This is a genomic window from Streptomyces sp. NPDC002787, from assembly GCF_053592095.1.
Map to the genome: position 1 here is coordinate 57,423 of NZ_JBSFVC010000013.1, position 57,671 is coordinate 115,093.

General features: G+C 70.2%; 42 protein-coding genes and 4 pseudogenes (2 of these 46 cut by a window edge). 21 read left to right on the plus strand and 25 right to left on the minus strand.

Annotated elements, in window-relative coordinates; translation table 11 throughout:
* The 9 genes in view from ACWD26_RS19375 to pqqA are tightly spaced (at most 9 nt apart) and all read right to left on the minus strand, a layout consistent with a single transcriptional unit that may run on beyond the window.
* A protein-coding gene (locus ACWD26_RS19375; protein WP_451271574.1) for an ABC transporter ATP-binding protein crosses the window boundary here: on the minus strand, positions 1-433 show its 5' portion. 329 nt of this gene lie to the left of the window's left edge; only the first 433 of its 762 coding nucleotides appear in the window; its start codon is at positions 431-433; its stop codon lies beyond the left edge, outside the window.
* Positions 414-1,478, minus strand: a complete 1,065-nt coding sequence (locus ACWD26_RS19380; RefSeq protein ID WP_451271576.1) for a branched-chain amino acid ABC transporter permease — start codon at positions 1,476-1,478, stop codon at positions 414-416. The genes ACWD26_RS19375 and ACWD26_RS19380 overlap by 20 nt, the downstream gene beginning before the upstream one ends.
* A complete protein-coding gene (locus ACWD26_RS19385; RefSeq protein WP_451271578.1) occupies positions 1,462-2,349 on the minus strand; it encodes a branched-chain amino acid ABC transporter permease in 888 nt (295 codons plus the stop codon). Before ACWD26_RS19385 ends, ACWD26_RS19380 begins: the two co-directional genes overlap by 17 nt.
* Before the next feature lie 7 nt (positions 2,350-2,356).
* A complete protein-coding gene (locus ACWD26_RS19390) occupies positions 2,357-3,583 on the minus strand; it encodes an amino acid ABC transporter substrate-binding protein (protein WP_451271580.1) in 1,227 nt (408 codons plus the stop codon).
* Positions 3,580-4,770: a pyrroloquinoline quinone biosynthesis protein PqqE gene (gene pqqE / locus ACWD26_RS19395; RefSeq protein WP_451271582.1), complete on the minus strand. Its 1,191-nt coding sequence runs from the start codon at positions 4,768-4,770 to the stop codon at positions 3,580-3,582. Before pqqE ends, ACWD26_RS19390 begins: the two co-directional genes overlap by 4 nt.
* On the minus strand, positions 4,767-5,036 hold the full coding sequence (pqqD, locus tag ACWD26_RS19400) for a pyrroloquinoline quinone biosynthesis peptide chaperone PqqD (RefSeq protein ID WP_451271584.1): 270 nt from the start codon (positions 5,034-5,036) through the stop codon (positions 4,767-4,769). Before pqqD ends, pqqE begins: the two co-directional genes overlap by 4 nt.
* Positions 5,033-5,743 (minus strand): pyrroloquinoline-quinone synthase PqqC, encoded by a 711-nt coding sequence (gene pqqC, locus ACWD26_RS19405; protein WP_451271586.1) that lies wholly within the window; start codon positions 5,741-5,743, stop codon positions 5,033-5,035. The genes pqqD and pqqC overlap by 4 nt, the downstream gene beginning before the upstream one ends.
* Positions 5,740-6,729, minus strand: a complete 990-nt coding sequence (locus ACWD26_RS19410) for an MBL fold metallo-hydrolase (protein WP_451271588.1) — start codon at positions 6,727-6,729, stop codon at positions 5,740-5,742. Before ACWD26_RS19410 ends, pqqC begins: the two co-directional genes overlap by 4 nt.
* Positions 6,730-6,738: 9 nt before the next feature.
* Entirely contained in the window at positions 6,739-6,876 is a 138-nt protein-coding gene (pqqA, locus tag ACWD26_RS19415; protein ID WP_451271590.1) for a pyrroloquinoline quinone precursor peptide PqqA, read from the minus strand.
* A gap of 351 nt (positions 6,877-7,227) precedes the next feature.
* Here pqqA and ACWD26_RS19420 point away from each other — a divergent pair, with 351 nt between their 5' ends.
* Positions 7,228-8,388 (plus strand): PQQ-dependent sugar dehydrogenase, encoded by a 1,161-nt coding sequence (locus ACWD26_RS19420; protein ID WP_451271592.1) that lies wholly within the window; start codon positions 7,228-7,230, stop codon positions 8,386-8,388.
* A gap of 16 nt (positions 8,389-8,404) precedes the next feature.
* Here the strand turns inward: ACWD26_RS19420 and ACWD26_RS19425 are convergent, their stop codons facing one another.
* Positions 8,405-9,076, minus strand: a complete 672-nt coding sequence (locus ACWD26_RS19425; protein WP_451271594.1) for a 2-phosphosulfolactate phosphatase — start codon at positions 9,074-9,076, stop codon at positions 8,405-8,407.
* A gap of 373 nt (positions 9,077-9,449) precedes the next feature.
* Between ACWD26_RS19425 and ACWD26_RS19430 the strand changes: the two genes are divergently transcribed.
* The 3 genes from ACWD26_RS19430 to ACWD26_RS19440 all read left to right on the plus strand — a co-directional run bounded on the left by ACWD26_RS19430 (position 9,450) and on the right by ACWD26_RS19440 (position 17,035).
* Positions 9,450-13,721 carry a HAMP domain-containing protein gene (locus ACWD26_RS19430; protein ID WP_451271596.1) on the plus strand — a complete coding sequence of 1,424 codons (4,272 nt, stop codon included), beginning with the start codon at positions 9,450-9,452 and terminating at the stop codon, positions 13,719-13,721.
* Between the two features lie 76 nt (positions 13,722-13,797).
* Positions 13,798-16,224 (plus strand): SpoIIE family protein phosphatase, encoded by a 2,427-nt coding sequence (locus tag ACWD26_RS19435; RefSeq protein ID WP_451271598.1) that lies wholly within the window; start codon positions 13,798-13,800, stop codon positions 16,222-16,224.
* Positions 16,225-16,309: 85 nt separating this feature from the next.
* Positions 16,310-17,035 (plus strand): restriction endonuclease, encoded by a 726-nt coding sequence (locus ACWD26_RS19440; protein WP_451271600.1) that lies wholly within the window; start codon positions 16,310-16,312, stop codon positions 17,033-17,035.
* Here the strand turns inward: ACWD26_RS19440 and ACWD26_RS19445 are convergent.
* The 9 genes from ACWD26_RS19445 to ACWD26_RS19485 all read right to left on the minus strand — a co-directional run bounded on the left by ACWD26_RS19445 (position 17,025) and on the right by ACWD26_RS19485 (position 27,544).
* A complete protein-coding gene (locus ACWD26_RS19445; protein WP_451271602.1) occupies positions 17,025-17,954 on the minus strand; it encodes an anti-sigma factor RsbA family regulatory protein in 930 nt (309 codons plus the stop codon). The genes ACWD26_RS19440 and ACWD26_RS19445 overlap by 11 nt on opposite strands.
* Positions 17,951-18,253, minus strand: a complete 303-nt coding sequence (locus ACWD26_RS19450) for an STAS domain-containing protein (protein ID WP_451271604.1) — start codon at positions 18,251-18,253, stop codon at positions 17,951-17,953. The genes ACWD26_RS19445 and ACWD26_RS19450 overlap by 4 nt, the downstream gene beginning before the upstream one ends.
* A 196-nt stretch (positions 18,254-18,449) precedes the next feature.
* Positions 18,450-18,866: an ATP-binding protein gene (locus tag ACWD26_RS19455; RefSeq protein WP_451271606.1), complete on the minus strand. Its 417-nt coding sequence runs from the start codon at positions 18,864-18,866 to the stop codon at positions 18,450-18,452.
* 163 nt (positions 18,867-19,029) lie between these two features.
* Positions 19,030-20,835 (minus strand): RICIN domain-containing protein, encoded by a 1,806-nt coding sequence (locus tag ACWD26_RS19460; protein ID WP_451271608.1) that lies wholly within the window; start codon positions 20,833-20,835, stop codon positions 19,030-19,032.
* Positions 20,836-20,876: 41 nt separating this feature from the next.
* Entirely contained in the window at positions 20,877-23,030 is a 2,154-nt protein-coding gene (locus ACWD26_RS19465) for a beta-galactosidase (protein ID WP_451271610.1), read from the minus strand.
* A gap of 64 nt (positions 23,031-23,094) precedes the next feature.
* Entirely contained in the window at positions 23,095-24,021 is a 927-nt protein-coding gene (locus ACWD26_RS19470; RefSeq protein WP_451271612.1) for a carbohydrate ABC transporter permease, read from the minus strand.
* Entirely contained in the window at positions 24,018-24,950 is a 933-nt protein-coding gene (locus ACWD26_RS19475; RefSeq protein WP_451271614.1) for a carbohydrate ABC transporter permease, read from the minus strand. The genes ACWD26_RS19470 and ACWD26_RS19475 overlap by 4 nt, the downstream gene beginning before the upstream one ends.
* A gap of 1 nt (position 24,951) precedes the next feature.
* Complete coding sequence (locus ACWD26_RS19480) at positions 24,952-26,349, minus strand: ABC transporter substrate-binding protein (protein WP_451271616.1); 1,398 nt, start codon at positions 26,347-26,349, stop codon at positions 24,952-24,954.
* A gap of 160 nt (positions 26,350-26,509) precedes the next feature.
* A complete protein-coding gene (locus tag ACWD26_RS19485) occupies positions 26,510-27,544 on the minus strand; it encodes a LacI family DNA-binding transcriptional regulator (protein ID WP_451271881.1) in 1,035 nt (344 codons plus the stop codon).
* Between the two features lie 684 nt (positions 27,545-28,228).
* Between ACWD26_RS19485 and ACWD26_RS19490 the strand changes: the two genes are divergently transcribed.
* On the plus strand, positions 28,229-31,588 hold the full coding sequence (locus ACWD26_RS19490) for an alpha-L-rhamnosidase-related protein (RefSeq protein ID WP_451271618.1): 3,360 nt from the start codon (positions 28,229-28,231) through the stop codon (positions 31,586-31,588).
* Between the two features lie 214 nt (positions 31,589-31,802).
* Here the strand turns inward: ACWD26_RS19490 and ACWD26_RS19495 are convergent, their stop codons facing one another.
* Positions 31,803-32,846: a LacI family DNA-binding transcriptional regulator gene (locus tag ACWD26_RS19495; RefSeq protein WP_451271620.1), complete on the minus strand. Its 1,044-nt coding sequence runs from the start codon at positions 32,844-32,846 to the stop codon at positions 31,803-31,805.
* Positions 32,847-33,403: 557 nt separating this feature from the next.
* Between ACWD26_RS19495 and ACWD26_RS19500 the strand changes: the two are divergent.
* From ACWD26_RS19500 to ACWD26_RS19520, 5 genes and pseudogenes are all read left to right on the plus strand, one after another.
* Positions 33,404-34,063: pseudogene (locus ACWD26_RS19500) on the plus strand (carbohydrate ABC transporter permease); the annotation flags it as partial.
* Between the two features lie 31 nt (positions 34,064-34,094).
* Positions 34,095-34,598, plus strand: a pseudogene (locus tag ACWD26_RS19505) (alpha-L-rhamnosidase-related protein); the annotation flags it as partial.
* Between the two features lie 82 nt (positions 34,599-34,680).
* Entirely contained in the window at positions 34,681-35,265 is a 585-nt protein-coding gene (locus ACWD26_RS19510) for an alpha-L-rhamnosidase C-terminal domain-containing protein (protein WP_451271883.1), read from the plus strand.
* A gap of 137 nt (positions 35,266-35,402) precedes the next feature.
* Positions 35,403-38,450 (plus strand): annotated as a pseudogene (locus ACWD26_RS19515) (family 78 glycoside hydrolase catalytic domain).
* A gap of 149 nt (positions 38,451-38,599) precedes the next feature.
* Positions 38,600-39,646: a LacI family DNA-binding transcriptional regulator gene (locus ACWD26_RS19520; RefSeq protein ID WP_451271622.1), complete on the plus strand. Its 1,047-nt coding sequence runs from the start codon at positions 38,600-38,602 to the stop codon at positions 39,644-39,646.
* A gap of 273 nt (positions 39,647-39,919) precedes the next feature.
* Here ACWD26_RS19520 and ACWD26_RS19525 read toward each other — a convergent pair whose 3' ends face one another.
* Complete coding sequence (locus ACWD26_RS19525; protein WP_451271624.1) at positions 39,920-41,416, minus strand: FAD-binding protein; 1,497 nt, start codon at positions 41,414-41,416, stop codon at positions 39,920-39,922.
* 492 nt (positions 41,417-41,908) lie between these two features.
* Here ACWD26_RS19525 and ACWD26_RS19530 point away from each other — a divergent pair, with 492 nt between their 5' ends.
* The 6 genes from ACWD26_RS19530 to ACWD26_RS19555 all read left to right on the plus strand — a co-directional run bounded on the left by ACWD26_RS19530 (position 41,909) and on the right by ACWD26_RS19555 (position 48,755).
* Entirely contained in the window at positions 41,909-43,123 is a 1,215-nt protein-coding gene (locus ACWD26_RS19530; RefSeq protein WP_451271626.1) for a sensor histidine kinase, read from the plus strand.
* Positions 43,120-43,521 carry a roadblock/LC7 domain-containing protein gene (locus ACWD26_RS19535; RefSeq protein WP_086748649.1) on the plus strand — a complete coding sequence of 134 codons (402 nt, stop codon included), beginning with the start codon at positions 43,120-43,122 and terminating at the stop codon, positions 43,519-43,521. Before ACWD26_RS19530 ends, ACWD26_RS19535 begins: the two co-directional genes overlap by 4 nt.
* Positions 43,518-43,895: a DUF742 domain-containing protein gene (locus ACWD26_RS19540; RefSeq protein WP_451271629.1), complete on the plus strand. Its 378-nt coding sequence runs from the start codon at positions 43,518-43,520 to the stop codon at positions 43,893-43,895. The genes ACWD26_RS19535 and ACWD26_RS19540 overlap by 4 nt, the downstream gene beginning before the upstream one ends.
* On the plus strand, positions 43,870-44,463 hold the full coding sequence (locus ACWD26_RS19545; protein ID WP_451271631.1) for a GTP-binding protein: 594 nt from the start codon (positions 43,870-43,872) through the stop codon (positions 44,461-44,463). Before ACWD26_RS19540 ends, ACWD26_RS19545 begins: the two co-directional genes overlap by 26 nt.
* A gap of 13 nt (positions 44,464-44,476) precedes the next feature.
* Positions 44,477-45,817 (plus strand): cytochrome P450, encoded by a 1,341-nt coding sequence (locus tag ACWD26_RS19550; protein WP_451271633.1) that lies wholly within the window; start codon positions 44,477-44,479, stop codon positions 45,815-45,817.
* Positions 45,818-46,163: 346 nt separating this feature from the next.
* The gene (locus ACWD26_RS19555; RefSeq protein WP_451271635.1) at positions 46,164-48,755 is read left to right on the plus strand and encodes a tryptophanase; all 2,592 of its coding nucleotides are present in this window, start codon (positions 46,164-46,166) and stop codon (positions 48,753-48,755) included.
* A 71-nt stretch (positions 48,756-48,826) separates the two neighbouring features.
* Here ACWD26_RS19555 and ACWD26_RS19560 read toward each other — a convergent pair whose 3' ends face one another.
* Positions 48,827-49,354 carry a GtrA family protein gene (locus tag ACWD26_RS19560; protein ID WP_451271637.1) on the minus strand — a complete coding sequence of 176 codons (528 nt, stop codon included), beginning with the start codon at positions 49,352-49,354 and terminating at the stop codon, positions 48,827-48,829.
* Positions 49,355-49,499: 145 nt separating this feature from the next.
* On the opposite strand from ACWD26_RS19560, the pseudogene ACWD26_RS19565 reads away from it, so the two are divergent.
* Both ACWD26_RS19565 and ACWD26_RS19570 read left to right on the plus strand, forming a co-directional pair.
* Positions 49,500-49,686 (plus strand): annotated as a pseudogene (locus tag ACWD26_RS19565) (family 43 glycosylhydrolase); the annotation flags it as partial.
* Between the two features lie 100 nt (positions 49,687-49,786).
* Positions 49,787-51,481: a dolichyl-phosphate-mannose--protein mannosyltransferase gene (locus ACWD26_RS19570; protein WP_451271639.1), complete on the plus strand. Its 1,695-nt coding sequence runs from the start codon at positions 49,787-49,789 to the stop codon at positions 51,479-51,481.
* Between the two features lie 13 nt (positions 51,482-51,494).
* On the opposite strand, the gene ACWD26_RS19575 is transcribed toward ACWD26_RS19570, so the two are convergent.
* The gene (locus tag ACWD26_RS19575; RefSeq protein WP_451271641.1) at positions 51,495-52,724 is read right to left on the minus strand and encodes a right-handed parallel beta-helix repeat-containing protein; all 1,230 of its coding nucleotides are present in this window, start codon (positions 52,722-52,724) and stop codon (positions 51,495-51,497) included.
* Positions 52,725-53,000: 276 nt separating this feature from the next.
* Between ACWD26_RS19575 and cbiE the strand changes: the two genes are divergently transcribed.
* Together cbiE and cobM are read left to right on the plus strand one after the other, a co-directional pair.
* Positions 53,001-54,266 carry a precorrin-6y C5,15-methyltransferase (decarboxylating) subunit CbiE gene (gene cbiE, locus ACWD26_RS19580; protein ID WP_451271643.1) on the plus strand — a complete coding sequence of 422 codons (1,266 nt, stop codon included), beginning with the start codon at positions 53,001-53,003 and terminating at the stop codon, positions 54,264-54,266.
* The gene (gene cobM, locus ACWD26_RS19585) at positions 54,263-55,012 is read left to right on the plus strand and encodes a precorrin-4 C(11)-methyltransferase (RefSeq protein WP_451271645.1); all 750 of its coding nucleotides are present in this window, start codon (positions 54,263-54,265) and stop codon (positions 55,010-55,012) included. The genes cbiE and cobM overlap by 4 nt, the downstream gene beginning before the upstream one ends.
* Before the next feature lie 442 nt (positions 55,013-55,454).
* Here cobM and ACWD26_RS19590 read toward each other — a convergent pair whose 3' ends face one another.
* The gene (locus tag ACWD26_RS19590) at positions 55,455-56,594 is read right to left on the minus strand and encodes a cobalt-precorrin-5B (C(1))-methyltransferase (RefSeq protein WP_451271647.1); all 1,140 of its coding nucleotides are present in this window, start codon (positions 56,592-56,594) and stop codon (positions 55,455-55,457) included.
* An 18-nt stretch (positions 56,595-56,612) separates the two neighbouring features.
* Here ACWD26_RS19590 and ACWD26_RS19595 point away from each other — a divergent pair, with 18 nt between their 5' ends.
* A complete protein-coding gene (locus tag ACWD26_RS19595; RefSeq protein ID WP_451271649.1) occupies positions 56,613-57,359 on the plus strand; it encodes a cobalt-precorrin-6A reductase in 747 nt (248 codons plus the stop codon).
* A 93-nt stretch (positions 57,360-57,452) separates the two neighbouring features.
* Here ACWD26_RS19595 and ACWD26_RS19600 read toward each other — a convergent pair whose 3' ends face one another.
* A protein-coding gene (locus tag ACWD26_RS19600) for a precorrin-2 C(20)-methyltransferase (RefSeq protein WP_451271651.1) crosses the window boundary here: on the minus strand, positions 57,453-57,671 show its final stretch. The gene runs 1,272 nt beyond the window's last position; only the last 219 of its 1,491 coding nucleotides appear in the window; its start codon lies off the right edge, out of view; its stop codon occupies positions 57,453-57,455.

Consider the following 57,671-nt stretch of genomic DNA (forward strand, 5'->3'; position numbering starts at 1 on the left):
GGTCGATGCCCATACGGTTCAGCCAGCCCCGGGCTCGCTCGGTCTCCGCCCGCCCGTCCGAACGGGCGAGCTGCCCGGCCAGACCGCGCGGCCGGACGGCGGCGAGGAGGTTGTCCAGCACGGTCATCCGCGGGAAGACGCGGCAGAGTTGGAAGGAGCGCCCGATGCCGGCGCGGGCGATCCGGTGCGGGGGCCGTCCGGTGAGGTCGCGCCCGCGGTAGGTGACGCGGCCGGCGTCCGGGCGGATCATCCCGGTGACACAGTTGAAGAAGGTCGTCTTTCCCGAACCGTTGGGCCCGATCAGGGCGTTGACCTTGCCGTGGTGGAAGGTCACGGTGGCGGAGTCGAGCGCGGTGACTCCACCGAAGGTCCTGGTGAGCCCGGTGGTCGCGAGACTCGGCTCGGGCTCGCTCTCAGGTGCTGCTTCGCTCACTGCTCACCTCCGTCGTGTCGTGCTCCTCGCGCCGCTCCCGCAGTTCCGCCGCGGTGACTTCCCGTATGGAGGTGTCGCCGGTCCCGTGGAACCGGCCGAGCAGGGCGCCGGCGGCCGGGATGACCCCGTCCGGCATGAACGTCACGACGACGCCGAGGAGCAGCCCCGCCACGACCAGGTGCAAAGGTGTGTCCCCGAACTCGACCTTGGAGTACTCCAGGGCGTATCCGACGATCAACGCTCCCAGCAGCGGCCCGTACAACTGGCGTACGCCACCGAGCAGCGCCATCAGCACCATGTACGCCCCGCTGAGGATGGAGAACTGGAAGACCGGGTCGAGGTCGCCGAACCACAGGGCGTACAACCCGCCGGCCAGCGCGGTGAAGGCGGCGGAGACGACGAAGACCACCAGCTTGTACGTGAAGGTGGGGGTGCCGAGTGCCTGGGCCTTGTCCTCGTCCTCGCGGATCGCCTTCAGCCCCATGCCGAACCGTGAACGGTCGACGACCCACCACACCAGCAGGGCCAGCGCGAGCAGGGCCAGGAAGAGGAAGTAGAAGGTCCGGTGGTGCTCGGCACGCAACATGCCGGGGAAGGGCCGCGGTACGACCAGCCCCCGGGAGCCGCCGGTGAGGGAGGCCCAGCTCTGGAAGACCAGCAGCAGGATGAGGACGAGGGCGATGGAGACGATGACGAAGGAGGCGCCGCGTACCCGCAGGGCGGCGTAGCCGACCGGCACGGCGAGCGCCGCCACCATCGCCGCCGCGACGAAGAGCGCGGCGAAGGGCGGGAGTTCGCCCTTGGCGACCAGCAGTCCGGCCCCGTAGGCCCCGAGTCCGGCGAACGCCCCGTGTCCGAGGGAGATGTAGCCCGTGAAGCCGCCGACGAAGTTCCAGGAGGTGGAGAGGACCGCGTAGTTGAGGATGGCGATGCCCACGGTGATCTCGTAGGGGCTCGGGGCCATGGACGGGAAGGTGAGCGCCACGGCCGCCACCACCAGCAGGGCGCCGAGATGGACGAACCTGAGGTCAGAACCTCTGCGCAAGCCGCCCCCCGAAGAATCCCTGTGGCCTGACGGCCAGCGTGGCGAAGAGCGCGACGTAGAAGACGGTCTGCGCCCAGGTGGTGGAGAGTTCCAGTTGCAGCAGGCTCTGCAGGATGCCCAGCGCCATGGCGGCGATGGCGGCGCCCGGCACACTGCCGAGTCCGCCGACGACGATGATGGCCATCAGCGGGCCGATCCAGTGCCAGTGCAGCGAGGGGTAGATGGTGGTGTCGAGGGCGAGCGCCGTGCCGCCGACGGCCGCCGTGGCGAGGCCGAGACCGAACCCGTATCCGGCGATCCGGTCCGTGTCGATGCCGAGCAGCCGGGCGGCGTCGCGGTGCTGGATGGTGGCGCGCAGCGCCTGCCCGAACCTGCTGTGTTTCATGAGGACGTAGAGGCCGAGCAGGGCGAGTGCGGCCAGACCGAAGGCGATCAGCTTGACCACCGCGATCCGGGCCCCGAAGAACTCGATGCTCGCGGAGCTGTAACCGAGCCGGATACGGCGCTGGGTGCCGCTGAACGCGTACCCGAGCAGCCCCTCGATGACCAGCGCCACCGAGAAGGTGAGCAGCACCGACATCATCGTGAGCGTCGCCGGACGGAGCCGGGTCAGGAGCAGCCGTTGCATGGCGACGCCCGCGGCGAAGAACAGGGGCACGGTGACGATCAGGGTGAGGAGAGGGTCGACACCGGTCTCCCGGTGCGCGAACCAGGCGAGGTAGGCGGCGAGGATCAGGAACGCGGAGTGGGCGATCATCACGACGCGCATCACGCCGAAGTAGAGGGTGAGGCCCGCCGCCAGGAGGGCGTACAGCCCACCCAGCAGCACGCCGAGGACGACGCTCTGGAAGACGAGGCTCGCGGAGGGCATGCCGGCCTCACCACTTCGGCTTCGGATAGATCAGGTCGGCTTCCTTCTCCGTGTCGGGGAGCACGATCTGGATCTCACCGCCGACCCACTGCTGGATCATGTGCGCGCTCTGCGGACGGCCCTTGTCGTCCCACTTCAGCGGCCCCACGACGGTCTCGACCTGGTTGCCACGCAGCCACTTCACCAGCTCGCTCTGGCAGTCCGGGTCCTGGGACGCGCACTGGGCGGCCTCCACGGCTGCGGCGACCACCTGACCGGTGGTGTAGGCGTTGGCCTCGTCCTCCTCGGGCGCCTTGCCGAACTGCTCGGTGTACTTCTCGACGAACTCCTTGTTGCTCGGGTAGTCGGCCTTCTGGGTGTAGCCGGTGGGCGCGAGGATGCCCTCGGTCTTGTCGCCGACGGCCTTCGCGAACTCCGGTTCGGTCGGCGCGGTGGAGAAGGCGGCCAGCTTCGGCTGGTAGTCGAGCTGCTGGAGGGCGACGATCAGGTTGACGCCGTCCTGGTACTGGGTGCCGCCCACCACCATGTCGGCCTTCGAGTCGGCGATCTTGGCGGCGATGTTGCCGAAGTCGGTGGTGTTGGGCGGGTAGACCTCGTCGGCGACGGTCCTGACGCCGCCCTTCTCCAGTTTCTCCTTCAGCCCGTAGGCGGTCCCCTGGGCGAAGGGGTCGTCCATGGCGGCGTACGCGACCGTCTTCGGGCGCTCGCTCTCAGGCATGGCCAAAATGTGGTCGGCCAGGTGGTCGTAGTGGTCGTTCGCGACGGCCGGTGCCGCGTAGAAGAGGTTCTTGAAGCCCTGCTGGAACACCTCCGGGGCCGCACCCGCCGGTTCGACGAAGAGCATCCCGTATTCCTCGGCCACCCGCGCGGACGGGACGACGAGCCGGGTGGAGAACGGCCCGAAGAGCAGGTCGACCTCGTCCCTGCCGATCAGCTGCTCGTAGTCGGAGACGACGCGGTCGGCGTTGGACTGGTCGTCGAGGATCTTCAACTCGACCTTGCGGCCCAGCAGTCCGCCCTTGTCGTTGACGATCTTCGCCCAGGCCTTGTAGCCCCGTTCGACGCCCTTGCCGGGTTCGGAGAAGTCGCCGGTGAGCGGTAAGGAGACACCGATCACGATGGGGTCGTCGGCCGAATCCGGGGAACCGGGGCCCGAGCCGCAGGAACTGGCGGCGAGCACCAGGGCGAGCGTGCCGACGGCGACCCCTACTTGTCTGCGGTGCTTTCCGGTCATCGCGTGACACCCCTCGTGACTTCCGTGTGGTGGCGATCGGGCCCGCGGTAGACGTAGCGCGAGGCGTCGGCGGACGGGGGAACGGCGCGCGGCTGCTCCGACAGGGTGCGCGGCTGCTCCGACACGGTGCGCGGCGTCTCCGCCAGGGCGCGTACGAGAGCGTGGTCGGGGGAGAGCGCGCAGGCGGGGTCGGTGCGGGCGGCGTCACCGGTGAGGGCGTGGGCCTGACAGCGGCAGCCACCGAAGTCGATCTCGCGGCGGGGACAGCCACCACAGGGCCCGCTCATCCACTCGGTGCCGCGGTAGCGGTCGAAGGCCGGGGAACTGTTCCAGATCCACTCCAGGGACCGGTCGCGTACGTTCGGTACGTCCGGGCCCAGCAGCTCCCCGGACGCGGGGCACGGCAGGACGGCGCCGTCCGGGGCGACGGTCAGTGACACCGCTCCCCAGCCGCCCATGCACGGCTTCGGCACACCGTCGAAGTAGTCCGGCACCACCCACACCAGCTCGGTGCTGCCCGCCAGTTGCTCCCGTCGGCGCTCGACCGTCTCCCGGGCGCGGGACAGCTGGTCACGGGTGGGCAGCAGCGCAGTGCGGTTGCGCAGGGCCCACCCGTGGAACTGGACGTTGGCCAGTTCGATCCGCTCGGCACCCCAGGCCACACCCAGGTCCACGACGGCGTCGACGGCGTCGAGGTTGTCGCGGTGCAGGACGACGTTGAGGCCCAGCGGCAGGCCGGCGTCGCGCACGAGAGCGGCGGCCTGTTCCTTCGCCTCGAACGACCGGTGACCGGCGATCCGGTCGGATGCCACCGGATCCGCGTGCTGCACCGACAGTTGGACGCTGCGCAGCCCGGCGGACACGAGCGCGGACATCCTCGCCGCGCTCAACCCGACGCCGCTGGTGACCAGTTGGGTGTAGATCCCGGCCCCCTCGGCGGCGGCGACAACAGCCGTGAGATCGCGGCGGAGCAGTGGCTCGCCACCGGAGAGATGGGTGTGCACGACGCCGAGGTCCGCCGCCTGCCGGAACACGTCGTCCCATTCCTCTGTGGAGAGTTCGCGTGAACGGCGCGCGAGCTCCAGGGGGTTGGAGCAGTAGGGGCAGTGCAGCGGGCAGGCGTGGGTGAGTTCGGCCAGCAGGGCCCAGGGGGCCGGCGGAGCCGAGCCCGGCGGCGGACTGGTCATCGTAACCAGCCCTCCTCGCGAACGCGGTCGAGGAACCGGGGGACTTCGGCCGCCACGGGGGCGCCCGGGAAACGTGCCGCCAACTCCTCGACGATCTCGTCCACATGCCGTTGCCCGTCGCACAGCCGCAGGACATCCGCGGCCCGTCCACCGAGGACCACCACACGTTCCGGCAGGACCAACAGGTCCGCCCGGCGCACCCGGTCGTGGCGGAGCACGACCGAGCGCGCCAGGGCCGGCCGCCATCCGGTCACGGTCGCGGTCACTGCCGCTCCTTCCGGTCGCCGTGGTCGATCGCGTCGAGCAGCGACCACAACGCGTCACACTTGAAGGCGAGGGCTGTCACGGCACGCTCCTGGTCGGCCTCGGTACGGGCCCAGTCCAGGACGAGGCCCAGCGCCTCGCCGCTGTCCTGGCGGCCCTGGGTCTCGCGGGATCGGAAATAGTCGAGACCGTCGGCGTCGATCCACCGGTAGTGACGCTCGAACGCGGCGATGCGCGTGCGCATGATGTCCGGCGCGGACAGCTCGGTGAGGGACGCCGCGACGGCCTCCAGCGGGGAGCGCAGCCGGCAGAAGTTGACGTATCCGTCCACCGCCAGCCGTACCCCGGGCAGTACTCCCTCGCCGGACAGCAGCTCGGACCGGTCGAGCCCCGCCGCCTCGCCCAGCCTCAGCCACCGCTCGATGCCGCCCTCTCCCTCCGCCCGGCCGTCGTGCTCCTCGATCCGCCGCAGCCACATGCGGCGGAGCCGCGGGGTGTCCAGCTTGGCCAGGACCAGGGCGTCCTTGACGGGGATGTGCCGCTGGTAGTGGAACCGGTTGAGGATCCAGCGGCGCAGCTCCTCAGGGGTCAACTCGCCCTGGTGCATACGTACGTTGAAGGGATGGCGGTCGTGGTAGTGGTCCCGGGCCACGGCTCTCAGCCGTTGCTCGAAGGCCGTCGCGGTACCCGTGCCGTTGGCTGCGCTCACAGTCGGATCACCATTCCGTCTCCGGCCACCTCGATGCCCCGGTCGGCCAGCCGCTTGTGCTGCGGCGCGCTCGGATCGACGAGGGGATTCGTGTTGTTCAGATGGGTGTAGAGACAGCGGGCGCGGAGCGGAGCCAGGCGCTCCGCGGTGCCGCCCGGCCCGTCGATCGGGAGGTGCCCCATACCGGTCGCGGTGCGGGTGGAGATGCCCGTGCGCCGGGGTTCCTCGTCGTCCCAGAAGGTGCCGTCGACGATCACACAGTCGGCTTCGGCGACAGCGGACCGCAGGGCGTCCGGCCAGGCGGCCAGTGCGGGCGCGTAGACGGCCTTCGCTCCGGTCGCGCGGTCGGTGAGGAGCAGCGCCACGACCCAGTCCTCGCCTCCCGGACCGGACAGGTCCCTCGCATAGCGGGGGCGTTTGCCGGAGACGGGGATCGCGCTGATCGTGACAGATGAGTCCTCGGTGAGCGGTTCGGGTCGCTCCTGGGGCAGTTCGCGCCAGGCGAGCGGGGTGTACGGACCGATGACGGCCTCCAGACGCAGCCCGGTGAGCAGTGCCTCGCGTACGGGACCGGTGGCGAGCAACTCCAGTCCGCCGGCACCGGCTTCGCGTAAGCGGGCGATGCCGAGCGTGTGGTCGAGTTCCGCGTCGGTGAGGACCAGCCCGGCGATGGGGGTCCGCCGCGAAACGGGCTGGGAGCCGGAAGCGACGGGGACGGGGCCGGGAGCGGGAGGGATTGCGGAGACAGAGACGGGAGGGATTGCGGAGACGGGGCCGGGACGGAGTTCGGGGCAGTCCTCGATCTGGTCGCCGATGTCCGGTGTGGCGTTGATGAGGAACCAGCGGTCCTCGCAGGCCTGTACGGCGAGTGAGGCGTGGCGGCGGCGCCAGGTGGGGTGGGCGCGTGCCCCGGAGCAGCCGGGGCACGCGCAGTTCCACTGGGGTACGCCACCGCCCGCCGCGGTGCCGAGCACGTGCAGCAGCACGGCGGCGGACTAACGGTTGCTCAGGGCGTAGGCGGTGACCTCCAGCGCGGTCTCGACGACCACGAAGTCGGGGGTCTGCCAGCTCGATGCCTCTTCGTCGACGGGCGGCGCCTGACGTTCCATCACCTGCTGTACGGATTCGGTCATGGGCCGTACCTGCCTTCCGATGTGGGGGACGGGTGTGCCTCGTGGCCAGGTTGTGCTGTGTTGCAGAATCGCGAGCCTCGGCCGCCCGGGTCAATGGGTCGGCAGAAAAGTGCTCCGATCTCTTGTTGGCCGAAAGCGAGCATCCCAAGGTCAGTCGCTGTCGGATCGGTTGACAAAGTCGCTGCTGAGAGAGTGGGGGCAGTTTGAGCCGACGGCGAAGGTATGAACCTTTGGCCTCATTGGCCCTTGACCCTCCCTCGCATACCTCCTACCTTCCGGGAGAGCTGATTACCCATCAGGTTCTGGTTCCCCTACGGCTTCCTGACACCCCCCACAGCGAGGAGCTCGCCCATGCGCGGATTCCGAACCATCACATCGGCCGCTGCCGCGGCCACGCTGACCGCCGGTCTGCTCGGCACGGCGGCCGGCGCCGGAAACGCCACGGCTCGAACGGACAGCGGCACCGACAGCCGCACCGACAGTGGCACCGACAACCGAACCGACAGCAGCACCGACAACCGAACCGACAGCGGTATCGCCTCGGTCCCTTCGGCCATCCGAACGGTCTCGTCCGGCTGGACCGTTCCCTGGGGCCTGAGCTGGCTGCCCGACGGGTCGGCGCTCGTCACCGAACGGGACTCCTTCAAGCTCTTCAAGCTCACCCAGGCGGGCACGAGGACCGAGATCGGCAAGGTGCCCAATGTCGTGACCACCAGCGGCGAGGGCGGCCTTCTCGGCATCGCGGTCTCACCGAACTGGAACAGCGACCACTACGTCTACCTCATGCACTCGGCGGCCTCCGACAACCGCATCGTCCGGATGACGTACGACGGCTCCTCGCTCAGCGGCTACAAGGTGCTCGTCACCGGCATCGCCAAGAGCAAGTACCACAACGGCGGTCGCCTCGAGTTCGGCCCGGACGGCCACCTCTACGCCACCACGGGCGACGCGCAGAACAGCAACCTCGCCCAGGACAGGAACTCCCTCAACGGGAAGATCCTGCGGATGACGAAGGACGGCAAGCCCGCCCCCGGCAACCCGTTCGGCACACTCGTCTTCTCCCTCGGCCACCGCAACCCCCAGGGCATCACCTGGGACGCCCAAGGCAGGCTCTGGGAGGCCGAGTTCGGCAACAGCAAGTACGACGAGCTCAATCTGGTCGAGTCCGGCAAGAACTACGGCTGGCCGGTCTGCGAGGGCAGCTGTTCCACCTCCGGCATGACCAGTCCCAAGCGGCAGTGGACCGTCAGCGAGGCCTCCCCGAGCGCGGTCGCGTACGCCGACGGAGCCCTGTACATGGCGGCGCTGCGTGGCGAGCGGCTGTGGCGCATTCCGGTCAGCGGCACCAGCGCCGGTACCCCCGTCGCCTACTACACCACCCAGTACGGCCGGCTGCGCACGGTGGAGAAGGTCCCCGGCAAGAACGCCCTGTGGCTGTCCACCACCAACGCCGACAACAACGGAGGCGAGCCGGACGGAGCGGACAAGGTGTTCCAGGTCGACCTGCGGTAAGTGGGCGCCGCGGGGATCATTCGACTCGGCGGAGGACCATGAGTGAGTCTTCCAAGGTCGCCACCATGGCGAAGGGGAACCGGTCGAGTTCAAGACAGAGTGCGACGTCGTCGGGATGGACTCCCTGACGCACACCCTCCGCCAGCTCGGCGGCGGCGCGCGACTCGCCGGCGCGGCGGAGGAACTCGGCCGCATCCGTCCCGGCCTCGGTGGCCCTCCGGGCGATGTACTGAGCACACGCCAGATCCTCATCGGCGAGACCGTCCTCGCCGGTGACCACGAACGTGACACTGTCGCACTCGCGCGTCCGCAAGAGCCGAGCCGTGGCCTCCGCCACCACGAAGCCGGCGCACAGCACCAGCGACGCCTCCTTGACCGCGAGGGCGCCCACCGTCCCTGCCGTCGTCTTCTGCACAACGGTCCGTCCGCCGAGGTCCATGGACCGCAACAGGCCCGGCGAGTTGACGGTGTCGAAGCCGGACGCGGGCGGACCGTCCTTGAGCGCCATCCAGTCCGGGTGGCGAGACTTGAGCGCCAGGGCTTCGTCCAGCGACTCGGCCAGAACGATCTTTTCCGCCCCCTGGGCAAAGGCCCAGGCGGCCACCGTGAAAGCACGCATGACGTCGACCACGACCGCCACGGACGGGGCTTCGGCCAACTCGGCGATGCCGAGGAAACGAGCGTCCATCCGGTCATGATCGCGCATGCCCGACCCGTGGCGCCCCGGCGGTGACGCGCATCACATCGACGGTCTCGGAGTGCGGCACCTCCGGCCCTGGCTGCCCGCACCTCCAGCGGCTCTTCCCCGGCGGTGCCGAACCGTTCCGAGTGCCCCGTTCCTGGCCGTGTATTCCACCCAGGGCGGTGCTCTTTCGGGGCGATCGAACGCTCCCCACCAGGCTTTGGTTGTCGGAAGACAACTGAGTTAACCTTCACCGGATTTTCTCATCCGACCGGTCCGCGCACAGCGGAAACGCGGTCGGTGAGCGGGCCTTTCACGGCCCGGCGCGGGTTCCGAGTCCTCGGCGCGAGGGCTCTTGGGGAGCGGAACGAGGGTGCGCATGAGCAGCAAGTCGATCGAGGCCGTCGACCGAGTCCCCGGCGACCAGGAGCTACGCCGGCTTCTGGCCGGACTGACCGCCGTACGGGACGGCGACTTCGGCACCCGGCTGCCGTCCGACGGCGAGGGCCTGCTCGGCGACATCGCCACGGTCTTCAACGGCATGGTGGACCAACTGTCCGTGTTCACCTCGGAAGTGACGCGGGTGGCGCGCGAGGTGGGCACCGAGGGCACCCTCGGCGGTCAGGCCGAGGTGCCGGGGGTCTCGGGCACCTGGGCCGACCTGACCGACTCGGTCAACGCCATGGCGGGCAACCTGACCACACAGGTGCGTGACATCGCGCAGGTGGCGACCGCGGTCGCCAGGGGAGACCTGTCGCAGAAGATCGACGTCCCCGCGCGCGGCGAGATCCTGCAGCTGAAGGAGACCGTCAACACGATGGTCGACCAGCTGTCGTCGTTCGCCGCCGAGGTCACGCGCGTCGCCCGTGAGGTCGGCAGCGAGGGCAGGCTCGGCGGACAGGCCCAGGTGCCCGGCGTCGGCGGTGTCTGGCGCGATCTGACCGACTCGGTCAACTTCATGGCGGGCAACCTCACTTCCCAGGTCCGCAACGTCGCCCAGGTGACCACTGCGGTCGCTCAGGGCGACCTGTCGCAGAAGATCACGGTGGATGCCCGCGGTGAGATCCTGGAGTTGAAGAACACCATCAACACGATGGTCGACCAGCTCTCCGGTTTCGCCGACGAGGTCACCCGCGTCGCCCGCGAGGTCGGCACCGAGGGACGGCTCGGCGGGCAGGCGGACGTCCAGGGGGTGAAGGGCACCTGGCGCGACCTCACGGACTCCGTGAACTTCATGGCGGGCAACCTCACCGCGCAGGTCCGCAATGTCGCCCAGGTGGCCACGGCGGTCGCTCAGGGCGACCTGTCGCAGAAGATCACGGTGGATGCCCGTGGTGAGATCCTGGAGTTGAAGAACACCATCAACACGATGGTCGACCAGCTCTCCGGTTTCGCCGACGAGGTCACCCGCGTCGCCCGCGAGGTCGGCACCGAGGGCAATCTGGGCGGACAGGCCATCGTCCGGGGCGCGTCGGGGACCTGGAAGGACCTCACGGACAACGTCAACGTGATGGCGTCGAACCTGACCGGCCAGGTCCGCTCGATCGCCCAGGTCGCCACGGCCGTCGCGCGCGGCGACCTGTCCCAGAAGATCACGGTCGAGGCCAAGGGCGAGGTCGCCGCCCTGGCGGACGTCATCAACACCATGGTCGACACACTCTCCGCGTTCGCCGACGAGGTCACCCGCGTCGCCCGCGAGGTCGGCACCGAGGGACGTCTCGGCGGCCAGGCCCACGTGCCGAACGTCGCGGGCACGTGGAAGGACCTGACCGACAACGTCAACTCCATGGCCAACAACCTCACCGGCCAGGTCCGCAACATCGCCCTGGTGACGACGGCGGTGGCGGGCGGTGACCTGTCGAAGAAGATCGACGTCGACGCCCGCGGCGAGATCCTGGAGCTGAAGACCACGATCAACACGATGGTCGACCAGCTGTCGTCGTTCGCCGCCGAGGTCACGCGCGTCGCCCGCGAGGTCGGCAGCGAGGGCCGGCTCGGCGGACAGGCCGAGGTGGAAGGTGTCGAGGGCACCTGGAAGCGGCTGACGGAGAACGTCAACGAACTGGCCGGGAACCTCACCCGCCAGGTCCGCGCGATCGCCGAGGTCACCAGCGCCGTCGCCGAGGGCGACCTGACCCGCTCCATCACCGTGGAGGCGTCCGGCGAGGTCGCCGACCTCAAGGACAACATCAACTCCATGGTGGAGTCCCTGCGCGAGACCACCCGGGCCAACCAGGAGCAGGACTGGCTGAAGACCAACCTCGCCCGGATCTCCGGCCTGATGCAGGGCCACCGCGAGCTGCCCGTCGTCGCCGAACTCATCATGGACGAACTCGCGCCGCTGGTCTCGGCACAGTACGGCGCCTTCTACCTCGCCGAGGACACCGCGCGCGGCCCCGAACTGTGGCTGGTGGGCTCGTACGGCTACCCCGACGACACCGACCGGCCCGACCGCATCCCCGTCGGGCGCTCGCTGGTCGGACAGGCCGCGCGCAACCGGCGTCCCATCAGCGTCGAGGAGCTGCCGCCGGGCTACGTGACCATCTCCTCCGGTCTCGGGCAGGCCGTCCCCAGCGCCCTGGTGGTGCTGCCCATCGTGGTCGAGGACCAGGTCCTCGGCTGCATCGAACTGGGCTCCGTCACCCGCTTCACCCAGATCCACCAGGACTTCCTCGCCCAGCTGATGCCGACCATCGGCGTCAACCTCAACACCATCGTGGCCAACGCGCGCACCGACGAACTGCTGGGGGAGTCCCAGCGGCTGACCGCCGAACTCCAGGCACGCTCGGAGGAGTTGCAGGTGCAGCAGGACGAACTGCAGCGCTCCAACGCCGAACTGGAGGAGAAGGCCTCCCTCCTGGCCTCACAGAACAGCGACATCGAGGCCAAGAACCTGGAGATCGAACAGGCCCGGCAGGAGCTGGAGACGCGCGCACAGCAGCTGGCCCTGGCGTCGAAGTACAAGTCGGAGTTCCTGGCGAACATGAGCCACGAACTGCGCACCCCCCTCAACAGCCTGCTGATCCTGGCCCAGTTGCTGGCGCAGAACCCCTCGCGCAACCTCACGCCCAAGCAGGTCGAGTACGCGGGCATCATCCACTCGGCGGGCTCGGACCTGCTGCAGCTGATCAACGACATCCTCGACCTGTCGAAGGTCGAGGCGGGCAAGATGGACGTCACGCCCGAGCGGGTCCCTCTGCGCAAGCTCCTTGAGTACGTCGAGGCGACGTTCCGGCCGATGACGACACAGAAGAGCCTGGACTTCACGGTGGCCACCGCTCCGGGGACCCCCGCCGACCTGCTCACCGACGACTCCCGGCTGCGGCAGATCCTGCGCAACCTGCTGTCGAACGCCGTGAAGTTCACCGAACAGGGAGGTGTCACCCTGCGCATCGAACCCGCAGCCGACCGGGAGGTCCCCACCGGCGTCCTGCGCGGCGGTCCCGTCGTGGCCTTCCGGGTGAAGGACACCGGCATCGGCATCCTCCCGCAGCAGCTGGAGACGATCTTCGGGGCCTTCCAGCAGGCGGACGGCACCACCAGCCGCAAGTACGGCGGCACCGGTCTCGGCCTGTCGATCACCCGGGAGATCGCCCATCTCCTCGGCGGAGCCGTCACGGTCGACAGCACCCCCGGACAGGGCAGCACCTTCACCCTCTATCTCCCCGTGGCACGCGCCGACTACGAGGACGTGCTCGACGGCGGCGGCCTCCCGGCGGAGCACCCGCACAACACCGGCCGGGAACTCCCGTCCGCCTCCCGGCCGGACGCCGCTTCCCCCGCCGCGCCCGAGCAGCGCCGACGTCGCCTGCTCGTCGTCGAGGACCGCCCGCGCGGACTGCTGACCCTCGTCGCCGAGCGCGCGGTCGCCGACATCGCGCCCGACCCCGACGACCCGCGCGGGGCGATCGACATCATCACGGCGATCGGGGCGCAGGAAGCGGCGAGCACACTGGCCGCCGAACCCTGTCACTGCGTCGTCCTCGAACTCGGCACGCCCGACGACGAGGGCGCCCGGCTGCTGGAGGCCATGGAGGGTGACTCGGCGCTGGCCGGCGTGCCCGTACTCGTCCACACCGGTCACCGTGTGGACCTGGAGCACGAGCGGACCTTGCGCGCGCGTGCGGACGGACGCCCGCTGGACTTCCTCTCCAGCCTGGACGAGCTGCGCGAACGGATCACCCTGCACCTGTCCGCCGAGGAGCCGGGAGACGTACTGTCCCTGGTACGGGCCGAGGAGTCCCAGCGGCCGCCCGCCCAGGTCGTCGACGGCGCCTTCGCCGGCCGTACGGTGCTCGTGGTCGACGACGACGCACGCAACCTCTTCGCACTGAGCGGGATGCTGGAACTCCACGGCTTCCACGTCCTGCACGCCGAGAACGGCCGCAAGGGCATCGAGATGCTGCTCGCTCATCCGGACGTCTCGCTGGTCCTGATGGACGTGATGATGCCGGAGATGGACGGCTACACCGCCACCGCCGAGATCCGCGCGATGCCGCAGTACGCCGACCTGCCCATCATCGCCGTCACCGCGAAGGCCATGCCCGGCGACCAGGAGAAGAGCCTCGCGTCGGGCGCCGACGACTACGTCACCAAGCCGGTCGACGCCCATGACCTCATCGGCCGCGTCCGACGTCGGCTGTCCGTATGACGGGCAGTCACGCCACCGCGTGCACCAGCCGACCGCGTGGTGTCCCTGGACGCCCGAACCGAGGAACAGGTCGATCGTGAGCAATCCCCCACAACGGGCCGAGCCGCAGGACTCAGGGGCTTCGACGAGCGAGTCGCCCGCCGGTGACCCGAAGGGGCAGCCTTCCCCCGTCGGCAGACTCGCCGCGACCGTGGAGCGCCTGCGCCGCGAGGTGCGGGCGGCCCAGGCGGAAGCGGACGGGCGTGCCGTGATCGAGCTGGCCAAGGGCATCCTCGTCGAGCGGCTCGGGTGCGGGCCGTCCCAGGCGGCACGGCAACTCGCCGAGCTGGCCGAGCAAGCGGGCGTGACCCTCCTCGAATTCGCCGTCGAGGTCATCAACCAGGCCGCGCGTGACCGGCTCTCCGAAGTGACGACCGCCTTCCTCGCGACGACGGCGCGCCGCGGCGACACCCCTGACCCGCCGGGGAGCGACTCCTTCGCCGTACGACTGCGGACCGCCGAGAGCGGGGCTCTGGCCGCCCACGACGCCCAGGCCGTGGCCGACTCCCTGCTCGAACACGCGCTGACGCCGCTCGGCGCGGAGGCCGTGGCCATCTGGGCGCTGGGCGCCGACGGATCCCTCACCCTGGCGGGCAGCGCCGGCTTCTCGGCCGCCGAGGCGGCACGCTGGCGGTATGTGCCGCCGGGCGTGGCGACCGTGGCCCGTCACGGGCTCGGCGAGCGAACGGGTCAGTGGATCGCCAGCCTGTCCGAGACCGGCCTGCCCTCCATCGGCCGGCACCACCACCCGGGCGGTGGCCGGGCCGCCGTACCCGCGGGCACCGGCGGCCGGATCCACGGAGTGCTGGAAATCGTCTGGCCCACGCCGCTGGAACCCCAGTCCCCGCAGATCGTCCGTCAGGTCGAGGCCCTGGCCGAGCTGTGCGCACACACGCTGGAGACCTACCCGCCCCATCACGCCGATGGCAATACACGGCCCGGGGTCCTGCCGGACGTCGCCGAACTGATGGACCTGGCCGACGGCCTGCACGACCCCGCGCTGGTCCTCGTCCCCCATCTGGACGCCGACGGGGAACTGATCGACTTCCGCGTCCACCACGTCAACAGCCGCTTCCTCGACCCCGCCGGGCGGCCACGCGGTGTCGTCAACGGTGCCCTGCTGCTGGAGGCGTACCCCATGGCCGCCGGCGAGGGCGAGCTGTTCGAGCAGATCGAACGCGTCTACGCCACGGGTGAGCCGTTCCGGGCCCGCCGTATGCGGCTCACGGCCCTGGTGGACGATGTCCCGCTGGCGGCGGTCGCCGACCTCAACATCAGCCGGCACGGCGGCAGTGTCCTGCTGATCTGGCGCATAGAGGACGAGACGGCACGGCTGGCGAGCCTGCTGCAGCACGCCCAGCGCCTCGGCCGCATCGGCGGTTTCGAGGAGAACCTCCTTACCGGCGAGATCACCTGGAACGGCCAGCTCTACAGCCTCTACGGCAAGTCCGCCGCCAGCGGCCCGGTCCCGCTGGAGGAGCTGGCCGCGCACGCCCACCCCGACGACGCCGTCGCCATCGGCAGGTTCCTGCGCACACTGCTGCACCACCGCCGCCCCGCGTCCGCGGACTTCCGGCTCCAGCGGCCCGACGGCGTGACCCGGCACATCCGCGTGGTGGCCGAGCCGGTCCTCGACTCCGACGGCCGGCTGCTCGTCGTACGGGGCGCCTACCAGGACATCTCCGCCCACCACTGGACGGAGGTCGCCCTCGCCGCCACCCGCGACCAGCTCGCCCACACCGAGCAGCAGGCGAGCGAACGCGACCGGCTCACGCTCCAGCTCCAGCACGCGATCATGCCCCCGGCGCAGGCCCCGCTGGAGGCCCCGGGACTGCGCGTGGCCGTTCGCTACCGGCCCGCGGAGACCCAGAACCTGGTGGGCGGCGACTGGTACGACGCGGTCGTGCTGCCGTCCAAGCTGGTGCTGCTGTGTGTGGGAGACGTCGCCGGCCACGGCATCGAGGCGGCCACCAGCATGGTCGTCCTGCGCAACGCGCTGCGCGGCCTCGCCGTGACGGGCGCCGGACCGGCCCAACTGCTGTCCTGGCTCAACATGGTGGCCCACCATCTGACCGGCGCCGTCACCGCCACGGCGGTCTGCGGCCTGTACGACCCCGGCCACCGCACCCTGCGCTGGGCCAGGGCGGGCCACCTCCCGCCCGTCCTGGTACGCGGCGGCGAAGCGACGCCGCTGCCCTTGGTCAAGGGCCTGCTGCTCGGTGCCCTGCCCGAGGCGGCGTACGAGGAACACGAGGTCCAACTGGCCCTCGACGACACCTTGCTGATGTACACCGACGGCCTGATCGAACGCCGTGACCGGTCCGTCGAGGAATCGCTGGCCCAGCTGCTGACGGCCGCGCGCACGGTCCCGTCCACGCTGGACCAGCAGTTGGACCGTCTGCTCACCCACAGCAAGTCCGACACGGACGACGACACCTGCGTCGTGGGCGTCCGAGTCGTCTAGGTCCCCACCGCACACGGCGATGAAGATCCCGATCTTGGGCAGACGGGGGAGTGATCTTCCCACCGTCCCATGAGGGGGGCTTGTCGTGACCGCACCCGCGCGTCGTCCGTCGCCGAACCGTCGGCAACGGTTCGACCTTCGCTCAACCACCCTGTTCTTCGTCCTTCTCGCCGTGGTCGTGAGCGTCCTGAGCCTCACGGCCCGCATCATGGCCGGCGCCGTCGAGCGGCGTCCGGCCTGGGTGTTCGTGCTGGCCGTCGTGGCCGTCGCGAGCTTCGTGGGCCTGCGGCGCCGCCGGCTGCGCGTGGCGAGAGCGGCACGCCATGCCGCGGCGGCGCTGGACGAGGCGGCGAGGAGGGCGGCCGACGAACTGGAGGCTCCCGCGGCCTCCCCTCAGCGCCCGGCCGCCGAGGCCGCCGTGGATCACGACGCCCTGACGCCCGCGGAGTTCGAGGAGACGATCGCCGCCCTCTGCGAACGCGACGGCTGCTCCGCCGTCGACGTCGTCGGAGGAGCCGGTGACCTGGGCGCCGATGTCGTGGCCGCGACCCCTGACGGGCGCCGGATCGTCATCCAGTGCAAGCACTACGGCGACTCCCACCGGGTCGGCTCGCAGGACCTTCAGCGCTTCGGCGGCACGTGCTTCACCGTCCACGAAGCCGATGTCGCCGTGCTGGTCACCACGAGCGACTTCACCACGCCGGCGGTGGAGTACGCCGACCGGTGCGGGATCGTGTGCGTGGACCGGGAGACCCTCCGGGCATGGGCGGACGGCACGGGCCCCAGGCCCTGGGACGAGGTCAGCGGCTGAGGTAGAAGCGGATGGTGGTGCCGTCCTCGGCGGTGTGGAGACGTACGAGGTCGGCGATGTAGTGGACGAGCATCAAGCCGCGCCCGCCCAACTGGTCGCGCGTCGGTGGCCGACGGCCGGCCAGCGGATCGGTCAGCCGGCCGCGGTCGTGGACCTCGCAGACGATCTGCTCGCCCTCGGCCCAGATCCGCAGCGTCCCCGATCCACCGCCGTGCACCACGCTGTTGGTGGTCAGCTCCGCGACCGCCAGCGTCAGATCCTGCAGCCGTTCACCGGCGAGGCCCAGCTGCTGGGCTTCCCGGACCGCGAAGGAGCGGGCCTGCGGCAGTGCCTCCGCGTCGAACGACAGGGACAGCGCTCCCGGCGGTGAGGTGAGCGGCTGGTTGTAGCGAGCGACGATCCGCTCGGGATCGTAGGCGTCGCTGGGCAGTTCGACACCGGCGTCGATGACGACGGGATGGGTGGCGAAGGCGTCCGAGAGGACCTCCGACTCCAGGGCGTCCGCGTCGTACGGGCACAGGATCGTCACCTCACGGCCCTGGAAGGCCGCGTTGATGAGGGCCTCGTGCTGGACGCACGCCGGATACTCCACGGCCGAACGGCCGGCCCAGATGGGTTCGCCGATGATCCTCACCCGACCGGCCGGGTGAGCGTCGGCGAAGGCGCGCAGGACACCGGGGATGATCCGCCCCGGGTTGCGGCCCGCCTGGGTCATGTCGAGGAACGTGACCTCGGCGGCGCTCGCCCCCATCCCCTTCTTGATCAGTTCCAGGTTGGGGCCGGGAACGGCGACCGCGACGGCCTCTCCGGCGGCCAGACCCTCCACCAGGAACGGCACCGTGCCGGCCGTGTACTGCTCCTCGCCCCGGTAGAACAGCGCGGGATGCACAAAGGGTTCACTGTTGGTGGCCGTACTCATCGCCCCGCCACCTCAATCATCGAAAGACCAGGCCAGAACAGGTCCAGGATGCGCTCCAGCTCGGGCGGAGGACGATCCACGACGATGCGGCCGTTACGCAGTCCCTGCGCGGTGACCGCCAGCGCCGCCGTGCCGCCCACATCGATGTGCATCAGACCGGACAACTCCACGAAGGAGACGTCGCGGTGGGCGCTCGCCAGATCCTCCAGGGCCTGTTCCCAGGACGAACGGCTGATCACGTTGATCTCTCCAGCGACACGAATCCCAGGGCGCCCGGACAACGGGCGGATCTCCAGCACGGCGCCACCACGCGATGGCGCCGGGACCGCCCTGTCCACGCCGTGGGAGCCATCCACATTCTCTCCCCTGCCTCAGATGCCGCTGAACGGCGCTCCGACCATCTCCACGCTCACCGTACCGACAAACGACGAGCCACGGACACGTCATCGTATAGCCATCCGCGAGACGAGTCCGCGCGCGTGGGTGAAGCGGCGCTCAGCGGTCGCCCGGCCGGTGGGCGCCGGCCGGGCGGAAGCACGCCGACACGGTCTTGCCGTGCCGTTGACACTTCATCTCCAACTCGTCGGCGAGCATCCGCACGATGCCCACCCCGCGACCGGAGGTCTCACCCGCCCGCGGGTGACGCTGGCGTGGCAGCGTCGGGTCCTCGTCATGGACGCTCACATGAAGGCAGTCGCCGTCCCAGGTGAGGATCAGATGCGCGTCGCTGCGCGCATGGACATGTGCGTTGGTGAGCAGTTCGGACACCGCCAGGACGACGGCGTCCACCGTCTCGGGTTCGTCGGCGGTCCATGGAAGGGACTCCAACTGCCTTCGTGTCCACCGCCGGCCGGCGTGCACGCCTCCTGACACGGGAAACGAATGTGCCCAGCCCATCGCCTTGATCGTCACCGACTTCCCCGTCCTGTCGTCCGAATCGACCTCGTACACACCCTGTGCCCGCTATCTGCGTTCGCAGACGTGCCGTCCACCGACTAACTCGTGCGTGGACGCCCCGAGCGGTCCCGAGTGGTCCCGGGCGGTCGGACGGCCGGGTGGCCGGGCGGCTGAAAAGCTACGGCGTGAGCCTCCACTCCTGGGAGCCGTCCGTGAGAGCGTTCTGGAGGGTGAGCGGTGCACCGTCGAAGGCGCCGGTCAGGTACAGGTTCTCGTTCTTGACGGACCGTAGTCTGAAAAGGCCGTCGCCCGTCCTGACGAGGTTCCAGCTGCCGGTGGCGCTGTCGTCGACCCACTGGCCGATCCGCTGACCGACCGTCGCGTTGCCGGTCCAGATCGCCGCCGCGCGGCCGCCCGACTTGTTGAGCAGTGTCACACCGCCCTCGGGCCGGTTCACGACGTGCCAGTACTGGGTGTCCTGGTTCGCCGCCGATCCGGGGTCCTCCAGGACGACGTCGGGGACGTCGCCGTTGCCGAGGTTCGCGTCGATGGTGTTGTTCCCGGTGCCGATCACCTGGCCCGTCTTCCGGTTCGTCAACCGGTGGTAGGCGCCCTTCGACCGGCCGAGGTCGACCTCGGCGTACGCGAGCGTCGAGGTGCCCTGGTTCCGGAGGATCGCGATGCGGCCCGTGCCCTCGACGTACTGCAGGTTGCGGCTGTAACCGGGGCCCAGAGGCGTCTGGTACTCCTTCCACACGCCGTCGCCGCGCCCGCTCTCGCTGACCCAGACGCTGCCGCTGCCGGCGGCGTTGTAGACCAGACGCCCGTCGGGGAGCCCGATGACGACCGGGCTGCCGCCCGCCGCGAGCGGACGGGAGCCGGCGACGACCGGCAGCGCGTCGACGCCCATGCCGGTGGGGGACCCGCGGAAGAACTTCAGCGGGTCGTCCGCGATCCGGTACCGGGTGTTGGCTCCGCCGCCCCAGTACTCGAAGGTGAGCAGCCATCTGCCGTCCGTCGTGCGGACGACGTTCGTCATGCCGGGACGGCCGCCGCCGATCTCCGTCTTGCCGCCGCCCATGTCCTGGGTCGATCCGGCGATGTCGACGACAGGGGCGCTCCATCGGTCGCCGCTTCCGTCCCAGGTCTTGTGGACGAGGATCTGGCCGTGCGAGTCCTTGGCGGTGTCGTTCGCCGGATCGAGGATCGGGACGCCGGTGGCCGGATCGAAGCCGAGGTAGTCGTTCTCGTCGGAGTAGTAGCAGACGAGCTTGCCCTTGTGGACCATCAGGTACGGCTCCCAGAGGGGGTCCACCTGCCGGTACTTGTTGGCGTCGGCGATGTTCTGTCCGACCGCGCCCGCGCTGCCGCCCTGCCAGCCGCCGGTCGCCACGACGTTGAGGACCTTCCACGTCACGCCGTCGTCGGTGCTGGAGTACAGGGCGATCGCCATGTCACCGCGGTCCCCGTCGTTGCTCGGTGTCCAGTCGGGGTCGGCCGCCTTGCGTTCCTTGTAGTACTCGTCGTCGCCCGACACGACACTCGCCAGGAGCAGCGTCCCCGCCTTCAACCTGCCGACGCGCTGCGGCAGCACGTACAGGTACGGGTTCGTCCAGTTGCTCGTGTACTTCGCGTACCGGGGGTCGTCGGAGAGGTACGCCGGGGCCTCGACCTCGGACAGCGGCTGCCATGTCGTGCCGTGGTCGTCGCTCTTGTGGACCGGGAGGGTCTGCCGGTCGGCGCTTCCCGTCGCCCGCACGACGGTGGACCTCTCGAACGACGCGACCAGACGCCCGCTCGGCAGCTCCGCCGACTTCGGGTAGATCGCGCAGTTGCCCCGCCCCTTCAGACAGGGCTCGCTCCCGAGCTGGTACAGGATCCCGCCGGTCGGGTTGTAGGCCTGGGCACTGGCCATGGGGATGACGAGCATCGCCGATGCCCCGACGACGCTACCCAGTGCCTGTCCGAGTCTTCTTCTGCGCATGGCGCCTCCTTCAGGGGATGGTTCGGGAATGGACCGCGGCCTCAGGCCTCGAAGACGCCGGCGGAGACGAGCACGCGCACGTCCCACGGGCCGAGGTCCAGCGACGCCCCCGCCGCGAGGGACGTGCCGTTCAGGACGTCGGTCAGGTCCACCGGCGTGTGCGTGCTCGCGGGCTCCCAGCTCCAGTTGTGGACGATGTGGACCCGGCGTCCGTCGGGTGCGGTGCCGGTCGTCGCGGTGACCGATGCCGGGAGGTCCCGCCATGTGTGGCGCGCGGACGGCGTCAGCCACTCGGCCAGCGCCCTGGCGAGGTCACGACCCGGCACGGTGCCGACGCAGGTGACACGGCCCTCGCCGTGGCGGCGGGTGGTGACGGCTGGCCAGCGCCCGAAGTGGGGGTGGTCGTATGTGACGAGCACGTCGGCGTCGGTGACGGTCAGCCCGTCCGCCCAGCGGGTCGCCGTCGCGCCGTCGGCGAGGCCGAGTGGCGCGCCGGGCGCCGGGCGCACGGGCACCTCGCGTACGAGGTTGCTGAACTCGTCGTAGGTGACGCCCGCGGCGTCCGTGAGCCGGCCGGGGGCCGCCTCGAGGCGGGCGCGGGCCTCGTGGTCGGCGTAGGCGGTGCGCGGTCCCAGGACCAGGTGGCCGCCGGCGTGGGCGTAGGCCGCGAGCCAGTCGAGCGTCGAGTCGGCCGCGATGTACAGGGCGGGGACGACGAGGACCGGATGGCGCAGGACGGCCTCCCGCGGCGACAGACCCTCCCGCTCGCCGCGCGGGTCGTGGAGTTGGCGGCTGTGGACGATCCGCACCTGGCGGCCCGCCTCGAAGGCGCCCCGGTAGAAGGGGTCGAAGATCCGGTGGTAGGCGGCCGGGTCGGGCTCGCCGTCCGGCTTGCCGAGCGGCGGGTACTTCTGCATGAGCCACTTGCTCGGCGTCGAGTACACCATGGTGATGTCGGCGTCCGGTTCGAGCCCGGCGACGAGTGGCCCCGCGGCCTCGAACTCCGCTCCCAGCGCGGCCAGTTCGGTGTACGTCCGGCCCGGGCGGCCGGTGTGGGGGAGGACACCGCCCCAGTAGGTCTCCGCGCCGAAGTGCAGGGTGTGCCAGTGCCAGTACTCGATCATCCGGGCACCCCGGCCGACGAGCGCCCAGGCGGCCTGCCGCCACTGGCCGTCGTAGCCGGGGCGGTTGTCCCAGGCCATGCCGATCGAGCCGGCGTTGGTCTCGGTGACCAGGAACGGTTCCTGACGGGAGGAGAACATCCAGTCGGCGGTCTGGTACAGCGCCCACACGCCGGTGGTCTTCCACTTCTGCTCGTGGCCGTCGGGCGTGGGGTCGGGCAGGAGCAGGCCGTCCTGCATGTCGTAGTAGGGGTTGCCGGAGGCGATGTCGAGGCGGTCGGTGAGTTCGTCGTCCTCGACCGCCTGCCGGGTGTACGAGATGCAGGTGGTGACGAACTGCTCGGGCCGGGCGTACTCGCGGACGATGTCGGCCTGCCAGCCGATGAACTCGGTGACCTGGCGGGCCTGGAACTCCCGCCAGGCGACGTCGTACTGCGGCTGCTCGTTGCCGTCCGGTGTCCACAGGTCGGACCACGTCGACAGCCGGTGGGACCAGTAGACCAGGCCCCACTCGCGGTTGAGGGTCTCCACGTCGCCGTACTTGTCGCGCAGGTGGTCCACGAAGCGCTGGAAGACCCCGTGGTTGTGGAAGAGGTGCAGGCCGGGCTCGTTGTCGACCTGGAAGCCGATCACGGCCGGATGGCCGGCGTAGCGGGCGACGACCTTCCGGATGACCCGCTCGGCGTGGAACCGGAAGCCGGGATGGGTGAAGTCGACCTCCTGGCGGGCGCCCCAGCCGATGCGCTCGCCGGAGTGCCGCTCACCGGTGATCTCCGGGTACTGGCGGGCCAGCCACGGCGGTACGGCGTACGTCGGGGTGCCGAGGACGACGGAGATGCCGCGCTCGTGGGCGCCGTCCAGGACGGGCTGGAGCCAGTCGAGGTCGAAGCGGCCGTTCTCCGGCTCCCAGGTCGACCAGACCGACTCGCCGACCCGGATGACGGAGAAGTGCGCGTCGGCCATCAGGTCCAGGTCGGTCTTGAGGCGTTCGTCGGACTGTTCGGTGCCGTGGGGCGGCCGGTACTCGTGGTAGTACGCGGCACCGAACAGGACGCGGGCAGGCAGAGCCGCCATGAAGGGAAACCTCCGAGGAGCGGGAGTGGGGGAGTGAGGGAGGGGAGAGCGGGGGGATAGATGCTCACTGCTTGACGCCGCCGACGGCCAACCCGCTCTGCCAGTAGCGCTGGAGCATCAGGAAGGCCACGACGAGCGGGACGATCGAGATCAGCGAGCCGGTCACGACCAGCGCGAGCATGTCGCTGCTGGCGCCCGCGCCGCCGTTCTGGGCCTGGTCGGCCCATCTGGCGAGCCCGACCGTGATCGGGTACAGATCGGGGTCGTTGAGCATGATCAGTGGCAGGAAGTAGTTGTTCCAGGTCGCCACCAGGGTGAACAGCAGCACGGTCACCAGACCGGGGCCCAGCAGCCGCAGCACGATCCCGAAGAAGATCCGGGCCTCACCGGCACCGTCGATCCGCGCCGCCTCCAGGATGCTGTCCGGGACGGCGTCCTCGGCGTAGACGCGCATCAGATAGAGACCGAACGGGTTGACCAGGGACGGCAGGATCACCGCCCAGGGGGTGTTGACCAGTTCCGCCTTGGCGAAGAGCAGATACGTGGGGATCGCCAGTGCGGTGGTCGGCACCATCACCGCGCCGAGGACCAGACTGAAGGCGGCCCGGTCGCCGCGGAAGCGGAACTTGGCGAACCCGTACCCGCCGGCCGCCGCCAGCAGCGCGGCGCCGACCGCGCTGACGACCGAGTACACCACCGTGTTCAGCAGCCAGCTCAGGAAGACGCCGTTGTCCTGGGTGAGGGTCGCCTTGATGTTGGCCAGCGGCTGCGGGGTGTCCGAGAACCACAGTCCGAAGGTGTTGAACAGGTCCCGGGTGTCCTTCGTCGAGGCGATGAGCAGCCAGAACAGGGGGAGGAGGAAGTAGGCCAGGGCGGCCAGCATGGCGATGGTCAGGGGAGTGCTGCGGCGGCCGGCCGTCGACCGCCGCCCGGGGGTGACGACCGGCTCGGCCACGGTCACGACCTCCGCTGTCGGGGTGGTCGTCGTCAAGGGGTCCTCCTGCGGTTCGCGGTCAGCAGCACGGCGTAGGAGGCGACGACGATGACGAGTCCGAGGAGGAAGGAGACCGTGGCCGCGTAGTTGACCTGCTGACCGGTGAAGGCGAGGGAGTAGGCGTAGAGGTTGGCGGTGTAGGAGCTGGTGATGACGTCGGGGGCGACCTTCATCAGCAGGTTCGGCTCGTTGAACAGCTGGAAGCTGCCGATCACCGAGAACAGCAGGGTGAGCAGCAACGCGGGCCGCAGCGCCGGGAGTTTGATCGACCAGGCGATCCGCCAGGCGCCCGCGCCGTCCATCGCGGCGGCCTCGTACAGCTCCTGGGGGACTGTCCGTAGGGCCGCGTACAGGATGATCATGTTGTAGCCGACGAACTCCCAGGTCACGATGTTCGCCAGGCTGCCGAGCATCCAGCTCTCGCTCAGGAAGTCCGGGACGGCCAGGTCCAGGTTCCGGCCGAGCTGGGCGAACGGGCCGAAGTCCGGGCCGTACAGATAGCCCCACATCAGCGTCGCGACCACGCTCGGCACGGCGTAGGGGACGAAGATGCCGAGCCGGATCACCTTGGCGAGCCGCAGCAGACCACTGTCGAGCGCCAGCGCGAACAGCAGCGCCAGCAGCAGCATCACCGGCACCTGGATCAGGAAGAACAGTGCGACACGTCCGACGCCGTGGAGGAACTGGGTGTCGCCGAAGGCCTGGACGTAGTTGTCGAGGCCGACGAAGACCGTGCCGCCGATCAGGCGTTCCTGGAAGAGGCTGAGGTAGGCCGCGTAGCCGAGCGGGGCGAGGAACAGCAGCACGAACAGCACCATGAACGGCGCGACGAACAAGGGGCCCTTCGACACGTGGCGGCGCCTGCCGGCGCGGGGCGGACCGGCCCCGCGCCGCTTCTCGGCCAGGACCGCGGTGGTGGAGGCCATCTCAGCTCCCCTTGACCGTGAAGCCCTGGTTCTTCGCGTACGTCGTCAGCCGCGACTGCCAGGTGCCGAGCGCGCCCACCGTGTCGCCCTTGTCGGCGAGGGACTTGCCGACGGTCTCCGTCCAGTCGGTGGCCGCCTGGTCGAGGAACGGCGGCCACTGGAAGGAGGCGTCGACCGTGGACGAGATGTCGGCGAACAGTTCGTTGACCTTCTGGCCGCCGTAGAAGGAGGGGGCGTCCGAGAGGAACTCCGGGTCGGCGAGCAGGGCCTTGGTCGCCGGGAAGAAGAACTGCTCGGTGGCGAACATCTTCGTCGTCGCCGGGTCGGTGTTGAGGAACTGGGCGAACTGGGCCGCCGCTATGGGGTTCTTGGTCGAGCGGATCACGGCGGTGGTCGAGCCGCCCCAGTTGCCCGAGCTCGGCTTGCTCGCGTCCCACTGGGGCAGTGGGGCCGCCCGCCACTGGCCGGCGGTGTCCTTGGCGGAGCCGGAGAGGAACGCCGGGCCCCAGGCGGCGGTGAGCCACGTGGCGTACTTGCCCTTGTTCAGGGCCGCGTACCAGCCGTCGGTGAAGTCCGGCTCGACAGCGATCACTCCCTCCTTGGCGAGGGCACCCCAGTACTCGCCGAGCTTCTTCGACACCGCGTCGTCGACGCTGATGGCGATGTCGCTCTTGCCGGACGTGGCGTACGGCTTGGCGCCCGCCTGCCACAGCAGCCCGTGCCAGGCGGCGGGCTGGTTCGCGGCGAGGTTGGTCAGATACACGTCCGGGTCGGCCCTGTGCAGCTTGCGGGCCGCCTCGGCGAACTCGTCCCACGTCCCCGGGACCTCGATGCCGTGCTCGTCGAAGATGTCCTTGCGGTACAGCATGCCCATCGGACCGGTGTCCTGCGGGATCGCCCAGACCTCGCCCTCGCTGCCGCTGACCTGCCCCCACGTCCAGTCGACGAACGTGTCCTTGATCTCGAAGGCGCCGTACGGGCGCAGGTCCAGCAGACTGTCGGTGATCGTGAAGGTCGGGATGGCCTGGTACTCCATCTGCACCATGTCCGGGGCGCCCTCGCCCGCCTTGAGCGCCGTCCGCAGCTTCGTGTACTGCGGGGTGCCCTGGCCGGCGTTGACGATCTTGATCTTGATCGCCGGGTACTTCTTCTCGAAGAGCGCGACCTCCTTGGCGATGTTCGGGACCCACGTCCAGAACGTCAGCTCGGTCGGCGTCTTCATCGCCTTGTCGATGTCGGCCTGGCCGACCGGCTCGGCGGAGCCCGGCGAACCGCCGGAGTCACCGCCGCCGCACGCGGTGAGGGCCGCGCCCAGCGACAGGGCTCCCGTGGCGGTGAGGAACAGTCGGCGGCTCATGGGGGAGGGGCCGGACGCGGACATGGAGGTGGATCGGGGCATGGTGAACTCCCGGCGGAGACGAGGAAGACGGCACGCCTGACTGGGCGTGGCGAGGCATGGCGGAGGAAGACCTGGGCAGGGCCCAGGCCGGAACAGGGGAGCGGCGGCAGGGGTGGGATGCGGGTGAGGGCCCGTCGCGCTCAGAGTGATGCGGTGAGGGTCAGGCGGTACGCCGCCCGCGAGCCGGGGTCGTCCGGCTCGGAGGTGGCGCGGTCGAGGCACGCACGATCAGGTCGACCGGCGGATCGCTCGACGGCAGCTGCTCTGCGTCGGGGTTCTCGATGGCATGGACGAGCCGCTTGAGGCCTTCCTGTGCCACGGCGTCGAAGGGCTGGCGCACCGTGGTCAGCGGAGGAGTCACATACGCGGCGACCGGAATGTCGTCGAACCCGACGACGCTCACGTCCTGCGGGACGCGCCGCCCGGCTTCCGCCAGCGCACGGATCAGACCGATGGCCATGTCGTCGTTGGCGGCGAACACCGCGGTGACATCGCCGTCCCGGGCCAGTTCGCGCCCCGCCGTGTACCCGGACGCGGCCGACCAGTCGCCCTCGACGGGCCGAGGTACTTCTCGCTCATGGGCGGTCAGGGCCGCCCGCCATCCCTCCAGTCGGTCCCGGGCGGCGAACCACCGCTGCGGACCGGCCAGATGGTGAACCGTCCGGTGACCCAGTGCCAGCAGGTGTTCGGTGGCGGCGCGGGTCAGCTGCTCGGCGCCGTCCCCCGCCGTCAGCACCGTCGGCGCCGTGACGGGGGGCGGCGGTGCGCCGAGCGCGATGACCGGCACGTCGAGCCGGAGGGAGTCGCCGCCACCCGAAGCCTGTTCGTCGATCGGTTCGGAGATGACGATGCCGTCCACGCCCTGGTCGAGGAGCGAGTCGATGGCACCGGCGAGACCTGCCGGGTCGCCCTCCATGGTGTTGACCACGCGGAGCGCGTATCCCGAGTCGCGGACCACGCGCTCCACGCCGATGAGGAGTGAGGCGGGTCCGTACAGGGCCGTTCCCAGCGTGACCACGCCGATCGAGCGGGTCCGTCCGGAGGCCAGTGCCCGGGCGGCGTTGTTGCGCCGGTAACCGAGCTGCTCGGCGGCTTCGAGAACTCGTCGGCGGACGTCGGCGGAGACGTACGGCTCGTCGTTGAAGACCCTGGAGACGGTCTTCTGCGAGACGCCGGCCAGCCGGGCGACATCCATGCTGCTCGGTGCCGACGGGCCACTTCCCCGTCCCGTTCCGCCTCGCGTCATGGTGTCTCCCGGTGACCGCACTGTCGAACCCGATGATGCCAGACGCGACCGCATGACAGCGCAGTCATGTCTGCGCTGTCATGTCTACGCAGTCATACGAGTCGCGTCAAGAGCTCCGACAAGCCCGGTCCCGGAGGTGACCTGCTCGTCGCCTCCGAGGACGAGCTGCCGCTGGTCCTGGAACGGCCTGACGCGACGAACCCGAGGCCGTGGGCGCCATCCTGGCCGCGGGCGCCGGCGAGGTGGTCGTCAGGCGCGGTGCGCGCGGCGCGACCTCCTTCACCGTGCACGGGAGGACCGGCTGTGCCGCTCGACCGACCGTGCCGCTCGACCGGCCGTGCCGCTCGACCTGGTCGGCGCGGGCGACGCCTTCGTGGCCGGATACCTGTCCGGACCGCTCGACGGCGCCGACGTCCCCGCCCGTCTGCACCGAGCCGTCACGGCTGTCCGCTGACCCGGGCGCTCGCTCGTCAGCGACCACGACAGGCGGGCGCGTAGGTAACGATTCCTGCCAGAACCTCGCCGCTCATGGCCGGACCATTGACAGGGCCTGTCCGAGGACTGAGGATCGCGCCTGCAAACACTTGATTGAAACGATTCATATCGGTTCGTCCGTGGGAAAGGACTCCCTGGATGCAGCACATGTCCCGCCGCTCCGTCCTGAGCTCCGCCATCGCCGTGGCTCTCGCTCCCACTCTCGGTTCCCTGGTCCTTCCCGGTCTCGCGCCGACGGCGTCCGCCGCGGTGTCCTGGACCGCGAAGTGGATCTGGGCGCCGTCCAGTACCGCGAACCAGTGGGTGGCTTTCCGCAGATCGTTCACCCTCGCTTCGGCGCCGTCGAAGGCCGTCACGCAGATCGCGGCCGATTCCAAGTACTGGCTGTGGGTGAACGGCACCCTCGTGGTCTTCGAGGGCGGGCTCAAGCGGGGCCCCAACCGCACGGACACCTACTACGACGAGATCGACCTCGCTGCGTACCTGAAGAGCGGGAGCAACACGGTCGCGCTGCTGGTGTGGTACTTCGGCAAGCAGGGCTTCTCGCACAACAGCAGCGGCAGGGGCGGGCTGCTCTTCCAGTCGGACATCGAGGTCGGCTCGACGACGAGCCGGCTGGTCAGCGACACCGGCTGGAAGCACACCGTCCACCCGGGCTACTCGAACAACACCAGCGGAACGCAGGTCAACTTCCGGCTGCCCGAATCGAACGTCCACTACGACGCCCGTGCCGCCGCCGTCGTGTCGGGCTGGCGGTCGCCCGGTTTCGACGACAGCGGCTGGGCGGCGCCGACCGATTTCGGTGCCGCGGGCTCCGCGCCCTGGAACGGCATCGTCGAGCGGCCGATCCCGCAGTTCCGCTACTCCGGTCTGAAGTCCTATGCCAACGCGTCCTCCCTGCCCTCCACGGGCCAGGGCCCCACCCCGATCTGGGCCACCCTGCCGTCCAACCTTCAGGTGACCCCGTTCCTGAAGGTGGACGCCCCGGCCGGTGCGGTGATCGGCGTCCAGACCGACCACTACGACGACGGCGCGGGCCTGGTGGGCATCGAGCCCGGGACGCAGTACAACATGCGCGCCACCTACATCTGCTCCGGCGGGGTGCAGGAGTTCGAGTCGCTGGCGTGGATGAGCGGTACGGCCGTGCGGTACACGATCCCGGCCGGGGTGACGATCCTGGAGCTGAAGTACCGCGAGTCCGGCTACGACACCGACTTCGCCGGGTCCTTCAGCAGCAGCGACGCCTTCCTGGACACTCTGTGGACCAAGGCCGCCCGCACGATGTACGTCAACATGCGGGACAACTACATGGACTGCCCCACCCGTGAGCGGGCCCAGTGGTGGGGCGATGTGGTCAACCAGCTCAAGGAGGGCTTCTACACCTTCGACACCAAGTCCCACGCGCTCGGCGAGAAGGCCATCGCCCAGTTGGCCTCCTGGCAGGAGTCCGGCGGGGTGCTGTACTCCCCGATCCCCACCACCATCTGGACCAACGAACTGCCCGTCCAGATGCTGGCCTCGGTGTGGTCGTTCTGGACGTACTACCTCTACACCGGCAACGCCGACGCCGTCACCGTCGCCTACCCGGCGGTGAAGAGGTACCTGAACCTGTGGACCCTGGACGGCGACGGCCTCGTCAACCACCGGGCGGGGGACTGGGACTGGGAGGACTGGGGCACCAACATCGACGCCCGCGTCCTGGACAACTGCTGGTACTACCTGGCCCTGGACACCGCCGCCAGGCTCGCCGACCTCAGCGGCAACAGCGGTGACGTGGCCGGCTGGCAGAGCCGGCGCGACAGCATCAAGGCCAACTTCGACCGCGTCCTGTGGAACTCCTCGCGGGGCGAGTACCGCTCGCCCGGCTACACCCGCGACACCGACGACCGCGCCAACGGCCTCGCCGTCGTCGCCGGTCTGGCCCCCGCCTCGCGCCACAAGGCCATCACCGAGGTGCTGCGCAATCACCTCAACGCCAGCCCGTACATGGAGTTCTACGTCCTGGAGGCGCTGTACCTGATGGGCGCGGCCACCGTCGCCGAGGAGCGGATGCGCAACCGCTTCGCCGCCCAGGTCGCCGACCCCGCCTGCCACACCCTGTGGGAGCTGTGGACCAAGGCCGACGGCACCGACAACCACGCCTGGAACGGCGGCCCCCTGTACGCCCTGTCCGCCTACGCCGCCGGTGTCCGCCCCACCAAGCCCGGCTGGGAGACGTACGAGGTCGTCCCGCAGACCGGCACCCTCACGAAGATCAACACCGTGACGTCCACCGTCGAGGGCGACATCCGCTTCGGCATCGTGCGGGACGGCACCCAGGTCACCCTGACCCTCACCTCGCCGGGCGGCACGACCGCGCGCGTGGGTGTCCCGACGTACGCAGGATCGTCCCCGGTCATCAAGGCGGGCGCCACCACCGTCTTCACCGGCGGTTCCTCCACGGGGAGCGTCAACGGGCTGAGTTACGACGGCAAGGACGCGTCGTACGTCTACTTCGTCGTCCAGCCGGGAACGTGGACGTTCACGGCGACCGGCGTGGGCCGGCTCGACAACCTCGCCCTGGGCCGACCGGTCACCAGCAACAACAGCCTGGAGAACGCCAACTGGGGCAGGGACCGGCTCACCGACGGCAAACTGACGAGCGTCAGCGGAGCACGGGGGTACACCAGCAACGAGTTCGCCTCCGCCGATGTCGCCGCGAACCCGGTGTGGGTGGAGATCGACCTCGGCGCCGACACCGACCTCGACGCCGTACGCCTCTTCCCCCGCACCGACACCACGGCCGCGGGCGGCGGTACGGCGGGCTTCCCGGTCGACTTCACGATCCAGACCCGGCCCGACGGCTCCAGCACCTACACGACCGTCCGCACCGTCACCGGGCAGGCGAACCCCAACGGCCTGGTGCAGACGTACGGCTTCAGGACCACCACCGCCCGCTACGTGCGACTGCAGGCCACGCGGCTCGGCGCCCCCGCCTCGGACGAGACCACCAAGTACCGCCTCCAGCTCGCCGAACTCACCGTCCCCACCGCCGCGACCACCGTCACCAGCAACTACACCCTGGAGAACGGGGACTGGGGCAAGACCCGCATCCTGGACGGCACCCTCACCAGCGCGACCGGTGCCAAGGGCTTCACCAGCATCGACTTCCCCTCCGCCGACGTCGGCGGAACACCCGTCTGGATCGAGGTCGATCTCGGCGCCGACCGGGCGATCGGGCAGGTCACCCTGCATCCGCGCACGGACATCGGTGGCTCGGGTGGCGGTACGGCGGGGCTCCCGGTCGACTTCACCTTCCAGACCCGGCCCGAGGGATCGAGCACCTACACCACGGCCCGGACCGTCACGGGGCAGTCCAACCCGGACGGAGCGGCTCAGACGTACACGCTCAACGCCACGGGTCGCCATCTGCGACTTACCGTCACGAAGTTGGGTAGGCCGGCCACGGACGAGACGACCAAGTACCGTCTCCAGCTCGCCGAGATACGGGTCGTGTAGCAGGTCCGCCGCCAGGGGTGCGCTCGGCGGACGACGCCCGGCACGGGTTCCGACTCGTGCCGGGCGTCGTCCGGCGGGGCACCCCCGATGCCGTACTACGGTCCCGCATGGTCCCCATACGGCAGCCAACGGATGGGTGACGTTTCCCACGACGTCGGTCGGGCGCGGTGGAAGCGCACGGCGGGACGTCGTCCGTATCGTCCCGGGCGGAGCCTCACTGGGCCGGTCGCGCCGTGGACCGGCGCGGTACGAGCGCGGGGGAGAGGGTGATCTTGGCCGACGGGCGGCCGCGATCGGTGATCCGTGCCAGCAGGAGCCGTACGGCGTTCCTGCCCATCTCCTGGCCGGCCTGGTCGACGCTGGTCAGCGAGACCGGGCCGAACGCGGCGAACGTGGTGTTGTCGTACCCGGCCACCGAGAGGTCGCCCGGAACGGACAGCCCGGCCTCGGCGACCGCTTCGAGCACGCCCATGGCGACGATGTCCGCCCCGGCGAAGACGGCCGTCGGCCGGGCGGAGGCGGGACGGGCCAGCAGCTCCCGCGCGCCCTCGCGGCCGCCCTCCTGGGTGTAGCTGGTGGAGACCACGTCGGTCCACTCCTCCAGTCCGTGCGCCCGCATGGCCTGCCGGTATCCGTCCGCGCGCCGGGCGTTGGGCATCTCCAGCAGGCGTGTCGGATCGGTGTCGTGGTGCTCGATGTGGGCGATCCGCCGGTGTCCGAGGCCGGCGAGATGGCGGACGACCGAGGCCGCGCCCTCGAAGTCGTCGTCGGTGACGGTGTCGTACGCGGGAGAGGACGTGTGGCGGCCGACGACGACCGTCGGCACGGCGGTGCCCACGTTCTCCAGATGGGCCCGCGACGAGACCGGTGCGACCAGGACGAGGCCGTCCATGCCGCGGTCGATCATCGCCTCGGTGACCCGGGCCTCCTCCTTCTCCCCGTTGCAGCCGGGCCCCAGGAACACCTGGTAGTCCGTCTCCTCCAGCGAGTCGGTGATGCCGTCGAGGATCTCGGCGAAGAACGGGTTGCGGATGTCGGGCAGCATCACACCGATCGTGTACGTCTGCCCCCGCAGGGCCCGGGCGCCCGCGTGCGGCCGGTAGCCCAACTCCTCGATCGCCCGGCGCACTTTGGCCTGCATCGCGGGGCTGGCCCCGTAGGCGTTGCGCAGCACCTTGGAGACGGACGTGACGGACACCCGGGCGTGACGCGCGACGTCGACGATGGTGACCCTGCGCTGCGGTGCTTGCGGCTCCATCCGGTCCTTGCCTCTCGGGGAATGTGGGGCCGAGTGTAGGTGGGATTCCCCAGTTCAGGGCGCGGCACCGAACAAGGGGAGGCGCCGTCCCCGTCACGCCACCGCGGTGTGTGCGCGACGTCTTGACGTCGGGCCGGACGCTCCTTAGGGTCTGGCCACACTCTTTGGGAAACGTTACCCAAAGCCCTCTGGCTCCCGCCCGGGCCGGATCGCAGCTTTCGAGCCGAACCCCCAGGACGAAGAGATCGGCGGCGCCCCAGCGGGGCGTAGTCGGAGTACGCCCAGCAGATGGTCTGAATCGTTTCAGAAGAGGAGGTTCGGTGCCCGTCACCCCGCACGAGCAACTTCCGGACGTCGACCGGCCCCCGGGCCCGGAACCGGCCCCACGGGTGCGGAGCGCCCGGACCACCCCGCCGTGGTGGTTCGCCCTGCCCGCGATGCTGCTCTTCGCCTTCGTCGTCCTGGTGCCGAGCGTCCGCGGCGTGTACTACGCCTTCACCGACTGGGACGGACTCGACCCCGATTTCTCCTTCGTCGGCCTGGACAACTTCACCGCCATGCTCGACGACCCGGACGCGAAGCAGGCGGTCTGGCACACGCTGCTGATCGCGGTGGCGATCACGGTCATCCAGAACGGGTTGGGGCTGCTGCTGGCCCTGGGAGTCAACTCCGCCATCAGGTCCCGCAACATCCTGCGGGTGTTCCTGTTCGCGCCGGCCGTGATCACCCCGATCGTCACCGCCTACCTCTGGCGGAACCTGCTCGGCCCGGACGGCGCCGTGAACAGTCTGTTCGGCGCGGTGGGGCTGGACGGATGGCGGCAGGACTGGCTCGGCGACCCGGAGCTGGCCCTGTGGTCGGTGGTCGGGGTGACCGTGTGGCAGTACGCGGGCTACTCCATGGTCATCTTCCTGGCCGGACTGCAGTCGGTGCCCAAGGAGGTCCACGAGGCCGCGTCCATCGACGGGGCCGGTCCCGTACGACGTTTCTGGTCGGTGACCAGGCCCCTGCTGGCTCCGGCCCTCACCATCAACCTGATGCTGTCGATCATCGGCGGGATCAAGCTCTTCGACCAGGTCTACGCGTTGACCGGCGGCGGCCCGGGACACGCCACCGACACCATCTCGACACACATCTACAAGGACGCCTTCACCCTCGGCGAGTTCGGCTACAGCATCGCGCTCGCTGTCGTCCTCACGATCATCGTGGCGGTCGTCTCGGCCGGTCAGTACGGCCTATCTGCGCACCATGCAGCGTCACCTGGTCGAGGGCCAGTCCCGGGCCGGCGACGACATCGGCAACGTGGCGCTCAAGGCTCCGGTGTACGACTGGGGGTACACCGGCCGGTTCGGCGACGAGATCAACTGGGGCAACGGCATCGTCCTCGTGCCGCGGCTGCTGTACGAGACGTACGGCGACACACAGACGATGAGCCTCCACTACCCGCGGATGCGGGCCTTCCTGGACTACATCAGGACCCGGAAGGCCGGTACCGGAGCGGACGCCTACCTCGTGGACGTGGCCCTCGCCGACTGGATCGCCAGTGAGAACACCTCGGGCCGCATCACCGGGACGTGGGGCTACCACCAGATCGCCGACCGCATGGCCCGGATGGCCACGCTGCTCGGACGCGACGCCGACGCCGCCGAGTACCGCGGCCTCGCGGCCAACATCAAGGACGCGTTCAACGACGCCTTCTACAACGCGGCACTCGGCCGGTACACCGCCCAGGGCGACCGGGGTGCCACCGGAGCGACACAGGCCGCGCAGGCGCTCGCGCTGGACGAGGGGCTGGTACCGGAGGGCGAACGCGGGAGGGGTCCTGGACGCGCTCGTGGAACTGGTCCACGCACACCGGCCGTTCGGGGGCGGGCCGCACCTCGGCGGCGGCACCATCGGTCTCTCGCCGATCGTCCGTGCCCTGCACGAAGGCGGCCGCGACGACGTCCTGTGGGACGTCCTCCAGGAGGACACCCGCCCGAGCTACGGCCACTTCATGGCCCCCACCACCGCCAACCCGGGCGGTCTGACGACCGTTCCCGAGCAGTGGGACATGGGCAACTCCAAGAACCACATGATCCTGCTGCAGATCGAGGAGTGGTTCCACAGCGGCGTGATCGGCATCCGCCAGGCGCGCGGCAAGGCGGGCTACCGGGAACTCGTGATCGACCCCCGCCCGGTGGGCGACCTCACCCATGCCGAGGGCGGCTATCGCACCCCGTACGGCGTGGTGTCCGTGCGGTGGACCCGCGCAAACGGAAGATTCCGCCTCGACGTCGAGGTCCCGCCGAACACCACGGTGGAGATCCGCATGCCCACCGGCGACCGCGCCCCCCAGGTCGTCGGCTCCGGACGGCACACGTTCACCACCCGCGATCCACTGACCGATGCCCCCGAAACCGAGAGGAACAAGGCGTGAGCCACGAAGGGCGCAAGGCTGAGGATGCCGACCGCGACGGCGGTGAACGGACTCCTTCGCACGGACACGGACCGCTGTTAGGCCGTCGAACCGTTCTCGCAGCGACAGCCGGAGCCATGTCTACAGGAGCCAGTGCCATGACGAGTGGAACAAGCGCGGCGGCGGAAGCGTCCCCCCGCCCGCACGGCGGCCCCGTACGGGGGCTGACCGTGGAACACCGCACCGATCCCCTCGGTGTGGACGCCGACCACCCCCGCTTCGGATGGCGCACATGGTCCGAGACCCGAGGCTGGCGACAGGGGGCGTACCAGATCCTCGTCGCCGGCTCCCCGGACAGGCTGAGCGCCGCCCGTGCCGACGTCTGGAACAGCGGGCGCGTGCCCTCCTTGGACTCGGTGGCCGTCCGATACGCGGGCGAACCGCTGCGCGCCTCGACGCGTTACCACTGGACCGTCAGCGTCTGGGACGCCGAGGGCCGTCCGGTCGGCACCTCGGCCCCCGCCTCCTTCGAGACCGGCCTGATGAGCACCGACGGTGTGACGGGATGGGACGGCGCGCAGTGGATCGGGATGAAGGGGAAGACCCCCGGATCGGGCGGCGCGCCCATGCTGAGGAAGGTGGAGCCCCTCAGGACCGGCAGCCGTCGACGGGTGCGCGAGGCACGGTTGTACATCTCGGCCCTCGGTGTGTACGAGGCCTACGTCAACGGGCACCGGGTGACCGTGCCGCAGGACGGCGACCGCACGATCGAACTGCTGCCGCCGGGCTGGACGAACTACGACGCCCGCGTCAACTACCTGACCTACGACGTCACCGACCTGGTCCCGCACCGACCGCAGGTCACGCTCGGCGTCGTCCTGGGCAACGGCTGGTACAACGGCCGTGTCTCCGACGGCAGCACCTACTACGCGAAGGGCGGCAACGCCCTCGCCGTCAAGGCGAAGCTCCTGATCACCTACTCGGACGGGACGACACAGGCGGTCGTCACCAGGACGGACGGTGGCTGGAAGGCCACCGACACCGGCCCCTACCGGGCCGACGACATCTACGACGGCCAGACGTACGACGCCCGCGAGGAGCTGACGGGCTGGTCCGCGCACGGATTCGACGACTCGGCGTGGTCGGACGTCGAACGCGTCGCCTTCGAGGACAGGTACCCGGACGTGCGACTGCTCGCCTACCCGGGGGAGACCGCGCGCTTCATGGACCGTTGGGACCTGCGGCCTCGGTCCGTCACCGTCGTCACCGGCGTGACCGGGCAGGACGACAGCCCCAACGGCAGAGGGCGCGTCGTCGTGGACCCCGCCCGCACGGTGACCGACCCCGCGCGGGCGGCCACCGCCCCGGTCACGATCGGCAGGGGCGAGACCGCCGTCTTCGACCTCGGCCAGAACATGGTCGGGGTGGCCCGCTACGGCCTGCGCGGTCCGGCGGGAGCCCGGGTCGAGTTCAGGTTCGCCGAGATCCTCAACGACGACAGTGCCGGCGCCGACGGTCCTGTTGGTTCCGTGTACCGGGCCAACCTCCGCAGCGCCAAGGCCACCAGCACGTACATCCTGAAGGGTGACCGGCAGGGGGAGACCCATCAGGACTCGCTGACCTTCTACGGTTTCCGGTACGTGTCCGTCACGGCGTCGGAGACCGTCACCGTCACCCGGCTCACGGGCAAGGTCGCCACCTCCGCCGCCGGCGAGATCGGCACCGTCACGACGAACGATCCGGACGTCAACAAGCTGGTGAGCAACGTGCGTTGGGGGCAGCGCGGCAACTACCTCTGGGTGCCGACCGACTGCCCGCAGCGCGACGAGCGCCTCGGCTGGACCGGCGACACCCAGGTCTTCGCCACCACCGGCCTCTACAACGTGGACGCCGGTGTCTTCCTCAGCCACTTCCAGGACACCGTCGTCGACTCCCAGGCCATCTACGGGGCGGACAAGGCGCAGTACACCGGGGTCGCCCCCGGCGGCCGCTACAACTTCCCCGGCGGCGGCAGCGGTTGGGCTGACTGCGGTGTCGTCCTGCCCTGGACCGTGTGGCAGATGACCGGCGACACGACCGTCGTCGAGCGCAACTGGCCGTCGATGACGCGCTATCTGGACTGGATCCGGGAGTAGACCGGCGACACCTACGCCGGACAGGGCTCCCTCACCGGTGACTGGCTCGCACCGCAGAAGACCAGCGCCCAGCTGATGAGCGACGTCTACTACGGCTACTCCGCCCGGTTGATGGCGCACATGGCACGCGCGACAGGCCAGGCGGCGGACGCCGACGAGTACGAGCGGCTCTTCGGGCGCGTCAGGCAGGCGTTCATCAGCAAGTACCTCAGCACCGAGGGCGGGCGAGTCACCCTCAGGTCCAGCCTGGGCGAGGCCTCCCCGATCGAACCCGGCTCCGACCCCGACCAGAAGACGGAGGACAACACCCAGAGCGCGCTGCTGTGGGTCCTCAAGCTCGGCTTCTACGAGACGCAGGCCCAGCGCCGCGCCCTGGTCGGCCATCTGGCGGACAACATCGCGAACGACGCGGCCTACAAGGAGGCGCACCCGGACAGCATCCGGGTCGGACACGCCGAGAACACCCTGTCCGTGGGCTTCCTCGGCGTCAACGTCCTCGCCCCCGTCCTCACCGACGAGGGCCGCGCGGACCTGGCGTACAAGCTGCTGCACCAGGACGCCCTGCCGTCCTGGCTGTTCTCGGTGAAGAACGGTGCCACCACGGTCTGGGAGCGCTGGAACTCCTACTCCGAGGACGAGGGGTTCGGGCCCGTGGGCATGAACTCCTTCAACCACTACGCCTACGGCGCGATCATGGAATGGATGTACGCCTACATGGCCGGCATCGCCCGTGACCCCGAGAGCCCCGGATTCAAGCGCTTCCTCCTGCGGCCCCACCTCGACCCCACGGGGAGGATCACGCGGGTGCGGGGCGTCCACGAGTCGCCGTACGGAGAGATCCGCAGCGAGTGGGAGATCGCGGACAAGGGCCGGACCCTCGTGTACGAGGCGGTCGTGCCGGCGAACAGCGAGGCAGCCCTCCGCCTGCCCGCCGCCTCCGCCGACGCGGTTCGCGAGGGACGCACGCCGCTGGCCCGCGTGGACGGCGTACGCTTCCTCGGCCACGCGGACGGGGTGTCCTCGTACCGCTTGCCGTCCGGCCGGTACGGCCTGACCGTCGACCTGCGCTGACGTCGAAGCGCGGGGAGGGGCGGGGTCGGGGCGGGTCGGGGGAATTTTGTCACCGCTCTTGACGCACGCCTCTCGGTCGACATGAATGTGACCGCGCGGTCACATGGTCGACCTCGCTCTACGCGGGCCTGTGTACGCCGGGAGTATCGATGACACGAGGGGTGGCGCGCGGTGCGGCCGCAGCCGTACCGCGCAGCGCGGATGTGGCCCAGCGGGCCGGTGTCTCGCGCAAGACGGTGTCGCGCGTCCTCAACAACGAGCCGTACGTCTCCGAAGACGTCCGTCGACGCGTCCTCGAAGCCGCGGAGGAACTCGGTTACCGACTGAACCACGCGGCCCGTGCGCTGGCCTCCGGCCGGAACCGGTCCATCGGCGTCGTGGCCCTGGGAACGGCCGGATACGGCACCGCCTCGCTCCTCGTGGGCATCGAGAGGGCCGTACGGGACGCCGGTTACGCGCTGCGCATGGTCAACACGGCGGACGGGGAGCCGGAGGGCATCGCGGGAGCCGTGACCTCGCTCCTCGAACAGGGTGTGGACGGCATCGTCGTCTCCGAACCCATCGTGGAGGGGCACGTCGACGTCAGGGTCGACGTACCGCTCCTCTTCCTGGGGGCACCACCGGCCTTCACCTCGGCCCGGACCCTGACCGTGGGTGTGGGCGCGTACGAACTGGCGAGGGCGGCCACCGACCACCTGCTCGATCTGGGCCACACGACGGTCCACCACCTCGCCGGTCCACGGCAGTGGTACGCCTCGAAGGACCGTGTCGAGGGCTGGCGGGCGGCGCTGGCGGCACGCGGAGCGTACGAACCTCCGCTGCGCGAAGGGGACTGGACACCTGCCTCCGGTTACGAGGCGGGCCGCGCGCTGGCCGTGGACAGTTCGGTGACGGCGGTGTTCGCGGCGGGCGACGAGATGGCCATCGGTCTGATCCACGCCCTGCGGGAGGCCGGCCGCCGGGTGCCGGAGGACGTCAGCGTCGTGGGCTTCGACGGCAATCCCGTCTTCGCCTACGTCACCCCTCCCCTGACCACTGTGCGTCAGCCCTTCGACGAGGCGGCACGGGAGGGGATCCGGCTCCTCGTGCACGCCATCGAGGAGCCGGAGACCGATCTGCCCCCGATGGGCGAACCGCCGGTAGAACTCGTCGTCCGCGGCTCGACCGCCCCTCCACCGCCCGGCCACGCCCGGTAAGGCACCCCCGCCCGACCACACACCCCTCCTCCACCACCGCCGGAGCCGCAGTCGTCCAGAACACACCGGGGTCGCCCAGTCCGCCACGAGCAACGGTGCTCCGGTCATCCAGTGGAACGACCTGAACGTCGACGCCCAGCTCTGGAGGATCGTCCGCGTCAACTGAGCGGACGACGGTCGCGCCGGCCTGTCCCACTGTGTGACGGGGGACAGGCCGGCGGTGAACCGTGTCCGTATCCGTCGTGGCTCAGAGACCGCCCGATCCGTCGTGGCTCAGAAAATGCCCGGTCCGGGGGTGAGGATGCCGCTCGGGTCGTAGCGGTCCTTCCACTCGGTGAACCGGGCCCACATCGAGCCGTAGTGCGCCTGCCAGTCGGCCTCGGTGAAGGCGCACGCGCCGTGCGGGTAGCGGAAACCGCCGACGGCGGCCGCCTCCTGGTAGTAGCGGTAGTTGCGGTCCATCATCCGTGACGCGAAAGCGGGATCGGGGCCGGAGCCCGCCGAATCGGTCAGCACGCTGACCAGCCAGACCCAGGGGCCGCTCGCGTCGCCGGGCAGGCGCAGCAGCGGTCGGCCGTAGCTCGAACGCAGCATCGGGAAGACCAGCCCGAAACCGGTCGGGCCCAGGTCCTCGGGGGTCAGCGAGTTGAACACCGACTCGACGTACTGCTCCACGGCGCCGTCCGGCAGGAACAGGTCCGACCAGGGCTTGACCTTCGCGTCCCAGTCCAGGTTCGCCGCGAACGAGTCGTAGAGGTTGGTGACCAACGAGATGTAGTCGAGGTAGGGGTAGTCCTCGAAGACCGCCGCGTCCGCCGCCGGGCTGAGCCCACGGAGCAGGTGGGTCGCGTCGGGCACCTCGCCCGGGTTGTGGAAGACGGTGGCCCACAGCGTCAGGGGCTGTGCCGTGCCCGGTTGGGGGATGCTGCCGAGCGAGTCGAACTCGCCCCGGTTCGCGAGGACGCGGATGTCCCGGAAGAACGTCGGTATGTCCGTGTACCCGATCCGGTACGTCCGGGCGAGCTGCTTGGCCGGCACCAGGTCGATGGTCGCCCGCGTGATCACCGCGCACTGGCCGAGTCCGGCGAGTGCCGCCTCGAACAGCTCGTCGTTCTCGGTGCCGGAGCACCACTTCAGCCGGCCCTCGCCCGTGACCACCTGGAGCAGTTGGGCGTGATCGACCTGCGCGCCGACCCGATAGGCCGACATCATCCCGATGCCGCCCATGGACAGCGTCCCGCCGACCGTCGTCTTGATGTAGCTGGTGATCGAAGCCGGGGTGAGGCCCTGCTCGTACGCGGCCTCGATCAGGTCCTTCCACAGCACGCCGGCATCGACGTCGGCGCCGTCCGTGCCGATCGAGTGGATGGTGTCCAGTGAGCGCATCTCGATGACCAGGCCGTCGCTGACGAGCGGTTGACCGAACATCGCGTGGTGCGCGCCGGCCGGCGCGACCTGGATGTCGTGGTCGGCGCAGAAGCGGACCATCTTCCTGATGTCCTGGACCGAACCGGGCCGGAGCACCGCGCACGGTCTCCGGAACACGATGTTGCCCTGGTCGTGCGCGTTCGCCGCGAGGGCCTCCGCGTCGAAGGTGAGGGTCCCGTCGAGAGACGGCGCCGCGGCGAACGAGGTGCTCTCCGCGGCTGCGGCCTCGGTCACCCACTGCCGGGCGACCAGGTCGAAGCCCGCCACGAGGGCTACGGCGCCGGCTCCGAACCGGGACAGGAACTGACGTCTGCTGGTGTGACCTTGTTCTGTGCGTGACATGACAGCCTCCGTGGTGTTGGCGCGGCGGATCGTCGTCACACCGCCTCGGGTTCGTCCTGCTCTTCTGTCGTCCTGCTCTGCGGCGAAATCGACAAAGCGAGATCCCTGAATTCCGCCTGCGGCCATCATGACTTCCAAAAGCCCGCCGCGCTGCACGTTGTAGCCCGTCGGCAACGCCGCGCAGTGAGAGACCGCCCTGGATCGGGGTCGATTCCGCATCGTCGAGGAGGGCTCGGTCTCCAACGGGGATTGGCACGTGTAAGAGATTCCGGTACGGCTCAACTTTGGCAAATGATGCCCAGGTTGACGATCCGTCACCCACCTGGGTGATGATACGATCACCGCACTTACCGAACGGACGGATAGGTGCAAAAGGAGCACCTCTCGCCATGGGTGGCGGCCCTGGGTGGCACCCCCGGAGTGGCTGACCTTCGGTCTGTGCGCATTGACGGAAATTCAGTAGCTGGCTTTCAGCCGCCTGAAAAGGGTCTCATGACGGAATACATACAAAATCCGGCACTCTGGGCGCTTGTGGTCGTAGCCCTTGTCGCTGCCGTCCTGATTGTTCGTCAGCGACGAGCGGCGCGGAGGTTACGACAGGAGATCACCAAGCTCAGGAACCACTACGGTGAGCTGGAGAGCCAGTACGCGGAGTCCGTCCGCGCGGCCCAGCAGGAAGCCGAGGGAGAAACCAGGACGGCCCTGAAGTCCGCCATGCGGACCCTGCAGGGTCTCGCCGCCGAGCAGCAGCGCATCATCTCCGGGCTGCAGCGGAAGTACGGCGACTCCGTCATGCTCCAGGACCTCCTGGAGATCGACCACATGAACGCGCAGTTCGGCCGGCGTGCCCAGTCCATCGCCGTGCTGTGCGAGGGCTGGCTCGGCCGGCACCGTGACGTTGCCTCGGTGTACGACGTGGTCCGCAGCGCCCAGGGAAGGATCCGGCACTTCCAGCGGGCGCAGATCCTGTCGAAGGTCGACTTCGGTATCACCAGCCGGGCCGTCGAACCGGTGGCGCTGGCGCTCGCGGAGTTGCTCGACAACGCGACCAGCTACTCCAGCCCGGACACCGTGGTCGAGATCAACGTCCGTTCCGTGCCCAAGGGCGTCTGCATCATCGTCGACGACGCCGGTGTCGGTATGAACGAGGAGGAGAAGGCCAGGGCCGAGAAGCTCCTGACGAGCGAGCGGGCCACGGGTGTCTCGGGGCTCGGCAACCCTCCGCAGTTCGGCTTCGCGGTGATCGGTGTGCTCTGCGAGCGGTTCGGCTTCACGGTCTCGGTGGACTCCACCTCCCCCTACGGAGGTGTGCGGGCGGTCGTGCTGCTGCCCGACGAACTGCTCACCACCATGCCGGAGCCCAAGCAGCCGACGGTGTCGGTGGACTCGGTGGAGCCGGTGGCGTCGAGGGAGATGCCGGCGGCCGTGGAGGCGGGTCCCTCGTCGTACGAGTCCGAGCCGGAGCCCTCGCTGCCCATCGCCATGACCGAGGACGGTCTGCCCAAGCGGCGGCGCAAGCGGCCGATGGCCCTGGTCTCGACCGGCCCGTCCGCCGCGCCGGCCCCGAAGCGCCCCAGTGAGGAGACGGCAGCGATCATGGCCGCCTTCAAGCAGGGCACGGACGCGGGCCGCGCCACGCATGCGGAGGCGGCGGAGCGGCCGAGCAGCACCCGTGACGCAAGCAGCGAAGGGCACGAGGCCGAATGAACAACGATCTTTCATGGATGCTGGACAGCGCCCTGGAGATCCCCGGAGCTCTCCACGCGGTCCTGGTCTCCTCCGACGGGCTGCTGCGAGCCCGTTCGAAGGGCGTGGACAAGGACGACGCGGACAAGGCCGCCGCCGCGATGAGCGGGATGCAGTCGCTCAGCCGCTCGCTGGCGTTCTTCTGCTCCCGGTCGGATCTGCGGTGGCAGCAGACACTGGTCGAGTTCGACGGCGGCTGGATCTTCCTGATCTCGGCCGGTGACGGCGCCTACCTCGCCGTCTCGGCCTCCTCCGACGTCGACATGGCGGACATCACCTTCCGCATGCAGCAGCTCGTCGGTCAGTTGGGCAAGGTCATGACCGCACCACCCAGGGAGAGCAGCGTGGTAGGGCCATGACCGATTCCGACAAGCAGGAGCACGAGGCCGCCGAATTAGTACGGCCGTACGTCATCACCGGCGGCCGCAGCCTCCCCGGCGAGAGCCAGTTCTCGCTGATCACGCTGGTCACGGCGGCGGCCGACCAGCAGCAGCGGCCTGCCCGCCTCTCGCCCGAGGAACAGAACCTGCTGCGGATGTGCGTCGGCGGCTATCTGTCCGTCGCCGAGATCGCGGGGCACACCCAACTGCCGGTGGGAGTGGTGAAGATCCTGCTGGCTGCCCTCTCCGAGGCCGGCTACCTCGTCACCCGCCCGCCGGAGACCCGCGCTCCCGTGGCCAACCTGCAGATTCTCGAGGAGGTGCTCCATGGTCTCCAGTCCAAGTTTGGATGAGCGGGCGTACGTCCCGGACGGCGGGACGCAGACCGCCGTGAAGATTCTGGTCGTCGGGCACTTCGCGGTGGGCAAGACCACGTTCATCGGGTCGATCTCCGAGATCTCGCCGCTCTCCACCGAGGAGACGATGACCCAGGCCGGCGAGGCGATCGACGACCTCAAGGGCGTCCAGGGCAAGACCACCACCACGGTCGCCATGGACTTCGGTCGTCTCACCGTCAGCGACCGCGTGGTGCTGTATCTCTTCGGCACACCCGGCCAGCAGCGCTTCGTGCAGATGTGGGAGGACATGGCCCGTGGCGCCCTCGGGGCGCTCGTGCTGGTCGACCCCGAGCGGCTGGCCGACTCCTTCGCCGTGATCGACCTGATCGAGCAGTACGGACTCGACTACGCGATCGCGGTCAACCATTTCGACGGTTCGTCCATACGTGACGCCAGGGCGCTGCGCGAAGCGCTGGATCTGCTCGACGACACCCCCATCGTCACCTGCGACGCGCGGGACGAGCGGTCGTCGGCCGAAGCACTGATCACGCTCGTCCGCTACTTGATGGACCGCGCCCGTTAGGAGCAGAGCAGACATGACCTCCGACCCCTCCCTCCCCTCACCACCACCCGGCTGCCCGGCCCACGACAGCGGACTGCGGGTGCCCCTCTACACGCAGGAGTACGCCGCCGATCCGCAGGCGTACTACGCGCACCTGCGGGGCTACGGGCCGACCGCGCCGGTCGAGATCGCGCCCGGCGTCGACGCGACCCTCGTCACGGACCACGCGACCGCGCTGAAACTGCTCCAGGACCCCGGCAACTTCCGCAAGGACGCCCGCCGTTGGCGAGACGTCGCCGAAGGCAAGATCGGCCCGGACAGCCCGGTCGTGCCGATGCTGGGCTACCGCCCCAACTGCATGTTCACCGACGGCGCCGAGCACGCGCGACTGCGCCAGGCGGTCACCGACAGCCTCGCCAAGGTGGACTCGCGCCGGCTCAGCGACATGACCAAGCGGGCCTCCGACTACCTCATCGCCCAGGTCGCCGCCCGCGGCTCGGTCGACCTGATGAACGACTACGTCAAGCAACTGCCGCTGCTCGTGTTCAACGAGCTCTTCGGCTGCCCGGCCGACATCGGTGACCGGGTCGTCTTCGGTATCTCCGGAGTCTTCGAAGGCGTCAACGCCGAGAAGGCGAACGAGGTGCTGGGGCAGGCCGTGTTCGAGCTGGTGGCGCTCAAGCGGGCCAGGCCGGCCGACGACGTCACCTCGTACCTGATGCGGCACCAGGCGCGGCTGTCCGACGAGGAACTGGTCCACCAGCTGATCCTGCTCCTGGGCGCGGGCGCCGAACCGCTGCGCAATCTCATCGGCAACACGCTGCACCGGCTGCTCCTCCACGACCGCTACGCCGACGGCGGCCTGATCGAGGAAGCCATCGACGACACGCTGTGGGAGAACCCGCCCATGGCGAACTACGCGCCGCACTACCCCGCGGCCGACATGGAGTTCGGCGGGACGAAGATGAGGGCGGGCGACCTGGTCCTCGTCAGCATGACGGCCGCCAACACCGACCCGGCGCTCGCCGCCGCCCGCCGGGCCGGCGGTGGTCGGGCCCACTTGTCATGGAGCGCCGGCCCGCACGCCTGCCCCTCCAAGGAACTCGCCCGGCTCGTCACCATGGTGGCCATCGAGAACCTGCTCAACCGCCTGCACGACATCGAACTCGCGGTGCCCGAGGACAGCCTGACCTGGCGTCCGGGTCCCTTCCACCGTGCGCTGGCCGCGCTTCCCTGCCGCTTCACCCCGCAGGTCGTGCCGCGGCCGAATCCGCCCCGCGCCACGGAGGCAACCGCACGCGGCGACAACGCCCCGGCGAACCGGAAGTCGGAGCGAGGTGTGTGGGGCTCCTTCCTGTCCTGGTTGAAGGGGTGACGCACGCAACAGCCTGTAACAGAACGCACTGCATGAGTGTTCAACCAAAGGGGTAGTAACGCGGCGGCATTCGTGGTGACCAACGAACAAAGGGAGGTGTCGTGGACCACATATCCACCGGCGCCGCTTCTGCTCGACATCCGGACATTTCCCGCCGCTCCCGACGACGCGCCGCGTTACCCCACGCGGAGGCCACGAGGGGCGTGACCCGCCACCAGTCGCCGCGAGACGAGATACCCGCCGAGGTCGGCGGGTATCTTTCTGTGTCCCCTCGCGCCCTCGGCGCCCGGGCAGGCTCCGTGCCCGGAGCCCTCCTCCCGCGCTCCGAGCAGCGGGAGGAACACCGGTGAGCGCCATCGGATCCGGCGCTCCGGACGCCCGGACGGACCGGACGCTCGGCGGGCTCGTGACGGGCCAACTGCTGCGGCTGTGCCAGGTGTCCGGGCTCGGCCGAGCCGACGCCGAGACATACGCGCACGTACTGACCGACTCGCTGGGAGCGACGGCCGAACGGCCCCTGGACCTGCCGCCCCCCTCCCAGAGCTTCCTCTCCGACGACTCCACTCCGGTGGAGTTCTCACTCTCCTTCACACCGGACGCGCCGCCGAGCGTGCGCGTCCTGCTGGAACCGGGATGCGGTGCCGACAGCCTCTGGGAGAACGGCCGCACCGGACTGCGCGTCGTCCGGTCGATGGCGCGGCGCTGGGGCTTCGCCACCGAGCAACTCGACATGCTGGAGGACCTGTTCTTACCCCCTGACCCCCAGGGTCTTCTGGCGCTGTGGATCGCGCTGGAGCTGCGCCCCGGCGGTGTTCCCAAGGCCAAGGTGTATCTGAACCCGTCGGTGTCCGGTCCCGCGCGGGCCGCCGGGACGATACGGGAAGCACTGGACCGGCTGGGCCACCGGCACGCCTTCGACGCGCTGCCCCCGGCCGACGGCTATCCGTTCTTCGCGCTCGACCTGGGCGACTGGGCGGCGCCCCGAGTGAAGATCTACACCACGCATCACGGCCTGCCGACAGCGGCCGTCGGCGGTCTGTGCCGGATGGAATCCGGCCCTGACAGCGGGGTGTTGGAGGACTTCCTCCGCACGGCGGGCGGATTCGACGACGGCAGGGGACTCCCGCAGGCCGCGGCGGCCCCGGCGGCCCGGTTCGACCGGCGCCCCGTCCTCGGCTGCCATTCCTTCACACGGACGACCGGCGGCCCCACCGGCTTCACCCTGCATGTCCCGATCAGGGACTACGCCCGGGACGACGGGGAGGCGCTCCGCCGGGCCGGGACCGCCCTCAGCCGCCACGGACTGGACACCGGCGCGCTCGAACGATCGCTGGCCGCCGTCACCCCGCGGCCGCCGCAGGACGGTGTCGGGCTCATCGCGTATCTGGCGCTGGCCCACCAGCAGGGGCAGCCGCCCCGGGTGACCACGTACATCTCATCGGAGGCCTACGAGGTCCGGCCGCCGAACACCCCGCCCACGAGCCAGGACACGCCGTCATCCGCACGGCACGAGCCCGGTCGTCGGCACATCATCCACACCGCTAGCAGCACGTCAGGAGCAAGGATCAGAGTGGAGCCCTACCGCATCAAGGTCGTCGAGCCCATCGCGCTCACCACTCGGGAACAGCGCGAAGCGGCGCTGGAACGAGTGCACTACAACCTCTTCGACCTCCGGGCCGAGGAGGTGACCATCGATCTGCTCAGCGACTCGGGCACCGGCGCCATCTCGGCCGCGCAGCTCGCCGCCGGCATGGAGGGCGACGAGTCCTACGCCGGCTCGCGCTCCTTCTACCGCTTCCACGAGACCGTGACCGAACTGACCGGCTACCGGCACATCCTGCCGGCCCACCAGGGGCGCGCCGCCGAACGCATCCTCTTCACGACGCTCCTCGAACCCGGCGGCATCGTCCTGTCCAACACCCACTTCGACACCACCCGGGCGAACGTGGAACTCTCGGGGTGTCAGGCGCATGACATCCCCTGCGCCGAGGCCCGGGACCTCGACAGCAAGCAGCCCTTCAAGGGGAACATCGACCTGGACGCGCTCCGGCGCACGCTCGACGGACCGGACGGCCCTCGCGTCCGGGTCGTCATCATGACGATCACCAACAACGGCGGCGGCGGCCAGCCGGTCTCCATGGAGAACCTGAAACAGACCGCCGAGATCTGCCGTCGGCACGGCGTCCCGATGATCCTGGACGCCGCCAGGTTCGCCGAGAACGCCTGGCTGGTGACCCGCCACGAGGAGGCCTACCGCGACCGTACGCCCCGCCAGGTCGCCGAAGAAGCGTTCCGGCTGGCCGACGGCTGTGTGATGAGCGCCAAGAAGGACGGCATCGTCCACATCGGCGGCTTCATCGGACTCAACGACCCGGAACTCGCCGAGAAGTGCGAACGGCTCCTGATCGCCACCGAGGGTTTCGCCACGTACGGCGGTCTCGCGGGACGCGACCTCGACATGATGGCCACCGGTCTGCTGGAGGTGACCGAGCCCGCCTACCTCGCGGAGCGGGCCGACGTCGCCGCCCACCTCGCCGACCGCGTCCGCGGGGCCGGCGTCGACATCCTCGAACCCCCGGGCCTGCACGCCCTCTACCTCAACGCGGGCCGCATGCTGCCGCACATACCGCCCCACCACTACCCGGGCCACGCCCTCGCCTGCCGCCTCTACCTCGAAGGCGGCATCCGGTCGGCCGAACTGGGTTCCCTCTACCTCGGCGAGGAGGACGAGGACGGCAACCCCATCAAGAGCGCGCCGTACGAACTGGTCCGACTGGCGCTCCCGCGCCGGGTCTACACCCGCAGCCACTACGACCACGTCGGCAGGACCCTGGAAAAGATCGCCAAGGACGCGGAATCCGTCCGCGGCTACCGGATCGTGGAACAGTCCCCGATCCTGCGGCACTTCCGCGCCAAACTGCAGCCGGTGACCAGCTGACAGCTTGCTCGCAGCCGTCCCTGAAGAACAGGCCCTGACCGTCCCGCGCGGCACACCGACCGGCGGGACGGTCAGGCGGCGCGGCAGAGCACCGCCGGATCCGCGAGTGCCGGGGCGGGGGCCACGGTCGCGTGCACGGGAGGGGCGGGGCGAACGGCGGGCACGGCCTGCGAGCGGCTCCGCGCGAAGACGACGAGACGCAGCACCGCGAACCGCGCGACACCGGCGAGTGCGGAGGCGGAGAGATAGACGAGCTGTTCGAGCACCGCGCTCGGTGCGGTCACCCACTCCCGCAGAACGGACATCGCCAGGCAGGTCGCGGCATACGCGGCGGCTGCGGACCCCGCGGACTGCACGTGCTGGCGCCAGGTCGCGCGCCCGCCCGTGCCGAAGGAGAAGCGGGCGTGCAACTCGGTGGCGAGCAGGGTGGAAACGACGGTCACCAGAGCGTTGGCCACGCCCCAGGGCATCCAGGAGGCGAGGGCCACTACCGCGAAGCTGGAGGCGAGCCCCACTCCGCCGCCGCAGAGCACGAAGCGGGCGAAGGCGGTGTAGGCGCCGGGTGCCCCCTGTGAGACCTTCCGTCGGTGATTTCTCATGGAGGAAACGCTACGTTGCGTTCACTAAATCGGCAACGAATTTGTTGCGTGTGGTGGAGATATATGCAGGTCATAGATAGTTAATCGTTGCAATGTTTCTCTAGTAATGCAACAAGCTGAAGTGTGTGCCCCCGCCGCGAACGGCGACCTGGTGCACTGGACCCAGATCGGCAACGCGCTCGACCGCCGAGCCAGCTGCGACTGCCGCTCGACACGGCTTCCTCCGGTTCCGCTGCCACGACGGCCGGTTCTGGCTGATCGTCACGAACGTCAGCGGTGACGGCAATCCGCTGTCCACGGCCACCGACCCGGCCGGGCCCTGGTCCGATCCCCCGTCACCGGCGCCCTGCTAGCCTCCGGGCGCACCACCAGCACGGTCGGACGACCACCGGCCGGCGCGCCGCCCGCACCCCAAAGGACCCCATCACCACCATGCTCGACGGCACCCGTTCGACGACGGCGCCCAGCCACTGGCACGACCGTCTGCGCCTGTTCGGGTATGCCGAACGCTCCCGGACCGATATCCGTGACCGGCTGGTTCCGCCCTTCCCCGAGCCGGGCACGCGCGTGTGGGAGCGCATGGGACTCGGCCCGGAACGGGCGTACCGCATCGCGAAGGCGATGGGCTGGCTGGGGCCGTTGCTCGTCGCTCTCCTGGCCGGCGCGATGCGCTTCTGGCGTCTGGGCCGACCGCACGAACTCGTCTTCGACGAGACCTACTACGCCAAGGACGCCTGGTCCCTGCTGCGGTTCGGCTATGAGGGGACCTGGCCGGACCGCAGGACCGCAGACCCGCAGATCCTCGCCGACCCCCAGGTGATCCCGCTCTCCGAGACCGGGTCCTTCGTCGCGCATCCGCCGGCCGGCAAGTGGGTGATCGCCGTCGGTGAGTGGATGTTCGGTCTCACGCCGTTCGGCTGGCGCTTCATGACGGCGGTCCTCGGCACGCTGTCGGTACTGCTGCTGTGCCGAATAGGCCGCCGTCTGTTCCGGTCCACGTTCCTGGGCTGCCTGGCGGGCGCGCTGATGGCGATGGACGGCCTGCACTACGTGATGAGCCGCACCGCTCTGCTCGACCTGGTCGTCATGTTCTTCGTACTGGCTGCTTTCGGATGCCTGTTGATCGACCGGGACCGTGCCCGGGCCCGGCTCGCGGCGGCTCTGCCGGTGGCCGCGGACGGCCACGTCGGCCCGGACCGGGACACGGGAGAACGTACGGGAACGGGACCGCGTCCGTGGCGGCTCGCGGCCGGCCTCTTCCTGGGCCTCGCCGCCTCGACCAAGTGGAACGGCTTGTATTTCCTGGTCTTCTTCATGGTCCTGACCGTGCTGTGGGACGTCGGTGCCCGCCGCGTCGCGGGGGCGGACCGCCCGTACCGCGCGGTGCTGCGCAAGGACCTCGGCCGGTCGGTGATGTCCCTCGTCCCGGTCGCCGCGGTGACGTATCTGGCGACGTGGACCGGCTGGTTCCTGTCCGACGGCGGTTACGGGCGACACTGGGCGGACGGCCGCGGCGGCACCTGGTCGTGGATCCCGGCCCCGCTGCGCAGCCTGTGGCACTACGAGGCCGGCGTCTACCGGTTCAACGTGGGACTGGACGCCTCCCATGACTACGAGTCGAACCCGTGGAGTTGGCTGGTCCTCGGCCGTCCCGTGCTGTTCTCCTACTGGTCGCCCGAACCGGGAGAGGCCGGCTGCCACGCGCTGACCGGCTGCTCGCAGACGGTGCTCGCCCTCGGCACACCACTGCTGTGGTGGTCGGCGTGCTGCGCCCTGGTCTACCTGCTCTTCCGGTGGGCACTGCGCCGGGACTGGCGCGCGGGCGCCGTGCTGTGTGCCGTGGCCGCCGGCTACCTTCCCTGGTTCCTGTACCAGGACCGAACGACCTTCTCCTTCTACGCCGTCGTCTTCGTGCCGTACCTGTGCCTCGCCGTGGCGATGACGGTGGGCGCGCTGCTGGGGCCGCCGGGCGTGCACGCCGAACGCCGCCGACGGGGCGCGGTGGCCGCGGGCACGCTCGTCCTGCTCATCGCCTGGAACTTCATCTACTTCTTCCCGATCTACTCGGGCCTCACGATCCCGTATCCGGGCTGGCGCTCCCGCCTGTGGCTGGACACGTGGTTCTGAGCGTTCGGGTGGGTCAGAAGCGGGCGCCGACGTCCGCGCCGTTGGCCGGGCGCAGGAAGGTGGAGGAGGGGATGGCGCCGGTGGCCGTCCTGGGGCCGGTGATCGTCCTGGCGTCGGTGCTGGTGAACGACCAACCGCCGCCGAGGTTCCAGGAGTTGCCGCTGCCGGTGGAGGTCGAGCCCAGCGACGCGTCGGTGCCGTTGGCCGCGGCCAGGTTCTTCGTCAGGGTGCTGGAGGATCGGTTGAAATTGAACCCGGTCTTGGGGTTGTCCCACGCGGTGCAGCGCTCGATCCTCATCCTGCCCGGGTTGTTGTTGTCGACGAAGCCGCCGGCGGAGTTGTCCCACGCCATGCTGTTGCGCACCGTGTGGTCGGCGGCCACCCCGTTGCCGCCCATCTTGAAGCCGTTGCCGTCGCCCTGGTAGTCGGGCAGGTTCCACCGGTTGAACCCGTTGCCCCACGCGAGGGTGTTCTCGACGAGGATCGGCGAGTCGTCGAACATCCAGAAGTCCAGACCGTCATCGGCGTTGTTCCACAGTCGGGCGCCGCGCAGTACGTTGCCGCTGCCGGACCCCTCCTTGATGGCCAGCCCGTCGGCGCTCTCGCCGTTCTTGCGGGGGTCCCGGTTGCCGTGACTGTCCAGGTTCAGGATCTGGTTGTTGCCGGAGGCGCCCTGGAGGTGGAACCCGGACTCGTAGTTGTCCCTGGTGACGAGGCGGTCGAAGACATTGCCGCTGGTGTCCAAGCCGAACACGCCGTAGGGGCCGTGGACGATCTCCAGCCCGGTCAGCCGCCAGTGTTCGCCCTCGATGTGGACGGCGCCGCGCTCGGGCCGGGGGATGGACGAGCCCACCGCTCCGGGCGTGTACGGCATGTTCTCGCCGTCGATGATCACGCGCTCGTTCTCGTGGTTGCGCAGGGTGATGGGCTGGCTCGCCGTGCCGCTCTTGAGGAGCTGGATGTTCGTGCTCGGCGCGTACGTTCCGCCCCGGATCCGGATCGTGGTCCCCGCCTGTGCCAGATCCACCGCGCGCTGGATCGTCTTCAGCGGGGCCGCGAGCGTCCCGGCGTTGCTGTCACTGCCGTTGGTCGCCACGTACAGATCGACGGCTTGCACCTGACCGCCGGCCTCCACCGACCGGTGCGCCGGTGCGGCATGAGCGGCGCCGACGCAGGACAGGACGAGGAATCCGGCCAGGAGTGAGGAGAGACAGGCCGGCAGGATGGGGGGTGTCAGGCGCATGGTTCGTCTCCCGGGGTGCGGTGGTGCAACGGCGAGCGGTGGAGGGAAAGCGCTTTCTGGAGTGAAGCTAGGTTCTTGCCGTGAGCGCGTCAATACACATGTGCATGATTCGTGTCCGTGTCCATGAACAAGCGACGACGGTGATGCCCAGCGCGGGCGAACCACGTGAGGTGCACCCACGCGCGCGGGGGTGAACGGCCGGCCAGTAGAGTGCGCCCCTGTTGCCCCCGAGTGGGCGACGTGCAAGCCGTCCCCCGAAAACCGAGGTAGCGAGCAGTGACCCCCGCACGACCAGGACCGACTCCTGCCGTCACCGTCGTCGGGATCGGAGCCGACGGCTGGGGCGGACTCCCCGACGCCTCCCGCGCCGCCCTGCGCGACGCCGAGGCCCTGATCGGCGGCCCTCGCCAACTGGACCTGCTGCCCCCGGAGTGCGCCGGGGAGCGGATCGCCTGGCCCTCACCCCTGAGGCCCGCCGTGCCCGTGCTGCTGGCCGCGCACGCCGGCCGCCGGATCGCCGTACTGGCCAGCGGGGACCCCATGTTCTACGGCGTCGGCCGCGCCCTCGCCGAGGAAGCCGGTGACCGGCTGCGCGTCCTGCCGCACCCGTCCTCCGTCTCCTACGCGGCCGCCCGCCTCGGCTGGCCGCTGGAGGACGTCGAGGTCGTCACCCTCGTCGGACGGCCGGCCGCCAGGCTCGCCGCCGCCCTGCACGACGGACGGCGGCTCCTGGTGCTGAGCGCGGACGCCGGCACCCCCCGTGAGGTCGCCGCCCTGCTGCGAAACCGTGGCTTCGGGCCCAGCCGGATGCGGGTCCTCGAACAACTCGGCGGGGAGAACGAGCGTACGAGCGACGCGACCTTCGCCGACGACTGGGCGCGGACGCACCCGCCCGGCGACCCCCTCAACGTCGTCGCCGTCGAGTGCCGCCGCGCCCCGGACGCGCTGCGGCTCGGTGCCGTGCCGGGGCTGCCGGACGAGGCGTACGAGCACGACGGGCAGCTCACCAAGCGGTATGTGCGCGCCGCCACGCTGGGGGTGCTCGGCCCGGCGCCCGGGGAGTCGCTGTGGGACGTCGGCGGCGGCTCGGGCTCGATCGCGATCGAGTGGATGCGTACGCACCCGTCCTGCCGGGCGGTCACCGTCGAACGCGATCCGGTACGGGCCGAACGCATCACCCGCAACGCCGAACGGCTCGGCGTGCCCGGGCTGCGGGTCGTCACGGGTGCGGCGCCCGCCGTACTGTCCGAACTGCCTTCCCCCGACGCCGTGTTCGTCGGCGGCGGACTCACCGCGCCCGGACTCCTCGACGCCTGCTGGGAGGCGCTGCCCGTCGGCGGGCGGCTGGTCGCCAACACCGTGACCCTCGAGTCCGAGGCGCTCCTCGCCGAGGCCCACCGCCGCCACGGTGGCGAACTGGTGCGGCTCGCGGTGGCGCACGCCGTGCCGGTGGGCGGCTTCACCGGGTGGCGGCAGGCGATGCCGGTGACCCAGTGGGCCGTGCGGAAAACCCTCAACACCCTTCCTGGAGCAGACAGATGACCGTGTACTTCATCGGCGCCGGCCCCGGCGCCGCCGACCTGATCACGGTGCGCGGCGCCCGGAGACTCGCCGCCTGCCAGGTCTGTCTGTACGCGGGCAGCCTCGTCCCGCGCGAACTGCTGGCCGACTGCCCGCCGGACGCCCGGCTGGTGGACACCGCCCAGCTCAACCTCGATGAGATCACCGCCGAGTTGGTGCGCGCGCACGAGGAGGGGCACGACGTGGCCCGGCTGCACTCCGGGGATCCGTCCGTGTTCAGCGCGGTCGCCGAGCAGATGCGGCGTCTCGACGCGGCAGGAGTGCCGTACGAGGTGGTGCCGGGCGTGCCCGCCTTCGCCGCGGCGGCGGCATCCCTGAAGCGGGAGCTGACCGTGCCGACCGTCGGCCAGACCGTCATCCTGACCCGGATCGCCAACCGCGCCACGGCCATGCCGGAGGGGGAGGACCTGGCAACCCTCGGCCGCAGCGGCGCGCTGATCGTGCTGCACCTGGCCGCCAAGTACGTGGACCGCGTGGTCGGGGAACTGCTCCCGCACTACGGCGCCGACTGCCCCGCCGCGGTCGTCGCCTACGCCTCCCGGCCCGACGAACTGATCATCAGGGGCACGCTCGACGAGATCGCCGGGAAGGTGAAGGAGGCGGGTGTGCTGCGCACGGCCGTGATCATGGTCGGGCGGACGCTGGGGGCGCAGCAGTTCCGCGACAGCCACCTGTACTCGGCGGAGCGGGACCGGCACAGCTGCTGACGGGGGGTGTGTGCCATCCCGTGAGCTCTCCTGAGCGACATCCCCCGGGACGGGTCCGGCGCCCGGGCACAGGGAGTCCGGCGCCGGCCCGACGGCAGCGAACGGCTCGTCGCGGCGGTCCCGGCCGGGTACGCCTTGGCGGAACAGCGCCGGGTCACCCTGCGCGACCTGACGGCCCACCTCATCGTGTGCTGAGCTCGCCGAAGCCATCCGCACCGGCGCCCCGATGCAGGTGCCGCCCTCCGACGACCCGGGTGTCCCGCTGCCCGCAGCACGACTGAGCACCCTGCTCGCCGACACCCCCCGCGTACTCACCGCCGACCGAGTGCTGGCCTGACCACCTGACGAGCCCTCGCCGGCCCGGCGCACCGAACCGGCGTGGGCGGAGAGGCTCCGTGACGATGGGTAAGCGCCTGGGCCTGGGAACGGTGGCCTCGGCGGGTCAGCGGACCGCGCTGCGCCCCACCACCGACCCCGCCCGGTCGATGCAGATCACGTCGACCGCGACGGGCGCCCCCCGCAGTACGGTCAACGCCTCGTCGCGGGCCGCCGTCGCCACCAGGTCGCCCAGCGGCACCCCGGCCGCCTGGCACAGCTGGAGCGCGGCGAGCCCGGTGTTGGCGCCGGTCACCTCGGCGGCCAGTGTCTCGTCCGCGCCGCCGCGCCGGGCCAGTTCGGCGAGGAAGGCCTTGTCGACCTGGGAGCGGGCGGAGTGCAGGTCGAGATGGCCGGCGGCGAGCTTGGAGAGCTTGGCGAAGCCGCCGCAGATCGTCAGCCGTTCGACGGGATGCCGGCGGACGTACTTCAGCACGGCGCCCGCGAAGTCGCCCATGTCCAGCAGGGCGTCCTCGGGCAGGTCGTACTCGGCGACGACGGTCCTCTCCGACGTCGACCCGGTGCATCCGGCGACATGCCGGCGTCCGGCCGCCCGGGCCACGTCCACGCCCCGCCGGATGGAGTCGATCCAGGCAGAGCAGGAGTACGGCACCACGATCCCGGTGGTGCCGAGGATGGACAGGCCGCCGAGGATGCCGAGGCGCGGGTTCCAGGTGGAGCGGGCGATCTCCTCGCCGTGGTCGACGGAGACGGTGATCTCGACGTCGCCGGTGCCGCCGTGGCGGGCGGCGACCTCGGCGACGTGGTCGCGCATCATCTGCCGGGGGACCGGGTTCACGGCGGGTTCGCCGACGGGCAGGGGCAGGCCGGGCCGGGTGACCGTCCCGACGCCGGGGCCCGCCCTGAACACCACCCCGGAACCCGTGGGCAGCTGCCGTACCGTGACCCGGACCAGCGCGCCGTGTGTGACGTCCGGATCGTCGCCCGCGTCCTTCACGACCCCCGCCGTCGCGGTCGCGCCGGTCAGCTCCTCGGTCGCGAGGGCGAACGACGGAGTCTGCCCCTTCGGCAGGGTGATGGTCACCGGGTCGGGGAACTCCCCGGTCAGCAGCGCGGTGTACGCGGCGGTCGTGGCCGCCGTCGCGCAGGCGCCGGTGGTCCAGCCGTGCCGCAGACCGGTGTGCTTGAGTTGGGCCGCGCGACCGCCCTTCGCCTCACCGGCGCCTTGCTCTTCCCTGCTGCTCATGAACGGACCCGGACTCCCATGCACGTACTGATACTCGGCGGAACCACGGAGGCCCGCCGCCTGGCCGAACTCCTGCACGGCACCCCCGGCCTGCGGCTGACCAGCTCCCTCGCCGGGCGGGTCGCCAGCCCCCGACTGCCCCCCGGCGAGGTCCGCGTCGGCGGCTTCGGCGGCGCCGACGGGCTGGCCGGGTGGCTGGACGAGCACAGGGTGGACGCACTCATCGACGCCACCCATCCTTTCGCCGGGACCATGAGTTTCCACGCGGCACAGGCGGCCGCCACCGCCCATGTTCCCCTGCTCGCGCTGCGCCGGCCCGGCTGGGTCCCGTCCGACGGCGACGACTGGCACGACGTGGCCTCCCTGGCGGAGGCGGCGACGCTGCTGCCGGCGCTCGGCCGACGGGTGTTCCTCACCACGGGGCGCATGGGGCTGGCCGCCTTCGCCGCCCTGGACGACCTGTGGTTCCTCGTACGGTCCGTGGACGCGCCCGAGGCCCCGCACCCGGCCCGTATGGAGGTCCTGCTCGACCGTGGCCCCTTCACCCTCGACGAGGAGCGCGCGCTGCTGCGTCGCCACCGCGTCGACGTCGTCGTCACCAAGGACAGCGGGGGAGCGGCCACCGCGCCGAAGCTGACGGCCGCGAGGGAGGCGGGCCTGCCCGTCGTCGTGGTGCGCAGGCCGCCCGTGCCGGAGAACGTCCCCGCCGTGGCGGACCCCGAGGCGGCGGCCCGCTGGGTCGAACAGCGCCTCTCCGCCCGTTGAGCGGCGCTGTCGGGTCCCTGGGCAGGGCGCCCTACCCGCCGAACGCCGACAGCCAGGCGCGGCGCCCCGCCCGTGGCGCGGCGCCGCACGCGCTCATCCCTCCGGGTAGCGGCGAGGCGTCCAGACGATCTCCTCGCCGTCCCCGCGCCTTACGGCCCGGGTCTGCGAGGAGCCGACCAGCAGGATCGTGCGCATGTCGACCTCGGCCGGGTCCAGGTCCGCCAGCCGGACGATCCGGACGCGTTCACCGGAGCCCCCCACGTCCCGCGCGACGACGACCGGGGTGTCCGGCGCCCGGTGCTCCAGCAGCAG

Excerpts from the sequence above, each read along its gene's own strand:
- ACWD26_RS19495 (WP_451271620.1), bottom strand. The coding sequence starts at position 32,846 with ATGGAGCCGCAAGCACCGCAGCGCAGGGTCACCATCGTCGACGTCGCG.
- cobM (WP_451271645.1), top strand. The coding sequence starts at position 54,263 with ATGACCGTGTACTTCATCGGCGCCGGCCCCGGCGCCGCCGACCTGATC.
- ACWD26_RS19590 (WP_451271647.1), bottom strand. The coding sequence starts at position 56,594 with ATGAGCAGCAGGGAAGAGCAAGGCGCCGGTGAGGCGAAGGGCGGTCGC.
- ACWD26_RS19485 (WP_451271881.1), bottom strand. The coding sequence starts at position 27,544 with ATGGATGTCGCCCGGCTGGCCGGCGTCTCGCAGAAGACCGTCTCCAGG.
- ACWD26_RS19475 (WP_451271614.1), bottom strand. The coding sequence starts at position 24,950 with ATGGCCTCCACCACCGCGGTCCTGGCCGAGAAGCGGCGCGGGGCCGGT.
- ACWD26_RS19445 (WP_451271602.1), bottom strand. The coding sequence starts at position 17,954 with ATGAGTACGGCCACCAACAGTGAACCCTTTGTGCATCCCGCGCTGTTC.
- ACWD26_RS19535 (WP_086748649.1), top strand. The coding sequence starts at position 43,120 with ATGAACAACGATCTTTCATGGATGCTGGACAGCGCCCTGGAGATCCCC.
- pqqE (WP_451271582.1), bottom strand. The coding sequence starts at position 4,770 with ATGACCAGTCCGCCGCCGGGCTCGGCTCCGCCGGCCCCCTGGGCCCTG.
- ACWD26_RS19390 (WP_451271580.1), bottom strand. The coding sequence starts at position 3,583 with ATGACCGGAAAGCACCGCAGACAAGTAGGGGTCGCCGTCGGCACGCTC.
- ACWD26_RS19550 (WP_451271633.1), top strand. The coding sequence starts at position 44,477 with ATGACCTCCGACCCCTCCCTCCCCTCACCACCACCCGGCTGCCCGGCC.
- ACWD26_RS19540 (WP_451271629.1), top strand. The coding sequence starts at position 43,518 with ATGACCGATTCCGACAAGCAGGAGCACGAGGCCGCCGAATTAGTACGG.
- ACWD26_RS19595 (WP_451271649.1), top strand. The coding sequence starts at position 56,613 with ATGCACGTACTGATACTCGGCGGAACCACGGAGGCCCGCCGCCTGGCC.
- ACWD26_RS19480 (WP_451271616.1), bottom strand. The coding sequence starts at position 26,349 with ATGCCCCGATCCACCTCCATGTCCGCGTCCGGCCCCTCCCCCATGAGC.
- ACWD26_RS19465 (WP_451271610.1), bottom strand. The coding sequence starts at position 23,030 with ATGGCGGCTCTGCCTGCCCGCGTCCTGTTCGGTGCCGCGTACTACCAC.
- ACWD26_RS19530 (WP_451271626.1), top strand. The coding sequence starts at position 41,909 with ATGACGGAATACATACAAAATCCGGCACTCTGGGCGCTTGTGGTCGTA.
- ACWD26_RS19430 (WP_451271596.1), top strand. The coding sequence starts at position 9,450 with ATGAGCAGCAAGTCGATCGAGGCCGTCGACCGAGTCCCCGGCGACCAG.
- pqqA (WP_451271590.1), bottom strand. The coding sequence starts at position 6,876 with ATGACCGAATCCGTACAGCAGGTGATGGAACGTCAGGCGCCGCCCGTC.
- ACWD26_RS19525 (WP_451271624.1), bottom strand. The coding sequence starts at position 41,416 with ATGTCACGCACAGAACAAGGTCACACCAGCAGACGTCAGTTCCTGTCC.
- ACWD26_RS19570 (WP_451271639.1), top strand. The coding sequence starts at position 49,787 with ATGCTCGACGGCACCCGTTCGACGACGGCGCCCAGCCACTGGCACGAC.
- ACWD26_RS19560 (WP_451271637.1), bottom strand. The coding sequence starts at position 49,354 with ATGAGAAATCACCGACGGAAGGTCTCACAGGGGGCACCCGGCGCCTAC.
- ACWD26_RS19490 (WP_451271618.1), top strand. The coding sequence starts at position 28,229 with ATGCAGCACATGTCCCGCCGCTCCGTCCTGAGCTCCGCCATCGCCGTG.
- ACWD26_RS19420 (WP_451271592.1), top strand. The coding sequence starts at position 7,228 with ATGCGCGGATTCCGAACCATCACATCGGCCGCTGCCGCGGCCACGCTG.
- ACWD26_RS19385 (WP_451271578.1), bottom strand. The coding sequence starts at position 2,349 with ATGCCCTCCGCGAGCCTCGTCTTCCAGAGCGTCGTCCTCGGCGTGCTG.
- ACWD26_RS19425 (WP_451271594.1), bottom strand. The coding sequence starts at position 9,076 with ATGGACGCTCGTTTCCTCGGCATCGCCGAGTTGGCCGAAGCCCCGTCC.
- ACWD26_RS19520 (WP_451271622.1), top strand. The coding sequence starts at position 38,600 with ATGACACGAGGGGTGGCGCGCGGTGCGGCCGCAGCCGTACCGCGCAGC.
- ACWD26_RS19545 (WP_451271631.1), top strand. The coding sequence starts at position 43,870 with ATGGTCTCCAGTCCAAGTTTGGATGAGCGGGCGTACGTCCCGGACGGC.
- ACWD26_RS19460 (WP_451271608.1), bottom strand. The coding sequence starts at position 20,835 with ATGCGCAGAAGAAGACTCGGACAGGCACTGGGTAGCGTCGTCGGGGCA.
- ACWD26_RS19575 (WP_451271641.1), bottom strand. The coding sequence starts at position 52,724 with ATGCGCCTGACACCCCCCATCCTGCCGGCCTGTCTCTCCTCACTCCTG.